General features: G+C 68.5%; 65 protein-coding genes (1 of these 65 cut by a window edge). 28 read left to right on the forward strand and 37 right to left on the reverse strand.

Annotated features, from left to right (window positions below):
- From EZJ19_RS12270 to EZJ19_RS12400, 24 genes are all read left to right on the forward strand, one after another.
- Nucleotides 1–402: hypothetical protein (locus EZJ19_RS12270; RefSeq protein WP_206199420.1), on the forward strand; the 402-nt coding region annotated here is incomplete at its 5' end.
- Nucleotides 392–628: a hypothetical protein gene (locus EZJ19_RS12275; protein ID WP_131448017.1), complete on the forward strand. Its 237-nt coding sequence runs from the start codon at nt 392–394 to the stop codon at nt 626–628. The genes EZJ19_RS12270 and EZJ19_RS12275, both read left to right, overlap by 11 nt.
- A 68-nt stretch (nt 629–696) precedes the next feature.
- Nucleotides 697–1,344 (forward strand): hypothetical protein, encoded by a 648-nt coding sequence (locus EZJ19_RS12280; protein ID WP_131448018.1) that lies wholly within the window; start codon nt 697–699, stop codon nt 1,342–1,344.
- Entirely contained in the window at nt 1,344–1,634 is a 291-nt protein-coding gene (locus EZJ19_RS12285) for a LysM peptidoglycan-binding domain-containing protein (RefSeq protein ID WP_131448020.1), read from the forward strand. The genes EZJ19_RS12280 and EZJ19_RS12285 overlap by 1 nt, the downstream gene beginning before the upstream one ends.
- Nucleotides 1,635–1,641: 7 nt before the next feature.
- Nucleotides 1,642–2,799 (forward strand): phage late control D family protein, encoded by a 1,158-nt coding sequence (locus EZJ19_RS12290; RefSeq protein WP_131448022.1) that lies wholly within the window; start codon nt 1,642–1,644, stop codon nt 2,797–2,799.
- The gene (locus EZJ19_RS12295; RefSeq protein ID WP_131448024.1) at nt 2,799–3,620 is read left to right on the forward strand and encodes a phage baseplate assembly protein V; all 822 of its coding nucleotides are present in this window, start codon (nt 2,799–2,801) and stop codon (nt 3,618–3,620) included. Before EZJ19_RS12290 ends, EZJ19_RS12295 begins: the two co-directional genes overlap by 1 nt.
- Entirely contained in the window at nt 3,617–3,799 is a 183-nt protein-coding gene (locus EZJ19_RS12300; protein ID WP_131448026.1) for a hypothetical protein, read from the forward strand. The genes EZJ19_RS12295 and EZJ19_RS12300 overlap by 4 nt, the downstream gene beginning before the upstream one ends.
- A complete protein-coding gene (locus EZJ19_RS12305; RefSeq protein WP_131448028.1) occupies nt 3,780–4,166 on the forward strand; it encodes a GPW/gp25 family protein in 387 nt (128 codons plus the stop codon). Before EZJ19_RS12300 ends, EZJ19_RS12305 begins: the two co-directional genes overlap by 20 nt.
- A complete protein-coding gene (locus EZJ19_RS12310) occupies nt 4,166–5,377 on the forward strand; it encodes a baseplate J/gp47 family protein (protein ID WP_131448030.1) in 1,212 nt (403 codons plus the stop codon). Before EZJ19_RS12305 ends, EZJ19_RS12310 begins: the two co-directional genes overlap by 1 nt.
- A complete protein-coding gene (locus EZJ19_RS16075; RefSeq protein ID WP_131448032.1) occupies nt 5,374–8,289 on the forward strand; it encodes a baseplate J/gp47 family protein in 2,916 nt (971 codons plus the stop codon). Before EZJ19_RS12310 ends, EZJ19_RS16075 begins: the two co-directional genes overlap by 4 nt.
- Nucleotides 8,286–9,920, forward strand: a complete 1,635-nt coding sequence (locus tag EZJ19_RS16080) for a phage tail protein (protein WP_206199421.1) — start codon at nt 8,286–8,288, stop codon at nt 9,918–9,920. The genes EZJ19_RS16075 and EZJ19_RS16080 overlap by 4 nt, the downstream gene beginning before the upstream one ends.
- Nucleotides 9,921–9,931: 11 nt before the next feature.
- The gene (locus tag EZJ19_RS12325) at nt 9,932–13,051 is read left to right on the forward strand and encodes a DUF6519 domain-containing protein (protein WP_131448034.1); all 3,120 of its coding nucleotides are present in this window, start codon (nt 9,932–9,934) and stop codon (nt 13,049–13,051) included.
- Nucleotides 13,052–13,077: 26 nt separating this feature from the next.
- Complete coding sequence (locus EZJ19_RS12330) at nt 13,078–13,530, forward strand: hypothetical protein (RefSeq protein WP_131448036.1); 453 nt, start codon at nt 13,078–13,080, stop codon at nt 13,528–13,530.
- A gap of 35 nt (nt 13,531–13,565) precedes the next feature.
- On the forward strand, nt 13,566–13,895 hold the full coding sequence (locus EZJ19_RS12335) for a hypothetical protein (protein WP_131448038.1): 330 nt from the start codon (nt 13,566–13,568) through the stop codon (nt 13,893–13,895).
- A gap of 32 nt (nt 13,896–13,927) precedes the next feature.
- Nucleotides 13,928–14,278, forward strand: coding sequence for a hypothetical protein (locus tag EZJ19_RS12340; RefSeq protein WP_131448040.1), 351 nt, complete (start codon nt 13,928–13,930; stop codon nt 14,276–14,278).
- 51 nt (nt 14,279–14,329) lie between these two features.
- Complete coding sequence (locus EZJ19_RS15920) at nt 14,330–16,270, forward strand: eCIS core domain-containing protein (protein WP_165873568.1); 1,941 nt, start codon at nt 14,330–14,332, stop codon at nt 16,268–16,270.
- Between the two features lie 54 nt (nt 16,271–16,324).
- Nucleotides 16,325–20,269: an eCIS core domain-containing protein gene (locus EZJ19_RS12365; protein ID WP_131448044.1), complete on the forward strand. Its 3,945-nt coding sequence runs from the start codon at nt 16,325–16,327 to the stop codon at nt 20,267–20,269.
- Nucleotides 20,270–20,274: 5 nt separating this feature from the next.
- Nucleotides 20,275–20,610, forward strand: a complete 336-nt coding sequence (locus tag EZJ19_RS12370) for a hypothetical protein (protein ID WP_131448046.1) — start codon at nt 20,275–20,277, stop codon at nt 20,608–20,610.
- A gap of 84 nt (nt 20,611–20,694) precedes the next feature.
- Nucleotides 20,695–20,988, forward strand: a complete 294-nt coding sequence (locus EZJ19_RS12375; RefSeq protein WP_131448048.1) for a hypothetical protein — start codon at nt 20,695–20,697, stop codon at nt 20,986–20,988.
- A gap of 93 nt (nt 20,989–21,081) precedes the next feature.
- A complete protein-coding gene (locus EZJ19_RS12380) occupies nt 21,082–22,230 on the forward strand; it encodes a ChaN family lipoprotein (RefSeq protein WP_131448050.1) in 1,149 nt (382 codons plus the stop codon).
- 37 nt (nt 22,231–22,267) lie between these two features.
- Nucleotides 22,268–22,894 carry a SagB/ThcOx family dehydrogenase gene (locus EZJ19_RS12385; RefSeq protein WP_131448052.1) on the forward strand — a complete coding sequence of 209 codons (627 nt, stop codon included), beginning with the start codon at nt 22,268–22,270 and terminating at the stop codon, nt 22,892–22,894.
- Nucleotides 22,895–23,006: 112 nt separating this feature from the next.
- Nucleotides 23,007–24,689 (forward strand): tetratricopeptide repeat-containing response regulator, encoded by a 1,683-nt coding sequence (locus EZJ19_RS12390; RefSeq protein WP_131448054.1) that lies wholly within the window; start codon nt 23,007–23,009, stop codon nt 24,687–24,689.
- On the forward strand, nt 24,676–25,323 hold the full coding sequence (locus EZJ19_RS12395) for a sensor histidine kinase (protein WP_131448056.1): 648 nt from the start codon (nt 24,676–24,678) through the stop codon (nt 25,321–25,323). Before EZJ19_RS12390 ends, EZJ19_RS12395 begins: the two co-directional genes overlap by 14 nt.
- Nucleotides 25,324–25,429: 106 nt before the next feature.
- Complete coding sequence (locus tag EZJ19_RS12400; RefSeq protein ID WP_131448058.1) at nt 25,430–25,657, forward strand: hypothetical protein; 228 nt, start codon at nt 25,430–25,432, stop codon at nt 25,655–25,657.
- Nucleotides 25,658–25,719: 62 nt separating this feature from the next.
- On the opposite strand, the gene EZJ19_RS16085 is transcribed toward EZJ19_RS12400, so the two are convergent.
- From EZJ19_RS16085 to EZJ19_RS12425, 4 genes are all read right to left on the reverse strand, one after another.
- A complete protein-coding gene (locus EZJ19_RS16085) occupies nt 25,720–26,055 on the reverse strand; it encodes a DUF2934 domain-containing protein (protein WP_206199422.1) in 336 nt (111 codons plus the stop codon).
- Between the two features lie 152 nt (nt 26,056–26,207).
- Nucleotides 26,208–26,672 (reverse strand): single-stranded DNA-binding protein, encoded by a 465-nt coding sequence (locus EZJ19_RS12415; RefSeq protein ID WP_131448060.1) that lies wholly within the window; start codon nt 26,670–26,672, stop codon nt 26,208–26,210.
- A gap of 1 nt (nt 26,673) precedes the next feature.
- Nucleotides 26,674–28,062, reverse strand: coding sequence for an MFS transporter (locus tag EZJ19_RS12420; RefSeq protein WP_276320114.1), 1,389 nt, complete (start codon nt 28,060–28,062; stop codon nt 26,674–26,676).
- Nucleotides 28,063–28,094: 32 nt separating this feature from the next.
- Entirely contained in the window at nt 28,095–29,081 is a 987-nt protein-coding gene (locus EZJ19_RS12425; protein ID WP_131448062.1) for a YheT family hydrolase, read from the reverse strand.
- 211 nt (nt 29,082–29,292) lie between these two features.
- Here EZJ19_RS12425 and uvrA point away from each other — a divergent pair, with 211 nt between their 5' ends.
- From uvrA to EZJ19_RS12445, 4 genes are all read left to right on the forward strand, one after another.
- Nucleotides 29,293–32,109, forward strand: coding sequence for an excinuclease ABC subunit UvrA (uvrA, locus tag EZJ19_RS12430; RefSeq protein ID WP_131448064.1), 2,817 nt, complete (start codon nt 29,293–29,295; stop codon nt 32,107–32,109).
- Nucleotides 32,110–32,188: 79 nt separating this feature from the next.
- Nucleotides 32,189–33,631: an ATP-binding protein gene (locus EZJ19_RS12435; RefSeq protein WP_131448066.1), complete on the forward strand. Its 1,443-nt coding sequence runs from the start codon at nt 32,189–32,191 to the stop codon at nt 33,629–33,631.
- 1 nt (nt 33,632) lies between these two features.
- Complete coding sequence (locus EZJ19_RS12440) at nt 33,633–34,382, forward strand: ion transporter (RefSeq protein WP_131448068.1); 750 nt, start codon at nt 33,633–33,635, stop codon at nt 34,380–34,382.
- A complete protein-coding gene (locus tag EZJ19_RS12445) occupies nt 34,379–35,110 on the forward strand; it encodes a pseudouridine synthase (RefSeq protein ID WP_131448070.1) in 732 nt (243 codons plus the stop codon). The genes EZJ19_RS12440 and EZJ19_RS12445 overlap by 4 nt, the downstream gene beginning before the upstream one ends.
- Before the next feature lie 7 nt (nt 35,111–35,117).
- Here EZJ19_RS12445 and EZJ19_RS12450 read toward each other — a convergent pair whose 3' ends face one another.
- The 33 genes from EZJ19_RS12450 to rpsG form a co-directional block, all read right to left on the reverse strand.
- Nucleotides 35,118–35,864 carry an SAM hydrolase/SAM-dependent halogenase family protein gene (locus EZJ19_RS12450; protein ID WP_131448072.1) on the reverse strand — a complete coding sequence of 249 codons (747 nt, stop codon included), beginning with the start codon at nt 35,862–35,864 and terminating at the stop codon, nt 35,118–35,120.
- A gap of 64 nt (nt 35,865–35,928) precedes the next feature.
- On the reverse strand, nt 35,929–36,312 hold the full coding sequence (rplQ, locus tag EZJ19_RS12455; protein ID WP_131448074.1) for a 50S ribosomal protein L17: 384 nt from the start codon (nt 36,310–36,312) through the stop codon (nt 35,929–35,931).
- 19 nt (nt 36,313–36,331) lie between these two features.
- Nucleotides 36,332–37,318, reverse strand: a complete 987-nt coding sequence (locus tag EZJ19_RS12460) for a DNA-directed RNA polymerase subunit alpha (protein ID WP_131448076.1) — start codon at nt 37,316–37,318, stop codon at nt 36,332–36,334.
- A gap of 29 nt (nt 37,319–37,347) precedes the next feature.
- Nucleotides 37,348–37,974, reverse strand: a complete 627-nt coding sequence (gene rpsD / locus EZJ19_RS12465) for a 30S ribosomal protein S4 (protein WP_131448078.1) — start codon at nt 37,972–37,974, stop codon at nt 37,348–37,350.
- A gap of 15 nt (nt 37,975–37,989) precedes the next feature.
- Entirely contained in the window at nt 37,990–38,382 is a 393-nt protein-coding gene (rpsK, locus tag EZJ19_RS12470; protein WP_131448080.1) for a 30S ribosomal protein S11, read from the reverse strand.
- 14 nt (nt 38,383–38,396) lie between these two features.
- Nucleotides 38,397–38,759, reverse strand: coding sequence for a 30S ribosomal protein S13 (rpsM, locus tag EZJ19_RS12475; protein WP_131448082.1), 363 nt, complete (start codon nt 38,757–38,759; stop codon nt 38,397–38,399).
- Between the two features lie 78 nt (nt 38,760–38,837).
- A complete protein-coding gene (rpmJ, locus tag EZJ19_RS12480) occupies nt 38,838–38,951 on the reverse strand; it encodes a 50S ribosomal protein L36 (RefSeq protein ID WP_131448084.1) in 114 nt (37 codons plus the stop codon).
- Nucleotides 38,952–38,971: 20 nt separating this feature from the next.
- Nucleotides 38,972–39,190 carry a translation initiation factor IF-1 gene (gene infA / locus EZJ19_RS12485; protein WP_131448086.1) on the reverse strand — a complete coding sequence of 73 codons (219 nt, stop codon included), beginning with the start codon at nt 39,188–39,190 and terminating at the stop codon, nt 38,972–38,974.
- 5 nt (nt 39,191–39,195) lie between these two features.
- A complete protein-coding gene (secY, locus tag EZJ19_RS12490) occupies nt 39,196–40,494 on the reverse strand; it encodes a preprotein translocase subunit SecY (RefSeq protein ID WP_131448174.1) in 1,299 nt (432 codons plus the stop codon).
- Between the two features lie 39 nt (nt 40,495–40,533).
- Nucleotides 40,534–40,968 (reverse strand): 50S ribosomal protein L15, encoded by a 435-nt coding sequence (gene rplO, locus EZJ19_RS12495; protein ID WP_131448088.1) that lies wholly within the window; start codon nt 40,966–40,968, stop codon nt 40,534–40,536.
- A gap of 2 nt (nt 40,969–40,970) precedes the next feature.
- On the reverse strand, nt 40,971–41,156 hold the full coding sequence (gene rpmD, locus EZJ19_RS12500) for a 50S ribosomal protein L30 (protein WP_131448090.1): 186 nt from the start codon (nt 41,154–41,156) through the stop codon (nt 40,971–40,973).
- Between the two features lie 3 nt (nt 41,157–41,159).
- The gene (rpsE, locus tag EZJ19_RS12505) at nt 41,160–41,672 is read right to left on the reverse strand and encodes a 30S ribosomal protein S5 (protein WP_131448092.1); all 513 of its coding nucleotides are present in this window, start codon (nt 41,670–41,672) and stop codon (nt 41,160–41,162) included.
- A 15-nt stretch (nt 41,673–41,687) separates the two neighbouring features.
- Nucleotides 41,688–42,041: a 50S ribosomal protein L18 gene (rplR, locus tag EZJ19_RS12510; RefSeq protein WP_131448094.1), complete on the reverse strand. Its 354-nt coding sequence runs from the start codon at nt 42,039–42,041 to the stop codon at nt 41,688–41,690.
- Between the two features lie 15 nt (nt 42,042–42,056).
- A complete protein-coding gene (gene rplF, locus EZJ19_RS12515; RefSeq protein WP_131448096.1) occupies nt 42,057–42,590 on the reverse strand; it encodes a 50S ribosomal protein L6 in 534 nt (177 codons plus the stop codon).
- Nucleotides 42,591–42,598: 8 nt separating this feature from the next.
- A complete protein-coding gene (gene rpsH, locus EZJ19_RS12520; protein ID WP_131448098.1) occupies nt 42,599–42,994 on the reverse strand; it encodes a 30S ribosomal protein S8 in 396 nt (131 codons plus the stop codon).
- 12 nt (nt 42,995–43,006) lie between these two features.
- On the reverse strand, nt 43,007–43,312 hold the full coding sequence (rpsN, locus tag EZJ19_RS12525; RefSeq protein WP_131448100.1) for a 30S ribosomal protein S14: 306 nt from the start codon (nt 43,310–43,312) through the stop codon (nt 43,007–43,009).
- A gap of 7 nt (nt 43,313–43,319) precedes the next feature.
- Nucleotides 43,320–43,859: a 50S ribosomal protein L5 gene (gene rplE / locus EZJ19_RS12530; RefSeq protein WP_131448102.1), complete on the reverse strand. Its 540-nt coding sequence runs from the start codon at nt 43,857–43,859 to the stop codon at nt 43,320–43,322.
- A gap of 10 nt (nt 43,860–43,869) precedes the next feature.
- A complete protein-coding gene (gene rplX / locus EZJ19_RS12535; protein WP_131448104.1) occupies nt 43,870–44,184 on the reverse strand; it encodes a 50S ribosomal protein L24 in 315 nt (104 codons plus the stop codon).
- A gap of 11 nt (nt 44,185–44,195) precedes the next feature.
- Nucleotides 44,196–44,564, reverse strand: a complete 369-nt coding sequence (rplN, locus tag EZJ19_RS12540; protein WP_131448106.1) for a 50S ribosomal protein L14 — start codon at nt 44,562–44,564, stop codon at nt 44,196–44,198.
- 152 nt (nt 44,565–44,716) lie between these two features.
- A complete protein-coding gene (rpsQ, locus tag EZJ19_RS12545; protein ID WP_131448108.1) occupies nt 44,717–44,989 on the reverse strand; it encodes a 30S ribosomal protein S17 in 273 nt (90 codons plus the stop codon).
- Between the two features lie 14 nt (nt 44,990–45,003).
- Complete coding sequence (gene rpmC / locus EZJ19_RS12550; RefSeq protein WP_131448110.1) at nt 45,004–45,192, reverse strand: 50S ribosomal protein L29; 189 nt, start codon at nt 45,190–45,192, stop codon at nt 45,004–45,006.
- Between the two features lies 1 nt (nt 45,193).
- The gene (gene rplP, locus EZJ19_RS12555; RefSeq protein WP_131448112.1) at nt 45,194–45,610 is read right to left on the reverse strand and encodes a 50S ribosomal protein L16; all 417 of its coding nucleotides are present in this window, start codon (nt 45,608–45,610) and stop codon (nt 45,194–45,196) included.
- A 6-nt stretch (nt 45,611–45,616) separates the two neighbouring features.
- The gene (rpsC, locus tag EZJ19_RS12560) at nt 45,617–46,321 is read right to left on the reverse strand and encodes a 30S ribosomal protein S3 (protein WP_131448114.1); all 705 of its coding nucleotides are present in this window, start codon (nt 46,319–46,321) and stop codon (nt 45,617–45,619) included.
- A 9-nt stretch (nt 46,322–46,330) separates the two neighbouring features.
- Nucleotides 46,331–46,660 (reverse strand): 50S ribosomal protein L22, encoded by a 330-nt coding sequence (gene rplV / locus EZJ19_RS12565; RefSeq protein ID WP_131448116.1) that lies wholly within the window; start codon nt 46,658–46,660, stop codon nt 46,331–46,333.
- Between the two features lie 9 nt (nt 46,661–46,669).
- Nucleotides 46,670–46,945, reverse strand: a complete 276-nt coding sequence (rpsS, locus tag EZJ19_RS12570) for a 30S ribosomal protein S19 (RefSeq protein ID WP_131448118.1) — start codon at nt 46,943–46,945, stop codon at nt 46,670–46,672.
- A gap of 13 nt (nt 46,946–46,958) precedes the next feature.
- Nucleotides 46,959–47,783, reverse strand: coding sequence for a 50S ribosomal protein L2 (gene rplB, locus EZJ19_RS12575; RefSeq protein ID WP_131448120.1), 825 nt, complete (start codon nt 47,781–47,783; stop codon nt 46,959–46,961).
- 3 nt (nt 47,784–47,786) lie between these two features.
- Nucleotides 47,787–48,098 carry a 50S ribosomal protein L23 gene (gene rplW, locus EZJ19_RS12580; RefSeq protein ID WP_131448122.1) on the reverse strand — a complete coding sequence of 104 codons (312 nt, stop codon included), beginning with the start codon at nt 48,096–48,098 and terminating at the stop codon, nt 47,787–47,789.
- On the reverse strand, nt 48,095–48,718 hold the full coding sequence (gene rplD / locus EZJ19_RS12585) for a 50S ribosomal protein L4 (RefSeq protein ID WP_131448125.1): 624 nt from the start codon (nt 48,716–48,718) through the stop codon (nt 48,095–48,097). The genes rplW and rplD overlap by 4 nt, the downstream gene beginning before the upstream one ends.
- Entirely contained in the window at nt 48,718–49,362 is a 645-nt protein-coding gene (rplC, locus tag EZJ19_RS12590) for a 50S ribosomal protein L3 (RefSeq protein WP_131448127.1), read from the reverse strand. Before rplC ends, rplD begins: the two co-directional genes overlap by 1 nt.
- A gap of 124 nt (nt 49,363–49,486) precedes the next feature.
- Nucleotides 49,487–49,798: a 30S ribosomal protein S10 gene (gene rpsJ, locus EZJ19_RS12595; protein WP_131448129.1), complete on the reverse strand. Its 312-nt coding sequence runs from the start codon at nt 49,796–49,798 to the stop codon at nt 49,487–49,489.
- Nucleotides 49,799–49,812: 14 nt separating this feature from the next.
- Nucleotides 49,813–51,003 (reverse strand): elongation factor Tu, encoded by a 1,191-nt coding sequence (gene tuf / locus EZJ19_RS12600; protein WP_131448131.1) that lies wholly within the window; start codon nt 51,001–51,003, stop codon nt 49,813–49,815.
- 12 nt (nt 51,004–51,015) lie between these two features.
- On the reverse strand, nt 51,016–53,112 hold the full coding sequence (gene fusA, locus EZJ19_RS12605; RefSeq protein ID WP_131448133.1) for an elongation factor G: 2,097 nt from the start codon (nt 53,110–53,112) through the stop codon (nt 51,016–51,018).
- 18 nt (nt 53,113–53,130) lie between these two features.
- Nucleotides 53,131–53,410: the 3' portion of a 30S ribosomal protein S7 gene (gene rpsG, locus EZJ19_RS12610; protein WP_131448135.1), read on the reverse strand. It continues 191 nt past the right edge of the window; only the last 280 of its 471 coding nucleotides appear in the window; its start codon lies beyond the right edge, outside the window; it ends in the stop codon at nt 53,131–53,133.

The raw sequence follows: 53,410 nt of genomic DNA on the forward strand, positions 1-53,410 counted from the left end.
CGCATCGAGGCCCACGACGGCCCCTGCATCCTGACCACCAACCTGCGCAAGCAGCTCGATTCCGCCTTCACCCGGCGCTTCCAGATGGTCATCGAGTTCCCGCGCCCGGACGCCGGCAGCCGGGCCGAGCTGTGGCGCCGCCTGCTGCCGCCGCGCGCGCCGGTGGCGGCCGAGGTCGACCCGGCGTTCCTGGGCAACGCCATCGCCCTGACCGGCGGCGGCATCCGCAACGCCGCCCTGCACGCCGCCTACCTGGCGGCCGGCCGGGGCCAGGCGATCGGGCTCGGCCACATCGCCCACGCCGTGTACCGCGAACTGGCCAAGGAGGGCCGCGAGGTGGCCACCCAGGACCTCGGCCCGCTGGCCGCCCACCTGCCCCGGGAGTTGCTCGATGACGACTGAGATCGGCCGCCTGGCCATCACCCTGCCGGCCGGCTTCGAGGGCCGCGCCAAGCACATCGGCCGCCTGGTCGGGGAACACCTGGCCGACTGCGCCTTGCCGGCCGGCCGGCTCGCCCAGCTCGGCGTCGGCCCGGTCAGGGTCGACGCGCGCCGCTCCGACCGCGCCATCGCCGAACACATCGCCCAGTCGATCCGGGCCGCCATTACGCAAGGAGTCCGCTCATGAGCCGGAACCTTTCCAACCGTCGTGCCCACCCGCGCGGGCATGACGCCTGGGGACCGGAGGCCTGAACCATGCTCAACCCGGTCAAAGGCTTCCTGGTCGAATACGCCCTCGCCATCCCGCCCCTGGTCCTGGCCTTCGAGTTCAACCCGCAGGGCCTGAGCCGCAGCCGCAGCGTCACCCTCACCCTGGGCAACACCCCGGCCACCCGGGGCGGCTACGACTTCACCCTGCCGACCGAGACCGCCCGGGTCGCCCAAGGCGTCGCCGTGGAGCCGGAGAGCTTCGACGTCGAGATCCTGCTCGACGCCACCGACCGCATGAACGAGGACGACGCCCTGGCACGCAGCCTGGGCATCCAGCCCGAGCTGGACACCCTGCGCAGCATGGTCGAGCCGAAGACCCAGGGCCCGGGCGGCCTGCAGGTGCTCGCCAGCCTGGGCCAGGTCGGCACGCGCGCCTTCCAGCGCGCCCAGTCCGCCTCGGTGCTGCTGTTCGTCTGGGGCCAGCACGTCCTGCCGGTGTTCCTCAAGGGCATCGAGGTCGCCGAGTCGGCCCACCTGCCCGACCTCACCCCCTATCGCGCCACGGTCAAGCTGAGCCTGCAGGTGATCGAGGGCAACAACCCGTTCTACGAGGTCGAGAAGGTGCGCCAGACCGTCGGCGCCGCGCTCAACACCGGGCGCACCGTCGCCAGCGCACTGGGAGGGCTGTTCTGATGCTGCTCAAGGACTCGCGCTACAAGGACGCCCGCCGCTTCGAGGCCGACGAGCAGGGCAACGTGCCCTGCAAGGGCACCCGGCCGCGCGTCATCGGCGCCGCCGTCGGCGTCCTCGAACACGTCGTCCAGGAAGGCGACCGCCTCGACCTCCTGGCCCGCCACTACTACAGCGACGCCCGCCTGTGGTGGCGCATCCTGGACGCCAACCCGGACCTCGGCAGCGGCGTCGAGCTGGCGCTCGCGGCGCGCGTCGGCGAGGTCATCCTGATCCCCAAGGCGAAGGAATGAGGACGCCATGTTCCTGAACCTGTTCATGGAAAAGGAACGCGCCCCCGCCGAGGTGCTGATCACGGTGGACGGCCGCGAGATCGCCGACCTGTATCCCTTCCTGCTCGAAGTCGCGGTCGAGGCCGGACGCGCCGAGGCGGCCACCGCCACGCTCAGCCTCGAGACCCGGCGCGACGAACTGGGCCGCTGGACGGTGCAGGACGCCGACGTCCTCAAGCCCTGGGCGCGCATCGTCATCTCGGCGGCGTTCGGCAGCCGGGTCGAGGAGGTGATGCGCGGCTACATCCGCGAGGTGACTTTGGAGACCCCGCAGGACGCCGGCGCGGCCCAGGTCCGGGTGACCTGCCAGGACGACTCCATCCGCCTGGACCGCCAGCAGCACCGCGTCACCTGGGGCAGCGACGACCTGCCCTACAGCGACCGCATGATCCTGGACGAGGTGCTCGCCGGCTACGGCCTGGCCGCCGACGGCGACAGCGAGTCGGGCCAGGACGGCCTGGTCGGCCTGGCCCAGGACGACACCGACATCAAGTTCCTCAAGGCGCGTGCCGAGTTCAACGGCTACGAGCTGATCTTCCGCGCCGGCCAGGTCTACTTCGGTCCCATGCGCGTCTCCGCCGACCCGCAGGACACCCTGCTGGTGTACGCCGGCGCCGACAGCAACTGCCTGTCCCTGAACGTGCGCGCCGACGGCCACCAGGCCGACGCCGTGGCTTACGACGCCCCGGCCGAGAGCGGCGACGCCACCCGGCCCGAGACCGTCTACCCGGACCGCGACCAGGTACCCCTGCTCGGCACCCGGGAGGCGAACAGCCAGGCGGCCGGCCTGGAACCCTTCGTCTGGAAACTGTCCGGCCAGGCCGGCGCCAGCGCCGAGCGCCTGCGCGCCCTGGCCCAGATGAAGGCCAACGACCTCGACATGCACCGCGTCCAGGGCGAAGGCGAGCTGGACGGCAGCCTGTACGGCCACGTCCTCCAGGCCGGCCTGCCGGTACCGGTGGACGGCCTGGGCGAATGGCTGTCCGGCGTCTATTACGTCGACAGCGTCAGCCACAGCTTCACGCCGGCCGGCTACAAGCAGCGCTTCCGGCTCCTGCGCAACGCCTACGGTGACAACCTCGACAGCGTCGCCGGCCTGGCCGGCAAGCTGGCCGGAGTCATGTGATGGCCGACGACGAACTGCAACGGCAACTCGCCCAGACCCTGTCGCAGCGGCGCGCCTACGGCAAGTACCGCGGCTTCGTGGTCGACAACGCGGACCCGGACAAGCGCGCCCGGGTCAAGCTCTCGGTGCCCGCCCTGCTCGGCGAGGCGGTGACCGGCTGGGCCCTGCCCTGCCTGCCCTGCGGCGGCCTGGCCAACCAGGGCCTGTTCAGCGTCCCGGCCGTCGGGGCCCAGGTCTGGGTCGAGTTCGAAGGCGGCAACATGGACTTCCCGATCTGGACCGGCACCTTCTGGCAGCAAAGCGCCGACATCCCGGAAGAGGTCCAGGACCAGCCGACCAGCCAGGTCTGGCGCACCGGCAAGGGCCACGTCCTGGTCCTGGAGGACAAGGACGACGCCGAGACGGTGCGCCTAGCCCACGGCGCGGGGGCCCGGTTGGACATGGACCAGGACGGCAACGTCGAGCTGACCGACAACAACGGCGCCCGGCTGACCCTGAGCGCGGCCGACAACCAGGCCGTGCTGGAGGACGCCAACGGCAACGTGCTCACCCTATCCAGCCAGGGCGCGACCCTGGAGGACGGCAACGGCAACAAGATCGAGATGACCGCCAGCGGCGTGAAGGTGAGCACCAGCGCCACCGTCACCCTGGAAGGCAGCCAGGTGATGCTGGGCGGGGCCGGCGGCGAACCGGTCATCAAGGGCACCAGTTTCCTCACGCTGTTCGCCACCCACGTGCACCCGACCGGGGTCGGCCCGTCCGGCCCGCCGGTGCCGCAGGGCGAGATGAGCAGCCTGTCCAGCAAGGTGATGAGCGCATGAAGAAGAAGCTGATCAGACTCGACACGGGGATGCCCAGCCTGGGCGGCTGGCATTGGCTCGCGCTCGCCTTCCCGGGGCGGCTGCCGCTGCGCGGGCGCTCGTCCCCGCTCCTCCCGGCCACGGCGCCGGCACCCGTCCCGGGCCCGGCAAGGAACCGCGATGGCACGCCGACTGGTTGACCCCCCCTACCTGGCCTTCCCGTTCGCCGTCGCCGCCGGCCAGCCTGAACTGGCGAGCCGTTCCGAACACGTGCGCGACCAGATCGAGCAGGTCCTGTTCACCCTGCCGGGCGAGCGCGTGTTCCGGCCCGAGTTCGGCGCCGGCATCCAGGCCCTGGTGTTCGAGCCCAACGACACCCCGCTCTGGCAGATCACCAAGCGCCGCCTGCTCGCCTCCCTGGCCGAGGCCCTGCAGGGCGAGGTCGACCCCAAGAGCATCGAGGTGACGGTGAGCGGCGACGACGCCGAACTGACCATCGCCATCGCCTACACCCTGGCCGCCGTCGGCCACCGCGAAAGCCAGCTGTTCAGCCTGGGAGGCCTGTGATGGCCAAGGACCCCGAACTCACGCTGTCGTTCCAGGGCCAATGTCCGGACTGCGGCCGCCGCCAGGCCGACCTGCCGGCGCCGCTGCCGCGCCTGGGCGACGACTTCGACTGGGACCAGCGCGACTACGACGGTTTCCGCCTGGCCATGCTCCAGGAACTCGTGGCGCGCTTCCCGGAACGCCAGCGCTGGACGCCGGCCGACGTCGAGGTCGCCCTCGTCGAGGTGCTCGCCTACGCCCTCGACCAGCTTTCCGACGGCCTCGACCGGGCCGCCGCCGAGGCCTACCTGGACTCCGCCCGGCGGCCGCAGTCGCTGCGCCGGCTGCTCGGCCTGGTCGGCTACGACGTCGCCGGCCTGGCCAAGCGCACCCGCGCCCAGCCCTTCGACGGCCTCAGCGAAGCCGAGTCGCGCGCCCCGGTCACGGCGGCCGACCGGACCCGCTTCGACCACTGGTGGCTGGACCATCCGGAGAAGATGGACCAGGCCCGCCTGGACGGCCCGCGCGCCATCCACGACCAGCACCGCATGGTCACCCTGGCCGACTTCGAGGCCCGCCTGGGCGAACACCCGCTGGTCCTGCGCGCCCACGCCTGGGAACGCTGGGACGGCGCCTGGTCGACCGTGCACGTCGCCGTCATCCCCTGGCAGCCGGACGGCGGCGCCCACCTGGGCCTGGACGAGCCGGGCGATTACGACGAGGCAGTCTGGCTCGACACCGACCGCTTCCACGACGAGCGCGACCTCTACCTGCCCGACCCGGCCGACCATCCGACGGTGCGCGCCGTGCTCTACCCCTACCTGGAGGCCTACCGCATGGTCGGCCAGGAGGTGGTGCTCGAAGAGGCGGTCGAGGTCGGCGTGGTCATGGCCCTGTCGGTGCAGATCGACGCCGACTACTTCCAGTCCGAGGTCCGCCACGCCGTCGAGTCGGCGCTCGGCAAGGGCCCGGGCGGCTTCTTCGCGCCCGGCCGCCTGCGTTTCGGCGAGGACCTCTGGGCGAGCGACATCTACCAGACCCTGATGGCCCTGGACGGCGTCGACAACGTCTGCCTGAACCGCTTCAAGCGCCTGGGCGACCGCTACCCCGACCAGACCGCGGCCGGGCGCATCCCGCTCGACGGCCTCGAGGTCGCCATCTGCGACAACGACCCGGCCGAGCCCGAACGCGGCTACTACCGCCTCAACCTGCACGGCGGGAGGAAAGGATGACCGACCTGACGCGCTGGAACCGTGCCGGCCTGGCCCGCTTCGACTACCTGGACGGCAACGCCGCGCTGTTCCTGGAACGCCTGCGCGCCGGCCTGGCCGCGCAGTTCCCGGCCTGGCCGCCGGCCCAGGCCGCGCTGCCGGCCGGCGGCGAGACGGCCGAGCAGCGCCGGGCGCGCATCGAGGACCTCTACGCGACCGACCCGGACGACATGCTCTGGCAGCTCACGCGCCAGTTCGCGCGCGCCTGCCACGTCCTCGGCGGCCACTTGGACGCCTACGCCAACGAGGCCTACCTGGGCACCGCCAGCCAGTGGGACAACCTGCGCCGCCTGGTCGCCCTGCTCGACTACGCGCCGCGCCCGCCCGCCTCGGCCGGCACGCCGCTGGCCCTGTTCGTCAAGGCCGGCCTGGCCGGCAGCGTGGCGGCCGGCCTGCAGGTCAAGTACAGCCCGGCCAAGGGCTCGCCGGTGGTGTTCGAGACCCTGGCCGACCTGGACGCCGACAGCGCCTGCAACACCCTGTACGCGCGCGACCGCCTGCGCAACCCGCAGGCGCTCAGTGGCGACGGCCACAGCCTGGTCCTGGCCGGCCGCCTGGACAAGCTCAAGAGCGGCGAGCCGGTGGTCCTGGAGGACGAGCGCAGCGGCGCCCTGTCCGCCCACCAGGTCCAGGGCATCCTGCTCGGCGACGAAACCACCACCCTGACCGTCACCCCGCCGGTCCCGGCCGGCTACGCCAAGGGCTGGACCCGGGTGCACGGCCAGGCCCGGGAGAAGCTCGCCCCGCTCGGCCCCGCGACGACCGGCGTCGACGCGGTCGGCCACGCCCTGCAGCTGGCCGTGCCGGCCGCCGGCCTGGCCGCCGGCGACATCGTCGTGATCGCCTCCGGCGACGACAAGCCCTACTACCGGCGCATCAAGTCCGCCGCCGGCCAGCGCCTGGTCTTCCATCGCCCGGTCGGGCAACTGACCCTGACCGGCGCCACCGTGGCACGCGCGCTGACCGTGCCGCTGTCCGACCTCCGGGAGCCGCCCGACGGCCGGACCACCGAGACCCCGCCCGGCAGCGTGCTCGACGTCGTCTACGCGGCCGGCGACTGGTCGCGCCTGGCCGGCCTCTGGCTGGCCGACATCCGCACCGTGGCCGGGCGCGAGTACCTGCCGATGTACCGCTGCCTGCACGCCAAGTACGTGCCGGTGACCAACACCCGGATCGCCGCCGACGAGCGGCCAGGCTACACCGCCCTGACCCTGACCTGGCACCCGGACAGCGACGACGTGCCCGGCACGGCCGACCTGCGCCTGGCCAACCCGCAGGCCCTGCTGGCGCCGCCACCGACGCCCGGCGCCTGGCCGGTGGACCGCTTCCTGAACAAGAGCGCCGACGGCCACCTGGTGCGCGAACTGGTCACCGAGGCCGGCAAGCAGACCGGCGCCGGCGACCTCGCCGTGCTGGCCAAGGGCAACCAGCTGGCCTGGGCCCGGCTCGCCACGGTCGCCCTCGACCTGGAACACGGCGAGGCCACCCTGGGCGCCGCCGGGACCTGGCAGGACCGCGGCGGCGGCCCGTTCTTCCTGGCCGCGAGCCGGCTCTACAGCCACTTCGCCCTGGTCGCCCGGGCCCTCGGCTGGCAGGACAACGCCACCCCCCTGAACGGCCGCCGGGTCGTCCCGGAAAGCCTGCCCGCCGGCCTCAAGGCCGGCCGCGCCGTGCTCGCCGGCAACGGCACGGCGACGCGCGAGACCGTGCTCGCCAGGCTCGCCCCGGACCGTTCCTGGTTCGACCTCGGCGACGACCTGCCGGCCGGCACCACCTGCGGCAACCTGCGCATCCACGCCAACGTGGTCGCCGCCGGCCACGGCGAGAGCCGGCCGGCACGCGTGCTGGGCAGCGGCGACGGCACCTTGAGCAACCAGCGTTTCACCCTCGCCGTGGCCGACCTCGCCTACGTCGCCGACGCCGGCATGAGCGCCGGGGTGCGCGCCGCCCTGGCCGTGACGGTGGCCGGCGAGACCTGGACCCAGGTCGCCAGCCTGAAGGATTCCGGCCCCAGCGCTGCCCACTACCAGGTGCGCGTCGACCAGGACGGCCACGCCGAGGTCCAGTTCGGCGACGGCCGCCACGGCCGCCGCCTGCCGAGCGGCGGCAACAACGTCCGGGTGGCCTTCCGCCAGGGTGCCGGCGCGGCCGGCAACCTGGCCGCCGGCAGCTTCGCCAAGCCGGCCAAGCCGCATTCCCTGGTCGAGACGGTGGCCCAGCCGATCGCCGCCAGCGGCGGCGCCGACCGCGAGGCCAACGCCGACCTGCGCGTCGAGGCGCCGGCCACCCTGCTCGCCCTCGACCGCGCCGTCTCCCTGGCCGACTACGCCAAGCTGGCGCGCGGCCACGCCAGCGTCTGGCAGGCCCGGGCGTTCCGGCGCCCGCCCGGCCTGGGCCAGCGCGAACGCATCGAGGTGGTGGTCATGGCGGCCGGCGGCGGCACCCTTTCGGCCCCGCTCAAGCAGGACCTGCGCGACTACCTGGCGGCGCGCGCCCAGCCCGGCGTGGCGCTGGCGGTGACCGACTACCAGCGGCTCGGCTTCCGCCTCGCCGTGACCCTGCGCGTGCGCAGCGACGCCTACGATGTCCAGGCGGTCAGGGAGGCGGTCGCGGACGCGCTCGCGGCGGCCTTTTCCGAACAGGTCCGGCAACTCGGCCAGGTCCTCTACCGGGGCGAGGTCTACCAGGTGGTGGACGGCGTCGCCGGGGTCGAGAACAGCGACTGCGCCATCGCCCTGTCGGCCGCGCCGGCCGGCGCGACGCCCGCCCGCGTCGCCCAGGTCGACGGCGCCGCCCTGACCGCGACGCCCGGCGCCGGCCAGTGCCTGGTCCTCGACCAGGCCGACATCCTCGTCAAGGAATACGGACTATGAGCCCGGACTACGCCGCCCGCCTGCTCGAATGGCTGCCCGCGCGCTGGCGCGAGGAAGACAGCTCGGGCGACCTGAAGCGCCTGCTCGCCGTGTACGGCGAACTGCTCGACGCCCTGCACGCCACCGTCGAGCAGCGCCGGGCCGACAGCTTCCCGGACCTGGACCCGGACGGCGAGCATTGCCAGGCCTGGCTGCTGCCCTACTTCGCCCAGTTGCTCGACGTCAGCCTGGTGTCGCCCGACGAGGCCGGGCGCCGGGCCGAGCTGGCCGACGCCGTGGCCTGGCGCCAGCGCAAGGGGACCCGGCGCGCCATCGAGGCCATCGCCGAGGCGGTCGGCCAGTTCGAGGTCGAGATCCAGGAAGGCTGGAAGCGGGTCGCCATCACGCCGCGCGTCGACCGCGCCCTGCTGCCCGAGGCGGCCTACGGCGAGGCGGCCATCGCGGAGCCCGCGACGCCGGCCCTGCGTGCTCGCCACCCCGGCCTGCCGGCCGCCACGCTCGACCTGCGCTACTGCTCGCGCGCGGTGCAATGCGACACCGGCAACTCGGGCGCCCACACCACCACCTTCGCCGGCGCGCCGGTCACCTGGCGCCAGGTCAACCGCCATGGCCTGCCCTGCCAGGCGGACGGCTACCAGGACGTGTCCCGCCGCACCGCCGACCTGCGCACGCCGGACGGCCGCCGCGGCCACGCCCACCCGCGCCGGGTCCTGCTGCATCTGGCGCCGCCGGACGGCTTCTTCGCGCCGGCGCCGGCGAGCCGGGACTGGAGCGGCCTGGCCGGCGCCGTCGCGGCCGCGCTGGCGACCGACCTGGGCAGCGACAGCGACCGGCTGTGGCAGGACGGCGACGTCGAATTCGAACTCCGGCGCGGCACCTGGCAGGGCGCCGAGCGGCCCCGGCTCACCCTGCGTGCCCTGACCCCGGCGCCCCTGCGCCTGACCGGCGTGGTCCAGCTCGCCGAGGCGGCCGTGTACCGGTTCGAGAACTTCTGGTTCGACGACCGCCTGGAGGTCGGCAACGGTGCCGTCGAGCTGGCCGGCTGCGCGCTGCGCCGGGTGCAGGTCGCCGGCGCCGCCGCCGACGCCCCGGTGCTCGCCGCCCGGGCCTGCCTGTTCGGTGAGCTCGCAGCCGCGGCCGGCCGGGTGCGCCTGGAGTACGCCACCGTGCTCGACAGCCTGGTCGCCGCCGAGCTGGAGGCGAGCGACAGCATCCTGCTGCCGCCCCTGCGCGCCGACGGCGTCGGCGACGACGTCCCGGCCGCCGGCTGCATCCGCTACAGCCGCCTGTTCTACATCCCGGCCGACGAGGAACTGGCCGGCACGCCCTGGCGCTCGGACGGCCACATCGCCGACCTGCGCTGCTACGGCGCCAGCTGCAGCACGGCCGTACCGCTGTTCTGGAACACCGCCTTCGGCAGCCCGGGCTGCGCCGTCCTGCACCCGGACTGCGACCCGGCCATCCAGGCCGGCGCCGAGGACGGCGGCGAGATGGGTGCCTGCCACGACTACCGCCACGTCCTGCGCCGGCGCGCCGTGCTCGACAAGCTCCAGGAATTCCTGCCGGTGGGCATGGAGGCCGTGCTGGTCGCCGATTCCGGCCTGGCCTGCCCGCCGCCGGTCGCCATCTAACGGGGAACACCATGAAAAGCCAAATCTCCCGCGCCACCTTCGACCCCGAACGCCATTACTCCGGCGTCTACCTGCAACAGGGCCGGATGATCCTGGACGCCGACTGGAACGAGCTGACCGAGATCCAGAAGGCGGCCCTGGTCGCCGCCCTGCGCGACGCCATCTCCGGCAGCCTGGTCACGGACGGCGCCGTGCCGGGCGGCGCGCCGCGGGTCGGCGGCCTCGGCCTGGTCAACGTCGCCTCCTCCGGCAACCCGCCCGACATCCGCATCCGGCCCGGCCGGCTGTACGTCGAGGGCGTGCCGGCCGGCCTGGCCGGCGCCGCCCCGGTGCCGGTCGCCGGCCAGCCCGACTACCCCATCCAAGCCGACTACACGGCGGCCAAGGTGCGCCTCTACGCCGACGTATGGGAACGCACGGTCACCGCCTTGGAAGAGCCGGCCCTGCTCGACGCCGCCCTGCACGGCGCCGACACCGCGACGCGCAGCCAGACCATGCTGCAGGTGAAGTGGTGCACCTGGGACGCGACCGACCCGAGCCGTCAGACCGACCCCATGGACCCGGCCCAGAACCCGGCCATGGGCGACGCCCCGCTCAGCCTCAAGCTGAACCTGGTCGACAGCGCCGGCGATGCCTGCGACCCGTGCGCCAGCCAGGCCAAGGCCGACGAGCGCATCGGCAACTACCTGTTCCGGGTCGAGGTGCACGACTACGTCCCGCAGGGCCAATGGCTGACCCTGAAGTGGTCGCGCGACAACGGCGCCGAGGCCTGCGCCGTGGCCGCCATGCCGACCGGCTTCAACCAGGGCGAGTGGCTGTGGGAATTCTACGACGCCGACACCGAGCGCCTGCTCGGCAACCATTTCGCCGCCAACCCGAAGAAGCTGCGCGGCCTGATCAAGGCCACCTGCGAGGCCCCGACCGATGCCGACGAGCCGAAGACCTACGTGCGCCAGTGGGACGGCGCCATGCGCATCCGCCTGAGCGACGGCCAGCTCGACCCGGGTTTCCCGAACCAGGACCGCGGCGTCGAGCTGAAACCGGGCGCGGCCGCCAGCCAGGCGCCCGGGCGGGTCTATTTCGACGCCGGCGCGCTCGCCGTCAACCTGGAACGCCTGGAGCTGGCCCTGGCCTGCAAGGACCGCGCCTTCGTGCCCGGCGACTACTGGCTGGCGCCGGTGCGCGAGGCGGCCGACGCCAGCGGCGACTACGTCCTCGAGGAGGCGCCGCCGGCCGGCGTGCGCCACCACTACCTGTTCCTGGGCGAGATCGGCAAGGACACCAAGCTGGTCGCCGCCGACGATGCCATGCGCCGGCGCCTGGCCTTCCCGCCCCTGACCGACATCACCGCCCGCGACGTCGGCTTCAGCGACCAGTGCGTCGGCCTGTATGCCGGCGCCAAGAACGTCCAGGACGCCCTCGACATCCTGTGCGCGATCAGCGCCGAGGACATCGCCTACGGCCTGCCCAGTTGCGCCGGTAGCGCCGGCAACACGGTGCGGGGCCTCCTCAAGACCGCCTTCGACCCGGACGGCGACGGCAAGCTGACCGTGCGCGACGCCCTCGACACCCTGCTCTGCAAGCTCGATGGCGGCCACCTGCCCTACACCGTGCCGGCCTGCGGCAGTGCGGCCAGCGTCGCCGGCGGGCTCGGCCTGGCCGGGCCGACCAGCCTCGGCGCCGTGGTCGACAAACTGCTGTGCACGTTCAACGCCGGCCACCTACCCTTCGACAAGGACGACGACGGCCTCTGCAGCGACCTGCAATCGCCCTCGGTGACCACCGTGCAGGACGCCCTGCGCGTGCTCTGCGACAAGTCGGGCGGCTGTGCCGTCACGGTCACCTCGCCCGAGCAGTTGGGCATCCTGCTCGAGCAATTCGCCAAGTCGGACAAGCTCAGCGATCTCTGGCTGTGCCTGAAGGCCGGCAACTATGCCCTCGCCCAGCTGCCCGAGATCGCCGGCAAGCGCAGCCTGCGCATCAGCGGCGAAGGGCCGGAATCGGCGCGCATCACCTATGCCGGGGCCAAGCTGGCGGTCGAGGCCGACGAAGTGATCCTGGAGAACCTCACGCTCAGCTTCGGCACCGCCACCGGCCAGCTCGCCATCCAGGCGGCGACGGCGCGCGCCGCCGGCTGCCGGTTCGCGCGCACCAGTGGCAGCGCGGACGGCCCGGCCATGATCAGCGTGGCCGGCCAGGGCAGCGCCACCTGCGACCTGGCCTGGCGCGACAACGTCCTGTATGCCCAGATCAAGACCCTGGTCGCCAGTGCCGGCAAGAAATGGGCGGCGGCCGACGCGGTCGGCGATGCCGCCGTCAGCGAGGCCATCCTGGCCCTCGGCAAGGCCGAACTGCTCAACGACCCGAACGCCTACGACGCCGCCCTGGGCAAGGCGGCCAGCCTGATCGCCGGCATGTCCAAGACGGCGCGGACGAGCTGGAAGGGCAAGCTCGGCCAGACCACCGGGACGACGGTCCGGCTGGCCCGGACCAGCCCCGGCGCCTCGATGTCCGACCTGCTCGCCGGCAGCAAGATGAACGTCGCCGAGACCGCCGCGGCCCTCGACGACATGGTCGCGCAGTGGTTCAGCTACGCCCCCGACTGGGCCTTGCGCCTGGAAAACGCCAAGGTCGGCGGCGTCCTCGCCGGCAACACGGTAGACGGCTGGTTGCTGCTCGGCAACGGCGTCGCCGGCTACCGCAACCCGGATGCCGGCATCGTCGCCAGCAGCCTGACCGGCGACAACGTCAAGGCCGGCGGCAGCGAGTTGCGCATCGAGGGCAACCAGTTGAGCGCGGTCAAGGCCAACCTGGCCGCCGGCACCTTCGACACGGCACGCAAGCTGAGCAAGCAGGTGGACGGCTACGCCCGCCTGTTCCTGGTCGACAACAGCATCGCCGAGCCGCGCAACACGGTGGTCGCGGCCAGCTTCGTCGGCCAGGGCAACACCTGGTACCGGGCCGCCAAGGAGCAGGCCCCGGCCGGCTCGGTGATCGCCGACCGCGCCGCCTTCGTCGGCAACGTGCTCGAAGGTTATGCCGACAACGTGTCGCTCACCTGCACCCTGCATGCCGACCGCCGGAGCACGGTCGGCAACGTGCTGATCGACCTGGTCGTGCTGGCCAGCTGACGCCCGGACCGGAAAGGAGCCCCGCCATGACCCACCCCGCACACCGCCCGCGCATCGCCGCCCTGCTGCTCGCCGCCGGGCTCGCCCTGGCCGCGGCCGGCTGTTCCATACGCCTGGTCAGCAACTACGACGAGACCACCGACAAGGCGGTCAGCGCGTTGCAGAAGAAGACCGAAACCCACCTGGTCGCGCTGGAGGCCGCAGAGGGCCTGCCGGAGTGCCGCTACGACCACTACCCGGCCTTCTACAAGGAGGCCAAGGTCGACGTCAGCGCGATCGCCGTGCGCGCCGCCGCCATCCCGAACAACGAGCTGACCACGGAAGAGACGCAGCTGCTGGCCAGGAACTACGACGCCCTGGAGCAGTTGCACAAGATCGCCTGCCTGTCCAAGGACCAGATCGCCACCTTGCGCAGCCAGTTCAACACCTGTTTCACGGCGATCCTGAAGCTCGAACTCGCCAAGCGCCGGGGCGACTGATCCGGTGCCTACTGCGTAGCGATTAGGAGTCGACCATGAGCCTGAACAGCACCCAGTTGGGCAAGAACATCCTCGCGGCATTCAAGACCGTGTTCGCCAAGAAGTGGCCAGAGATCAAGGAGTACGGCCAGGCCGAGGCCAAGAAACTGGCCCAGACCCTGGTCATGATCGAGGCCCTCAAGGCGGCCGGCAAGATCAACGAGGAACAGGCCCGCCTGCATCTGGAGATCCAGAAGAACGCCACCCGCACCGTCATGCTGACCCTGGAAGGGCTGGGCATCCTGGCCGTCGAGGCCGCCCTGAACGCCGGCCTGGCGACCATCAAGGACGCCGTCAACACGGCGGTCGGCTTCACCCTGGTGTGACGACCGGAACCCGACCGCGCAAAGGAGACCCCATGGAACAGGAAAGCATCCGCTCGGCGATCACTCTGGCCAACCGCATCGTCAACAGTCCGGAGTTGAGCGACCGGGTGAAGAACAACCTGAGCGTCGAACTGCCCCGGATCGCCGAGCAGGTGGTCAGCGAGCTGCCACCGAAGCCGCTCGACAGCGACCCCTGGATATACCGGATCGTGGTCCTCGCCCTCGGCGGTACCGTGCTGATCGTGGTCGCCGGCGCGGTCGCCCTCGCCGCCGCCCACAGCGGTACCGGCGACGTCAAGATTCCGGAGGTGCTCACCGCCATCGGCTCGGCCGCCGTCGGCGCCCTGGCCGGCCTGCTGGCACCTTCGCCCGGCCGGACCTGACCCCCGTGGCGACCACCCCGCCCACCTGACCGACCCGTCCGGGAGAGCACCATGAAGACCCTGTTCATCCTCCGACGCAAGAGCAGCCACCGCAAGGCGGTGACGGTGCACCCGGCGCGCGCGGACAGCGACCGGGCCGCCGTCCGGGAAGTGCTCGGCTACCCACTGCGCGCCAAGCTCAAGGTCGGCGCCCCCGACGACGTCTACGAACGCGAGGCCGACGCCGCCGCCGACCGGGCGCTGGCAGAACCGGCGGGCATGCTCCAGCGCAAGTGCGCGTCCTGCCAGCAGGAGGATGAGGACGAGGAACGCAAGCGACTCACCGGCGCTTCCGCGCCCGACCTGCGGCGCAAGGAAACCGTCGCCTCGGCCAACCCGGCCGGGGGACAGGCCCCAGCCAGCGTCGACCAGGCGCTCGGGCAGCCGGGCCGGCCGCTGGAACCGCTGTTGCGGCGCGACATGGAACAGCGTTTCGGCCACGATTTTTCCCAGGTCCGCCTGCACCAGGGCAACGCCGCCGAGCGCTCCGCGCAGTCCGTGAACGCCCGCGCCTACACGGTCGGGCAGCACATCGTGTTCGGCGCCGGCGAGTACTCGCCCGAGACCGGCGGCGGCCGCCGGCTGCTGGCCCACGAACTGGCCCACACCCTCCAGCAGGGCGGCCCGGCAACCCTGCAGCGCCGCCTGGGCGACGGCCACGACCTGCGCGCGGCCCGGTTTGCCGGCGACCCCGTGCTCGAGGCCTGCTACGACGACGAGCGCTATCTGCAATACGGCAGCCGCGGCGGCGCCGTGGAGAAGCTCCAGCAGGCCCTGGTCGATGCCGGGTTCCCCCTGCCGGCGCATGGCGTCGACGGCGTCTTCAAGTCGGAAACCCAGGCCGCCGTGCAAGCCTACCAGCGCGCCCACGGCCTCGACCCCGACGGCCTGGTCGGACCGCGTACCATGACCGCCCTGGACAGCCAGTTCGCCGGCGGCACCACGCCACCCGGAACCACGCCACCCGGAACCACACCACCCGGAACCACACCGCCCGGAACCACGCCGCCCGGAACCACGCCGCCCGGCACCACGCCACCCGGGACCACACCGCCCGGCACCACGCCGCCCGGCACCACGCCGCCCGGCACCACGCCGCCCGGCACCACGCCACCCGGCACCACGCCGCCCGGGACCACGCCGCCCGGGACCACGCCGCCCGGCACCACGCCGCCCGCTACGACGCCACCTGCGACCATTGCCAGCCAGACCGTCGAAACCTCGCCGGGCGCGCGGACGCGCACCACGATAGGCGTCGGCGAACAGGTGACCCTGACCCATTCGGCCGGCAGCGCCGCCTGGACGAGTACGGCCGGGACGCTGTCCGCCGTCAACGGGATATCGGTCACCTTCACCGCCCCGGACACGGCTGGCGGCGTCACCGTACGGGCCAACGCCGCCAGCCTCACCTTCACCGTGCTGGCCCCCACCGCCCTAGTCATGGACCGCGAACCGGGCACCGTCGTCAAGCACACCCAGAACAGCGCCGACTCCGGCATCCAGACGCGGCCATACCTGCTGCCGGACGTCGTCAACTTCCATAACGTCCAATACCGGGAGATGGATGTCGCGGGAACGGCCTCCAGTCCGGGGCCCTATTCGTGCAACCCGGCCAGCGGCGGCCACTGCAGGGCGGGCGGCGGCGGCGCGCCATGCAACGCGCTGTCGATGACCGACACCGTCGTGGCCGGCCTGGGCACCCGGGCCATCCTGGGCGACTGCGCCTACTCGGGCCATTGCGGCACGGCGCCGCCGTTTACTGCCGCGACACTGCTGTTGGCCATCCCGCACGAATACCGGGTCGGCAGCGGGCCCTTCCACCCGTTCTACACGGTGATCCAGCTCCATACCGTGGCGGCGGACGGCACCACCCTGACGACCTTCAAGGCCGGAGCCACGGGCACCATCCAGGTTGCCGACCCGACCGGCACGATCACGGCCTGCCCATGGTAGCGGCAACCCGGGCCGGCGCGCCTCTCCTGACCGGCCGCCGGCCGGGCTGAGGCCATGCCCGCGGCCGTCCTCGTCCACAAGCCGCCGGTGCCCCGGCCGCGGACGCGTCCGGCCCTGCCGGTCGGCGTGCGCGCCAAACTCAAGCTGGGCGGGGCCCATGACGAGGCCGAGAAGCAGGCCGACCGCGTCGCCGCCCAGGCCCTGGCGCGCCCCGCGCCGACCCCGGTCGCCGGCGACCCGCGCCCGGCCATCCGGCGCGCCGTGGCGCCGCCGGACGAGAGCAAGCGCCCACCTCCCGAGATCGAGGACGAACAGGCCCTGCCCGAGACCGTCGAACGCGAGATCGCCGCCCTGCAGGCTGGCGGCGAACCGTTGCCGCCGCCGCTGCGCACCGACATGGAGGCGCGCCTGGGCATGGACCTGGGCGCGGTGCGCGTCCACACCGGCGCCGACGCGGTACGCCTGAACGAGGTCCTGCACGCCCATGCCTTCGCGGTCGGCGAGCACATCGCCTTCAATGCCGGCCGCTTCCGGCCCGACACCGGGCCGGGCCGCTTCCTGCTCGCCCACGAGCTGGTCCACGTCGCCCAGCAGCGCGGCCAGGCCGCCGGCGCGGCCCGCCAGCCGGTCCGGCGCGGCTTCTGGAGCCGCCTGTACCACGGCGTCGCCGACACCCTGGGCGACATCGCCAACTGGGCCCTGGACAAGGTGGCCGAGTACGGCTGGCGCCTGCTCGAGTCGATCGCCCCGGAGTTCGCCCGCACCGTGCGCGCCATCAAGGAGGAGGGCATCCTGGCCTGGCTGGGCCGCCAGGTGGCGCGCGCCTGGGACGGCTTCATCGCCGGCCTGCGCGCCCTGGTGCCGTTCGAGGGACCGCGCCAGCTGATCGACCTGTTCGCCGGCCTGGTCCAGCGCGCCGCCCGCATCGTCGCCGCCCTGGCCTCGGGCAACTGCGAGCCGCTCATGCGCGCCATTGCCGACCTGAAGACCTTCGTGGTCGACACGGTCGGCGTGGCCTGGGACAAGCTGACCGAGTTCCTGCGCCCGGTCGGCCAGTTCTTCAGCGACCTCTGGCGCAACTTCGGCGCCCCGGCCGTGCAATGGCTGCGCGACTTCGGCGGCGCCGTCTGGCAGGGCATCCAGGACCTGGGCCGGCGCCTGTGGGAGTGGATCCGGCCGGTGCGCGAGGCGGCGGCGCGCATCTGGAACTGGTTCAAGGACAAGCTGTTCGGCTCCGAAGACGGCGAAGCCAACGGCGCCAGCCAGGGCGGCGTGATCGGCTGGATCAGCCGCAAGGCGGGCGAGGCCTGGGACTGGGTCAAGGCGCGCACGCGGCCGGTCTGGCAGCCGGTGGCGGAATTCGCCGGCCGCGTCGCCGAGCTGATCCCGCCCGCCTTCGTGCGCGAGATGGGCCAGCACGCCCAGCAGTTGTCGAGCGAGCTGAACAGCGCCTCGGAAGGCATGAACGGCGGCGAGGGGGTACCCCAGTCGCGCGACACCCTGGCCTCGGTGCTGCCCTCGGTGCAGGCGGTGATCGCCACCGTGCGCCGGATCATCGTCGGCGCCGGCCAGTGGCTGGGCCAGCGCATCGCCGGCGTCGGCACCCTGGTCAGCGGCCTGGTCGGGCGCCTGCGCGCCAACGCCCTGCTGTCCTGGCTGGCCGGGGCGTTCACCTGGCTGGAGGAGGCGGTCGGCCGCCTGGTCACCTGGGCGCGCGACGGCGTCGCCGCCCTGTTCAACTGGCTGGTGCAGGGCTTCGACGCCCTGACGCCCTTCCTGCACACGGTCCTGGAGACGGTGCGCAAGCTGATCACCGTGTTCGGCGACCTGCTGCAACTGCCGCTCCTGGTCCTCAATTCGATCTGGCAACGGGTGCCGGCCTGCATCCGGGACCCGATCGAGAACTTCATCAAGAACCAGATCCTGGCCCGCATCCCGGTGTTCGGCCAGTTCTTCAGCGACCCGACCCTGTGGCCGCGCGTGCAGCAGACCGCCCTCGGCATCCTGCGCCGCATCTTCGTCGACGGCGACCTCGCGGGCGCCGCCTGGGCCTTCTTCCAGGCCGTCCTGGGCATCCTCGGGGTGCCGGCCCAGCTGGTCGTGCAGATACTCGCCAAGGCGGCCGGGGCCATCGGCGCGATCCTGAGCAACCCGATCGGCTTCCTGGTCAACCTGCTGCGCGCCATGGGGGCCGGCTTCACGGGCTTCTTCGGCAACATCGGCCGCCACCTCCTGACCGGCTTCACCGGCTGGCTGTTCAGCACCGTGCGCGAGGCCGGCATCAATCCGCCGGCCGACTTCTCGCTGCGCTCGGTGCTCGGCTTCGTCATGGAGGTGCTCGGCGTCACCGTCGACAACATCTTCGCGCGCCTGCGCCGGCGCCTCGACCCGGCCATCGTGGCCCGCCTGCAGCAGATGCTGACGATCGCCACCGGGGTCTGGTCGTTCGTCGCCACCCTGATCAACGACGGCCCCGCCGGGCTCTGGCGCGAGCTCTCGGAACGCCTGGCCAACCTGTGGAACACCGTGGTCAGCGGCGTCATCGGCTACATCACCGAGCGGGTGATCGGCTGGGCCAGCCGCTGGTTGCTGTCCCTGCTCGACGTCAGCGGCATCATGCCGGTGATCAACACCCTGATCGCCATCTACCGGGCCATCCAGTCGTTCATCGCCTACCTGCGCCAGATCCTGGAGATCGTCAACCGCGTCCTCGACGGCATCGTCGGCATCGCCCGCGGCGCCATCGGCGAGGCGGCCGGGTTCGTCGAGGGGGCCCTGGCCGCATCCCTGCCCATCGCCATCGGCTTCCTGGCCAACCAGGCCGGCCTGGGCCGGCTGTCGCAACGCCTGCGCGAGATCCTGGGCGGCCTGCGCGAACGCGTGAACGGCGCCATCGACTGGCTCATCGAGCGTGCCCTGCGCCTGGGCCGGGCGGTCATCGACATGGTGCGCCGGGCCGGCGCGGCGGTGCGCGGCGCCGTCGGCCGGGTGCGCGAATGGTGGCGGGCGCGGCGCAGCTTCCGGGTCGGCAACCAGAGCCACAGCCTGTACATCCGCGGCAACGACCGCTCGGCCCGCCTGATGATCGCCTCGACGCCGCAGACCTATGCCGAGTTCATCGGCGCGGTGACCGTCGCGCCCGACAAGCAGGCCGACAAGGACACCGCCCTGACCCTGGCCGGCCAGATCGACACGGCGATCCAGGAGGCGGCCGCGGCCCCGGCCGGCTCGGCGGCCGCACCGCCCGCCGGCGCACCGGCCGGAACCTCGCACGCCGGCGCGCCCCAGGCGGCCCAGGCGACGCGCATCGACACCCTGCTCGCCGACCTCGCCACGGTCACCGCCCGCTTCATGCCCCTGGGCGGCGCCCAGCCGGCGACGCCGCCGGTCTGGGGCCCGAAGACGGCACGCGGCTGGGGCACCTTCGTGCGCGTGCCGCGCCTGACCGCCGACCGCGCCGCCTGGGGCTTCAGCGGCGGCAGCCCGAGCGTCGGCGGCGGCCACTGGGACCGCCTGAACGAACGCCGCAGCGCCTCCGGGCGGAGCAGCTATTACGTGCGCGGCCACCTGCTCAACCACAACATCGGCGGCCCGGGCGACGACTGGAAGAACCTCACGCCGCTCACCCAGGGCGCCAACAACCGCGACAGCGACTCCATGCTGCGCACCTTCGAGACGCCGGTGAAGAACGCCGTCGCGGCCGGCCGTACGGTGCTCAACTTCGTGGTCACCGCCAACTACGGCAGCAACGACCGCAGCACCGACATGGCCGCCCTGGAGCAGGACGCGGTGGCCGCCGAGACCGCCGGCAACGCCGCCGAGGCCGGCCGCCTGCGCCGGGTCAAAGGCGTGGTCGACGAGGAACAAACCATCCCGACCAGCATCAGCCTGTCCGCCCAGGTGCTGAAGGACGACGGCAGCGTCGACAGCAACGTCAACCCGGCCCCCGTGAACAACCAACCCGAGCGCACCCTGTCCAGCTACCGCGTGCGTCCCTGACCGCCATGACCGACACCGACCTCAGCAACCGCCTCGCCGAACCCTACGCCTTCGCCCTGGTCACCTGGCCGGCCGTGCTCGGCCTCCTGACGCCGCTGCCCGAGGCCTGGGCGACCTGGGCGCAGGCCGGCCTGGCCGTCTGGCTGGCCGCCATGCAACTCGGCGCCTACGCCCGGGGCGTCGGCTTCGGCAACGTCATGTTGTTCCTGAGCGGGACCGTGGCCCTGGCCGCCTACGGCCACCCGTCGCCGTGGAGCCTGGCGGCCCTGCCGGTGCTCCTGGTCGGCCTCCATGCGGCCCAGCGCGCACGCCTCGACCGGGCGCCGGAAGCCACCGCCTGAGGCGCGCTTTTTTCCCCGCTCGGCCATCGGCTTGCTATATAGAAATCAGTCAGTTGCGTGACCTTGCCAGGACAGGGGGATGCCATGAGACGGAAGGTGAAGCGGCGCTTGTTCATGATGAGCATGGCCGTGGCGGCCGGGGCCGCCGCGCCGGCCGTAGCCAAGGCCGGCGGCAAGGCGGACGGCGCCCTGCGCGGCTACGTACCGGCCGGCCAGGAGGCCTATATCGCCCTCCTCCCGCACCTCGCCGAGGCGCATCTGGCCGCCCCCGGCTGGCGCCTGGAGATGTTGCCGGCCGAGCCGAAGTACGCCTTCGAGCAGGACACCCGGCCACGCCAGGACACCCGCGTCGGCCTCGCCCTGCGCCTGACCTTCTGAGCGCGCGCCGCCGTTCGGCAGGCCGGCGGCGGCTGCTCTATAGTGGCCTTCAGGGGCCGGCATCGGTCCTGTTCCCGTCCCGAGAGGCCTGCCATGAACGGAATCCGCCTGCTGTCCCTGTCCCTCGCCCTGTACGCCAGCCTGCCCGCCCTGGCCGCACCCGAGCAGCCCGCCGGCCCCTGTTGCCGGGCGGTCAACCTGGACGCCCTGGCCGGCCTCGACGAGATCATGCCGGTGCTGCTCGACAAGCGGGTCGTCTACCTGGGCGAAAATCACGACCGCTACGAACACCACCTGGCGCAACTGGAGGTGATCCGCCGCCTGCACCGGGCCTACCCTGACCTGGCCATCGCCATGGAACTGTTCCCGCAGCCCGTGCAGGGCGCGCTCGACGCCTACGTCGGCGGGGCCATCGACGAGACGGAGTTGCTGCGCCGCAGCGATTACTTCCGCACCAGCCTGGACTACCGGCTGTACCGGCCGATCCTCCGCTTCGCCCGCGAGCACGGCGTCCCGGTGCTCGCCCTCAACCTGCCCGACGAGATCGCCCACAAGGTCGCGCGCGGCGGCGTCGCGGCCCTGACCGTGACCGAACGGCTCTGGCTGCCGGCCCAGATGGAGGCGGCCGACGACGGCTACCGGCAACGCATCCGGGCCGCCTTCGACCAGCACCCGGCGCACGTCCGTGCCGACTTCGAGAACTTCGTCACCGCCCAGGTGCTCAAGGACGAGGTGATGGCGGCACGCGCGGCCGACTACCTGATCCGCAACCCGGCCCGCCGCCTGGTCATCCTGGCCGGCAACGGCCACCTGCTCCGGGGCGCCGGCATACCGAAGCGGCTGAGCCGCCGGGTCGGCGCCCCGAGCGTGATCGTGGTCAACAATCCGGGCGACGAACTCGCCCCGGACATGGCCGACATCCTGCTCTTCCCGGAACGCCAGGAACTGCCGCCGGCCGGCCGCCTGGGCATTGTCCTGAGCGACGGCCCGGCCGGGCTCCAGGCCGGCGACGTCGACGCCGAGGGCGGCGCGCGCGCGGCCGGCATCCTGTCCGGCGACCTGCTGCTGGCCCTGGACGGCAAGCCGCTGCCCGACTCGGTCGCCCTCCGGGCCGCCCTGCTCGACCACAAGCCGGGCGACATGGTGCGCCTCAAGGTGCGCCGGCCGGCCTCGGCGTTCGCGCCCGAGCATGAGCAGGAGGTCGCGGTCACCCTCGGGCAACCGGCCGCCGCCGGGCGCTGACCGGCCGGCACGCCCGCCCATCCGAGAGGAGACCATCATGACCCGCTTGCTCTGGCCCGTCCTCCTGGCCGCCGGCATCGGCAGCGCCGGGGCGGCCGACCCCCTGATCCTGCCGGCCCCGCACCTGCAGGGCGGCATGCCGCTCATGGAGGCGCTCAAGGCCCGCCACTCCACGCGCGCCTTCGCCACCCGGGCGCTGCCCCCGGCGCTCCTGTCCGACCTGCTCTGGGCGGCCGCAGGGATCAACCGGGCCGACTCGGGCAAACGCACGGCACCCTCGGCGCGCGACGCCCGGGAGATCGCCGTCTACGTGGTCACCGCCCGGGCCGCCTACCTATACGAGCCGGCCGGGCACCGCCTGCGCCCGGTCGTCGAGGGCGACCTGCGCGGACGCACCGGCAGCCAGGATTTCGTCGCCACCGCGCCGGTCAACCTGGTCTACGTGGCCGACCCCGGCCGCCTCGACGCCGACCCCGCGAGCAGGGCGCTGTATGCCGGTGCCGACGCCGGCGTGATCGCCGAGAACGTCTATCTCTTCTGCGCCTCGGCCGGCCTGGCCACGGTGGTCCGCGGCTCGGTCGACCGCCCGGCCCTGGCGGCGGCCTTGCGGCTGGCTCCCGGCCAGGAGGTGGTGCTGGCCCAGACGGTGGGCTACCCGGAGTGAGGCCCCGGCAGCCCGGCCGCCGGCCCCGCTTCGCTATTGTCGGGCGCAGGCGGCTGGCCTAGGCTATGGAAGGTGGGCCCCGCCCCCGATCAACAACCTGGATACCTAGCAGATGGCCCTCGCCGATCCCGCCCCGGCGTTCGATTACAAGAGCAAGACGGCGCTCGTGATCGACGACTTCCCGAGCATGCGGGCGGCCTTCAAGACCGCCCTGGCCGCCTTCGGGCTGACCAAGGTGGACATGGCGGCGACCGCCGCCGAGGCGATCAGCCGGGTCAAGCGCACCCGCTACGACATCATCATCAGCGACTACAACCTGGGCGGCGGCCGGGACGGCCAGCAGGTGCTCGAGGAGATGCGCCACCTCGGCCTGATCGGGCTCGAGACCGCCTTCCTGATGGTCACCGCGGAGAGCGTCTACGAGCGGGTGGTGGCGGCCGCCGAACTGGCGCCCGACGACTACCTGATCAAGCCGTTCAACGCCGACATCATGCGTACCCGGCTGGACGGCATCCTGGCCAAGAAGGAGACCTTCCGGCAGATTCACCGCGACTTCATGGCCGGCCACATGGAGGCGGCGCTGGCCGGCTGCGATGGGCTGATCAAGGGCCGTTCCAAGTACCTGATCGACGCCATGCGTTTCAAGGGCGAAGTCCTGGTCGCCATGGGGCGCCACGACGAGGCCGGCGAACTGTACGAGCAGGTCATCCGCATGCGGGCCGTGCCCTGGGCCCGGCTCGGCCTGGCGCGTACCCTGCAGTTGCGCAACCGCCTGCCGGAGGCGGAACGCCTGCTGGTCACCCTGGTCGGCCAGTATCCGGAACTGGTGTCCGGCTACGACCTGCTCGCCGACGTGCAGGTCGCCATGGACAAGAGCCACGAGGCGCAGGTCACCCTGAAGCGCGGCGTCACCATGTCGCCCCGCTCGGTACAGCGCCAGCGTCGCCTCGGCCAGGTCTCCTACAAGAACCAGGACATCGAGGAGGCCGAGGGCGCCTTCGGCGCCGTGGTCAGCAAGGGCAAGAATTCCATCTACCTGGCCCCGGACGACTTCGCCAACCTATCCCGCGTCTACCTGGAGACGGAGCGCGGCAGCGACGCCCTGCGGGTCATCCAGGACAACCAGTCCTGGCTCCAGGAAAGTACCGAGGGCAAGCTGGTGGCCTCGGTCATGACCGGCCTGTACCAGGCCCGCAAGGGCAACGTCGCGGAGGCCGAACGGCACATGAAGGAGGCCCTCAGGCATCGCCAGATGGGTGCCGACGGCAAGCCGGAACTGTTGCTCGACATGGCCGAGGCCTGCCTCAAGTCGGGCCTGGACGAGCAGGCCGCGCAACTGGTCAGCGAGGTGGCGCGCAACGCCCACGACAGCGAGCAGTTGCTCGACCAGGCCAAGCGCATCTACGCCGCCGCCGGCAAGGGCAGCGAGATCGACGAGGTCATCCGCAAGGCCACCGAGCAGGTGGCGCGGCTGTCCAAGGAGGGCGCCCTGCTGGCCCAGAAAGGCGACTTGGTCAACGCCACCGGCACGCTGCTGCAGGCCGCGCAACAAGCCCCGCGCAATCCGCGCGTGCTCATGAACGCCGCCTGGGTGGCGCTGCGCCTGATGGAGGAGGATGCCGGCCAGAGCCAGCACCTGGCCGAGGTCCGCGCCCTCCTCGAGGAGGCCTGGAACATCGCGCCCGACCACCCGCGCATCGGCGGCCTGCAGACCAAGCTGCGCCTGGTCGAGGCGAAGCTCGGCTTCCGGAGCGTCCCGCTGCGCAAGAAGGGGCCCAGCCATGGACGACCATGACCTCTACGCCGCCTTGCTGCACGAGACCAAGAACCACCTCGTGCTGCTCACCCTGACCCTCGACAGCATCCCGCACACCCGCCAGGACGCCCACGACGCCCCGCTCGACGCCGCCCGCCTGCTCGGCCACAAGGTCGCCGAACGGCTCATGCAAGCGATGCTCCTGTACAAGGCCGAGGCCGGCGCGCTGCGCCTGAACGCGGTGAACGCCTACTCGCCCGAGGACATGGTGGCGGAAATGGCGCAACAGGCCCGCTCCCTGGCCAAGCATCTGGAGGTCGTCGCCCGGGTCGACGCCGACGTGCCGCCGATCTGGTTCTTCGACCGCAACCTGCTCCAGATGGCGCTCATGAATGCCATCCACAACTCGATCAGCTACGCCCGCGCCCGCATCGAGGTCCGTGCCGCGTTGAGCGACGGCATGCTGGCGCTGTCGGTGCGGGACGATTCCGACGGCTACCCGGAGCACATCCTGGAGCTGACCGCCCAGGGCCTGCCGCTGCAGTCCAACGGCACCGGCCTGGGCATCCGGTTCGCGCGTCTGATCGCCCAGGCGCACCGGAACGAGGAACGGGAAGGCGAACTGCGCCTGTACAACGACGCCGGCGCGGTGTTCGAGATGCGCCTGCCCTGACGCCCGGGCGGCCGGCGTTAATATCCCTGCAACCTTGCCGGCCCATGATCGCGGGTCATTTCAGGACGTGTGCGAGGCGGTCGTGTTTGAACCTTCGGATCTGGTGATGGTGACGAAAGATTTCCCTGCCTGGCGTATCTCGGCCGGGCAGATGGGCATGGTGATCGATCTGTTGAGCGAGGAGGTCGCGCTGGTCGATTTCGCCGACAGCAACGGCCACCCGAGCGTCATCACGCCGGTGCCGATGCGCTGGCTGCGTTGCGGCCGCGTCCTTGCCAAGAAGCGGACGGACCTGGTGACCAACCGGGCCGGCCTGCCCCGCATCGCCCCCTGACCCCAAGGGTCCGGGTACCCGGACCCCTGCCGGCCCGCCGCCGCCGGCTGGCGGCAGTCCCCTCAGGAGGCGTCGGAGCCGAGCATGGCGCTGATCTCGGCCTCGGCATCGAGCCAGTCCTGCAGTTCGTAGCCGGGCGCGAAGCCGCGCTTCTCGGCGCGATGGTAGGCGGCGACGGCGATCAGGTGCTTGAGTTCCTTCTTGGTGACGTCGGCCGGCTTCTTGCTGGCCGCCTTCGGCTTCGGCCGCGCCTTGGCCGCCTTGGCCTCGGTATCCGCCGCCTTCTTCTTCGGTTCCGCCGCGGGCTTGGCCGCCTTGGCCTCCTTCTTCAGCGCCTCGACCTCGGCGGAAAGGGCCTTCTTCACCACGCGTTTGACGGCGGATTTTTCACTGGTCATGGATGTTCTCCGGTGCATTGACCAGTTGATGATAGTCGCTCGGCGCCGCCGCATTGTTACACCGCCGGCCCCGGCCGGGGGCCCCGAGGCTGGACATGAAAAAGCCCCATCGAGTGGGGCTTCTGCCAGCCGGCGGCGCGGCCAGGCGCGGCTCAGAACGGGATGTCGTCGTCCAGGTCGTCGAAACCGCCGCCACCGCCACCACCGCCGGCCGGCTTGCCGCGCGGGGCCGGGCTGGCGCCTTCCATCGGCGGCGCATCGTAGTCGGCGCTGGCACCGCCGGCGCCGCGGCCGCCCAGCATCTGCATGCGGTCGCCGCGGATTTCCGTGGTGTAGCGGTCGTTGCCTTCCTTGTCCTGCCATTTGCGCGTGCGCAGGCTGCCCTCGATGTAGACCTGGCTGCCCTTCTTCAGGTACTGGCCGCACACCTCGGCCTGGCGGCCGAAGAAGGCGACGCTATGCCATTCGGTCTGCTCCTGCATGTCGCCGTTGCGGTCCTTGAACTTGTCCGTGGTGGCGACGCGCAGGTTGGCCACGGCGTCGCCGCTGGGCAGGTAGCGCATTTCCGGGTCGCGACCCAGGTTGCCGATGAGTATTACCTTGTTGACCGAAGCCATTTCACTGTCCCCCTTGCGATTCCAACAACTGTTTCACGCCGTCCTCGTCCCAGCCGGTCTGGCTGACCTTGAGCATCACGGTGCCTTCCTCGGGCAGCACGGTCACCGCGACGATGCCGGCCAAGGCCGCCAAGCGCCCGGCCAGGCCCTGCGCCCCGAGCTGGTCGAGGCGCCCGACATGGAACATCTGGGTCTTCACCCTGGGCGGCGGCCGCATGGTGGCGGCGAGGGCCAGCCAGGCCGCCATCAAGCCGGCGCAGAACAGGAACACGGTGCCGTGCCCGGCATGCTGGGCCAGCCAGCCGCCGGCGGCGCCGCCGAAGAACAGCCCGGTCGCCTGCGAGGTATTGTATACGCCCATGGCCGTGCCCTTGGCCTCGGGCGGCGCGATCTTGGAGATCAGCGACGGCAGGCTGGCCTCGAGTATGTTGAAGGCGATGAAGTAGAACAGTAGCGCGGCGACGACGCCCCAGAAGAAATCCAGCGACAGCGCCAGGCCGATCTGGGCCGCCAGCATGATGGCGATGGCGCCGACCAGCACCTGTTTCAGCTTGCCGCGCTTCTCGCCGACGATGATGGCGGGGACCATCAAGATGAAGGCGGCGACCACCACCGGCAGGTAGACCAGCCATTGCCGGCTGGCCTCCAGGCCGTCCTGGGCGAGGGCAAAGGGAACCACGGTGAACATGGCCATCTGAGCCGCGTGCAGGGCGAAGATGCCCCAGTTCAGACGCAGCAGCTGGCCGTCCCTGAGGACGTCCTTCAACTTGGCCGGGTTGGCCTCGGCATCGGAGTGGAAGGCGGTCTTGCCCGGGTTCGGGGTGACGAACTTGACCACCAGGATGGCAGCCAGGGAGAGCACGCCGGTCAGCGCGAACATGCCGGGCACGCCGATCCAGCCGTAGATGACCGGGCCGACCGCGAGCGAGGCGGCGAAGGCCAGGCCGATGGTGCCGCCGATCATGGCCATGGCGTGGGTGCGGTTCTCCTCCCGGGTGAGGTCGGCGAGCAGCGCGGTGACGGCCGCCGAGATGGCGCCAGCGCCCTGGATGGCGCGGCCCAGGATGATCGTCTCGATGCTGGTCGCGGAGGCCGCGACGAAGCTGCCAACCGCGAACATGAGCAGGCCGAACATGATCACCGGCTTGCGCCCGATGCGATCCGACATCATGCCGAAGGGAATCATCAGGATGGCCTGGGTGAGGCCGTACATGCCGAGCGCCAGGCCGATCTTGGCGTGGTCGTCGGTGAGGCCCTTGGCGTACAGGGCGAACACCGGCAGGATCAGGAACATGCCGAGCATGCGCAGGCCGAAGATGGCGGCAAGGGAGGTGGCCGCCCGGCGCTCCAGCTTGAGCACGGCGGCGTTGGGTGTGTCTGGGCTGGACAAGGTCGTTGGGTAGCCGAGAGAAGGGGTCGAGATTATAACCGAGGCCCCGCGCCGGCGTCGGCGCCGAGGAAGGCCAGCAGGCGCCCGGTGAGCCAATCCTGGTTGCCGGGCGGCGGGCCGCTCAGGAAGCCGACGTGGCCGCCCTGGTCCGGGAAATCCAGGGTGACGCAGGCGGCGACCGCATCCGCCCCGGGCAGCGAGGCGGCCGGCATGAAGGGGTCGTTGCGGGCGTTGAGCACCAGGGTGGGCAGGCCGATGCCCTTCAGGTAAGGCTTGCTGGCGCAGCGCGTCCAGTAGTCGTCGGCGTCGCGGAAGCCGTGCAGCGGGGCGGTCACCACGCTGTCGAAGGCATGCAGGGTGTTGACCCGGGCGAGGGCGGCGCGGTCGTAGGGCAACGGGTGGCGGCCCAGCTTGGCGCGCGCCTTCTCTTTCAGGGTGCCGAGGAAACGCAGGCCGTAGACGCGCCCGAAGCCGCGGTCCAGGGTGGCGCCCGCGGCCGGCAGGTCGAGCGGTGCCGACACCGCGGCGGCGCGCCCCAGCCAGCGCGCCGCGTCGGCACCCCGTTCGCCCAGCCACTTGAGCAGGGCGTTGCCGCCCAGGGAGACGCCGACGGCATGGAGCGGCGCGCCGGCCGCGTCCGCATGCAGGCGGGTCAGGATGCGCTCGATCTCGGCGCTGTCGCCGGAATGGTAGGCACGCGCCAGGCGGTTCACCTCGCCCGAGCAGCCACGGAAGTGCGCCACCACGCCGCGCCAGCCGCGCCCGGCCAGGGCGGCCATGAGGAAGCGCGCGTAATGGCTGTCGGAACTGCCCTCGAGGCCGTGGAACAGGACCACCAGGGGCGCCCCGGCCGGGCCGTCCAGCCAGTCGAGGTCGATGAAATCGCCGTCCGGCAGCTCCCAGCGCTCGCGCCGGTAGGCAACCGGCGGACGCGGCACGGCCACCGCCCAGATGGTCTGCAGGTCGCCGCCGGGCAGCCAGGCCGGGGCCCGGTAGGGCGGCATCGCTGTGCTATGCATGCTTGCTCCGTGTCGGATGGCGTCGGGGCGGGCCGGTAGGCCCGCGCGGGCGGGCGCCGGCGGCGCCGGACAGATGCCCGAGGATACCGGAGGCGGCCGCAACCGGCATGCCGATCCGCGCCGCGCCGGCCGGGCGGGGCGCAACGCCAAAGTTGAGCCGAACGGAAGGGCACGGGTATAGTTGGCCGTTTCCCTCTGCTCCGGCCCTGCCATGATCCGCGTCCGCGGCGCCCGCACGCACAACCTGAAGAACATCAGCCTGGATCTGCCCCAGCACGAGCTGGTGGTGATCACCGGCCTGTCCGGCTCGGGCAAGTCGTCGCTCGCCTTCGACACCCTGTACGCCGAGGGCCAGCGCCGCTACGTGGAATCGCTTTCGGCCTACGCGCGCCAGTTCCTGCAGCTCATGGAAAAGCCGGACGTGGACCTGATCGAGGGCCTGTCGCCGGCCATCTCGATCGAACAGAAGGCGACCAGCCACAACCCGCGTTCCACGGTCGGTACGGTGACCGAGATCCACGACTACCTGCGCCTGCTGTTCGCGCGCGCCGGCACGCCGCGCTGCCCGCACCACGGCATCGAGCTGTCGGCCCAGACCGTGTCGCAGATGGTCGACCAGGTGCTGGAACTGCCCGAGGACACCCGGCTGATGATCCTGGCGCCGCTGGTGGTCGGCCGCAAGGGCGAGCAGGTCGGCCTGTTCGACGAACTGCGCGCCCAGGGTTTCGTGCGCCTGCGCATCGACGGCGAGGTCCACGACATCGACACCCTGCCCAAGCTGGACCGCAACAAGAAGCACACCATCGAGGCGGTGGTGGACCGCCTGAAGGTACGCGCCGACGTCAAGCAGCGCCTGGCCGAGTCGTTCGAGACCGCCCTGCGCCATTCCGACGGCAAGGCCCTGGCGGTGGAGATGGATACCGGCAAGGAGACCCTGTTCTCGGCCAAGTTCGCCTGCCCGGTGTGCGACTACGCCCTGCCCGAGCTGGAGCCGCGCATCTTCTCCTTCAACAACCCGATGGGCGCCTGCCCGAAGTGCGACGGCCTGGGCAGCATCACCTTCTTCGACCCCAAGCGGGTGGTCGCCTTCCCGCACCTGTCGCTGGCCGGCGGCGCGATCAAGGGCTGGGACCGGCGCAACGCCTTCTTCTACCGCATGCTGGAATCGCTGGCCATGCACTATGGCTTCGACATCGACACGCCGTTCGAAGGCCTGCCGACGGCGGTCCAGGAAACCATCCTGCACGGCAGCGGCAGCGAGGTGATCGCCTTCCACTACATGGGCGAGGGTGGCCGCCGGGTCACCCGCAAACACAGTTTCGACGGCGTCATCCCGATCCTGGAGCGGCGTTACAAGGAAAGCGAGTCGCAGCTCGTGCGCGAGGACCTGGCGCGCTACATCGCCACCCGGCCGTGTCCGGAATGCGGCGGCAGCCGCCTGCGCGTCGAGGCGCGCAACGTCACGGTCGGCGGCCGCACCCTGCACGACCTCTCGCGCCTGCCCATCCACCAGGCCCTGGCCTTCTTCGCCGAGCTCAGCCTGACCGGCCACAAGGCCCAGGTGGCGGACAAGATCGTCAAGGAGATCGTCGCCCGCCTGAACTTCCTCAACGACGTCGGCCTCGACTACCTGTCGCTGGACCGCTCGGCGGACACCCTGTCCGGCGGCGAGGCCCAGCGCATCCGTTTGGCCTCGCAAATCGGCTCCGGCCTGACCGGGGTAATGTACGTGCTCGACGAGCCCTCCATCGGCCTGCACCAGCGCGACAACGACCGCCTGCTCGGCACCCTCAAGCACCTGCGCGACCTGGGCAATTCGGTGATCGTGGTGGAGCACGACGAGGACGCCATCCGGCATGCCGACCACATCGTCGACATGGGCCCCGGGGCTGGCGAACACGGCGGCGAGATCATCGCCCAGGGCGGTCTTGCGGACATCCTGGCGAGCGAGCACTCGCTCACCGGCGCCTACCTGTCCGGCCGCCTCGCCATCCCGGTGCCGGCGCAGCGCCGCACGCCGCGCGAGGGCCGGGTCCTGACCCTGCACGGCGCCTACGGCAACAACCTGAAGAACGTCACCCTGAACCTGCCCACCGGCGTGATGGTGTGCGTCACCGGCGTCTCGGGCTCGGGCAAGTCGACCCTGATCAACGACACCCTGCACGCCACCCTCGCCAACCGGCTGAACGGCGCCGCCCTGGAGCCGGCGCCGTTCGAATCCCTGGACGGCGATGAGTTCTTCGACAAGATCGTCAACGTCGACCAGAGCCCGATCGGGCGCACGCCGCGTTCCAACCCGGCCACCTACACCGGCCTGTTCACGCCCATCCGGGAGCTGTTCGCCGGCACCCCGCAGGCACGCGAGCGCGGCTACGAACCCGGCCGCTTCTCCTTCAACGTCAAGGGCGGCCGCTGCGAGGCCTGCCAGGGCGACGGCATGATCAAGGTGGAGATGCACTTCCTGCCCGACATCTACGTCCCCTGCGACGTCTGCCACGGCCACCGCTACAACCGCGAGACCCTGGAGGTGGAGTACAAGGGCCGCAACATCCACCAGATCCTGCAGATGACCGTCGAGGAGGCACGCGACTTCTTCGACGCGGTCCCGGCGGTGAAACGCAAGCTGCAGACACTGATGGACGTCGGGCTGTCCTACATCCGACTCGGCCAGTCGGCGACGACCCTGTCCGGCGGCGAGGCACAACGGGTCAAGCTGGCCCTGGAGCTTTCCAAGCGCGACACCGGGCGCACCCTGTACATCCTCGACGAGCCGACCACCGGGCTGCACTTCCACGACATCTCGATGCTGCTGACCGTGCTGCAGCGCCTGGTCGAGCACGGCAACACCGTGGTGGTGATCGAACACAACCTGGACGTCATCAAGACCGGCGACTGGATCGTCGACCTCGGCCCGGAGGGCGGCGACGGCGGCGGCCGCATCATCGCCGAGGGCACGCCGGAGCAGGTGGCGGCCAACCCGGCCAGCCACACCGGGCGCTATCTCAAGCCGGTGCTGGAACGGAGCTAATAATCCCGGCCGATCAATGAGTTAGGATTTACCGAACATTTTTTGACATTACAATCATAAATAATGTAGCTTCGTTGCTATGTTATTGAATCAATATCCCTTTCTGATCTCCTACAACCCATGGTGGGAGTCCGGCAGTAGTGCATTTACCCAGCTGCCCGCCTTCCATCGGGATGTATTCGAGGACCTGTATAGCGACGTCGTGCGGCTGCCGCAGATGATCTCGGTAACCGGACCACGCCGGGTCGGCAAGACTACCCTGCTGCGCCAGTGCATTCAGCGACTCATCGCCGAGGGCGATCCTGGACAGGCCGGCCGCATCGCCTACTTCAGTCTGGACGATCCCGCCCTCAGCCTGCCACACCAGGACCCCGACCGATTCTTCAACGACTTGGTCGCGGACTTCGCTAGCCGGGCCAAAGCGGGCCCGGCCTATCTGCTCCTCGACGAAATTCAGAAATTCCCCCGCTGGGAGCTGTATCTTAAAAAATTCTACGATTTGCATACGTCGGTGCGCTTCATCGTCTCCGGCTCGGCCTCGGCGCCGATCTTCCGGAAGTCCCACGAGAGCCTGTTGGGCCGGATCAAGTCGTTCTACGTCCTGCCCTTCTCATTCCGGGAGCGGTTTTTCTTCCAGAGAGGTGAACAGGACAAAGCGGTTTCGCGCGAGTTTTTCGAGTTCGGCAATCGGCTACGCAGCTCGGACAACGTCGCTGGCATCCTGGCACGTCTGGACGAAACTGTCGTGACCTTCGGCGATTTCACCCCTCTGGTGGAGGACTATTTCTACCAAGGTGGCTTCCCGGAGGTCTGGAAGCTACCAGACATTCTGGCCAAGCAGGAATACCTCTATCAGAACCAGGTGGAGCGCGTCATCTTTGAAGATTTGCTGGTCGCGGCGGAATTCCGCAAGCCAGAGATGCTGCGCCGGTTTTACCTCAGCCTGCTTACCGACCCGGGCCGGGAAACCAATCTGACCCGGCTGGCCAACGATATCAGCATCGGCCGAACCACCATTGAGCATTACTTTCCCCTGCTCGAAGCCACCGACCTGGTCTGGCGCCTGAACAAGTACACAGGCGGCAAGTCCAGCGCCAAGGCCGGCAACTTCAAGACCTATCTGGTCGATCTCGCGGTACGCAATGCCGTCCTCAAGCTTTCGCCCAAGCAGTTACGCGACGATCCGACCATGCTCGGCCATTATGCGGAGAACGTTGTTGCCAACCACCTGCGCCGTTGGCCCGGCCTGGTCGAACTGGCCTACTTCCGCGAGCGCGACGATGAACTCGATTTCATCGTTGACCTGGGCAACGCCCGGCTCGGTATTGAAGTCAAATACCGGAACGAGTTGAATTTGCGCGAACTATTGAAGAGTGCCGCCATTGCCAAGCGGCTGGATTGTGCCGGCTTTGTCGTTGTCAGCAAGCACGCGCCGGACGATGCTTTGCGGCAAACCTTGGCGGAGAAGATCCAACTCCCCTTGTCACTCGTCCAACTAGCTGATTTCATGATGCTGTTCTGAAATGCATTCCGCTCGCCGACAGTCCGGTCCCTACCTGCTCTTCACCCTGGCGCTCAGCCTGTTCGCGCTCGCCATGCTGGCGGCCGACGCCCTGTTCCGGCTCGACCCGCGCACCCGGGAGATCATCGCTTGGCTCGACAACGGCGTCTGCCTGCTGTTCTTCCTCGACTTCCTGGTCACCTTCTGGCGTGCCGAGGACCGGCTCGGCTACTTTATGCGCTGGGGCTGGCTCGACTTGCTCTCGAGCGTGCCCATGGTGGACGAGCTGCGCTGGGGCCGCGTGGCGCGCATATTCCGGATATTCCGCATCCTGCGCGGCCTGCGCTCGGCCAAGCTGGTCACCGAACTGGTGGTCCTGCACCGGCACGAAAGCGCCCTGCTCTCCGCGGCGTTGATCACCCTGCTCATGGTGGTGTTCTCGGCCATCGCCATCCTGCAGCTGGAAACCGCGCCGAACGCCAACATACGTAGCGCCGGCGATGCCCTGTGGTGGTCGATCACCACCCTGACCACGGTAGGCTACGGCGACCTGTACCCGGTGACCGGCGGCGGCCGTGTACTCGCGGCGGCCGTGATGGTCGCCGGGGTAGGGCTGTTCGGTGCCCTGTCCGGTCTGGTCGCGTCGCTCCTGTTGCGCCCGGCCGAAACACGCCAGGAGGCCGACCTCGACGCCCTCCAGGACGAAATCCGCGCCCTGCGTCGGCAACTCGCCGAGTTGGCCGCCGCCGGCGCCGCCAAGGAAAGCCCATGAGCGAACCCGTACGCCTGTCCAAGCTGATGGCCGAGCGCGGCCTGTGTTCCCGGCGCGAGGCCGACGTCTACATCGAGCGCGGCTGGGTCTACGTCGACGGCCAGAAGATCGACGTGCTCGGCACCCGGGTCGACCCGGCCTGCACCATCACCCTGGCCGGCCAGGCCAAGAGTGCCCAGAGCCAGCGCGTCACCCTCCTGCTGCACAAGCCGGTCGGCTACGTGTCCGGTCAGCCGGAGCCGGGCTACCAGCCCGCGGTGACCCTCATCCGGGCCGACAGCCAGTGGCGCGAGGGCGGCGGCCCGGTATTCAGCCCGGCGATGCTCAAGGGCCTGGCCCCGGCCGGCCGCCTGGACATCGATTCGACCGGCCTGCTGGTGCTCACCCAGGACGGCCGGGTCGCCCGCCAGTTGATCGGCGACGACTCCGACGTCGAGAAGGAGTACCTGGTCCGGGTCGAGGGCCAACTGGCCGAGAACGGCCTGCGTCTGCTCAACCACGGCCTCGCCCTGGATGGCAGGGCGCTCAGGCCGGCCCAGGTGACCTGGCAGAACGAGGACCAGCTCAAGTTCATCCTCAAGGAAGGCAAGAAACGCCAGATCCGGCGCATGTGCGAGCTGGTCGGGCTCAGGGTGGTCGGCCTCAAGCGCGTGCGTATCGGCCGGGTCAGCCTCGGCCGGCTGCCGCTCGGCCAGTGGCGCGTGCTCGGGGCCGACGAGCGCTTCTAGGCCGCCCTCAGTGCAGGCCGCCGGCCGGCCGGCCGACCCGGACCAGGTCGCCCACGTGCAGATCGAGCGCGGCGGCGGCGCTGCCCCGGTTGACCGCGATCTCGACCAGGCCGACGCTGTTGACGTACCAGAACGCCTCGCCCTTGGCCGCCTCGTGGAACACGGCACGGCGCGCTAGGGTCTTGCCCTTCACTTCCAGCGTTTCCGCCGGGCCGAGGAGGCCGCCGCGCAGCCCGGTCCAGGCGTTGCCGTAGTGGTCGAGGTAGACGACGCGGGGCAGGTCGGCGGCGTCGAACTGCACGGTGGGCGCGGCGATGTCGGCAAGCTTGGCCTCGGGGAACGGCCCGACCGCCAGCGCCGCCGCCACCGGCGCAAAGAGGTCGCGGCCGTGGAAGCTGGCCGACAGGCGCTCGGGTAGCCAGTCGATCCGCCAGTAACGTGCCGTCGCCGCACGCGCGCCGACGACGGCGAGCAGGCCGTTGTCGGGGCCGACGTACCAGCGCCCGTCCGCCTCCATCACCAGGCCGTCGCGCGGCCCGCCGACGCCCGGGTCGACCACGCACAGGAAGACGCTGCCGGCCGGGAACTCCCGGGCCAGGGCATCGAGCAGGTGGGCGCCGGCGTGGGCGTTGAAATCCGGCACGTCGTGCAGCAGGTCGATGACCGCGACGCCCGGGGCGGCCGCGCCGAGGCGCGCTTTGATCTGGCCGACGTAGGGGTCGCGTACGCCGAAATCCGTGAACAGTACGAGCATCTCCGCGCTCCCAAATGCAAAAAGGCCGGCTAGGCCGGCCTTTCAGCATACACCGTGGACGCGCTTATTCGGCGGCGGGAGCGGCGGCTTCCGGACGGTCCACCAGCTCGACCAGCGCCATGGGGGCGTTGTCGCCGACGCGGTAGCCGAACTTCAGGATGCGCAGGTAGCCACCCGGGCGGGCCTTGAAGCGGGGGCCGAGGTCGTCGAACAGCTTGACCACCATGTCGCGGTTGCGCAGACGGTCAAAGGCCAGACGGCGGTTGGCCAGGGTGGGGGTCTTGCCCAGGGTGATCAGGGGCTCGACCACGCGACGCAGTTCCTTGGCCTTGGGCAGGGTGGTCTTGATGACCTCGTGCTCGAGCAGGGCGTTGGACAGGTTGCGCAGCAGGGCCTGGCGATGGCTGCTGGTGCGGTTGAGTTTGCGGTTGGACAGGCGGTGACGCATTTTAGTTACCTCGGTTCAATCAGGGCTTGTCGTAGCCCGCGGGCGGCCAGTTCTCGAGCTTCATGCCGAGGGTCAGACCACGGGCGGCCAGCACTTCCTTGATTTCGTTCAGGGACTTGCGGCCCAGGTTCGGGGTCTTGAGCAGCTCGGTTTCGGTACGCTGGATCAGGTCGCCGATGTAGTAGATGTTCTCCGCCTTCAGGCAGTTGGCCGAACGGACGGTGAGTTCCAGTTCGTCCACCGGACGCAGCAGGATCGGGTCCATCTGCGGACCGGCCGCCTTCGGCGCCTCGCTCGGCAGGGTGACACCCTTGAGATCGGCGAACGGCGACAGCTGTTCGATCAGCAGGCGGGCGGAATGGCGCACGGCTTCTTCCGGATCCACGACACCGTTGGTCTCGATCTCGAGGATCAGCTTGTCCAGGTCGGTACGCTGCTCGACGCGGGCGGCCTCGACGCTGAAGCTGACCTTCTTGACCGGGCTGTAGAGGGCGTCGATCAGGATGGTGCCGACCGAGCGGGTCTCGTCGCCGAGACGACGGGTGCTGGCCGGGACGTAGCCGCGGCCGGCCTCGATCTTGATCTCCATCTCCAGCTTGCCACCCTTGGTGACGTGGGCGATGACGTGCTCGGGATTCAGGATCTCGACGTCATGGCCGGCCTGGATGTCGGCGGCGGTAACCACGCCCTCGCCTTCCTTGCGGATGGTGACCAGAGCTTCGCTGCGGTTGTTCAGCTTGACTGCCAGGCCTTTCAGGTTCAGCAGGATGTCGACGACATCTTCCTGAACGCCGTCCATCGCGGAGTACTCGTGCACCACTCCGACGATCTTCACCTCGGTCGGGGCGTAGCCCTGCATGGAAGACAGCAGGATGCGGCGCAGGGAGTTACCCAGGGTGTGGCCGTAGCCGCGTTCGAACGGTTCGAGCGTGATGCGCGCCTGGCGGGGGGAGATGCTGTTCACCTCCACGCTACGCGGCTTCAGCAGTTCACCGGTATTCGACATAGTGCTAATCCTTGTTCAGACCGCTGGGATTACTTGGAATACAGTTCGATCACGAGCGATTCGTTGATCGTGGCGGGCAGTTCGGCGCGCTGCGGGCGGGCCTTGTAGGTCCCCTTCAGGGCCTTGACGTCGACCGTCACCCACTCCGGGAAGCCACGGCCTTCGGCGGCCTCGCAGGCACCCTTGACGCGCAGATGAGCCTTGGCCTTCTCGGTCACTTCCACGACGTCACCGGGCTTGACCTGGTACGACGGGATGTTCACGCGCTTGCCGTTGACCAGGATGCCGTTGTGGCGCACGACCTGGCGGGCCTCGGTACGGGAGGCGCCGAAGCCCATGCGGTAGGCGACGCTGTCCAAGCGGCTTTCCAGGTTCTGCAGCAGGGCCTCGCCGGTCACGCCCTTGGACTGCTCGGCGCGCTTGTAGGTCAGGCGGAACTGACGCTCGAGGACGCCGTAGATCTTGCGGATCTTTTGCTTTTCACGCAGTTGCACGCCGTAGTCGGACAGACGGGCCTGACGGGCACCGTGTTGGCCGGGGGCCTGGTTGCGACGCTCGACGGCGCACTTTTCGGTGAAGCACTTCTCGCCCTTGAGGAACAGCTTTTCGCCCTCACGGCGGCACTGGCGGCACTTGGGATCGGTATTGCGAGCCACGTTCGTTCTCCTTGATTAGACGCGGCGCTTCTTCGGCGGACGGCAGCCGTTGTGCGGCATGGGCGTCACGTCGGAGATGCTGGTGATCTTGAAGCCGAGGGCGTTCAGGGCGCGCACGGTGGATTCACGGCCGGGGCCGGGACCCTTGATGCGGACTTCGATGTTCTTGACACCGTATTCCTGCGCCTGCTTGCCGGCGTTCTCGGCAGCCACCTGAGCCGCGAACGGCGTGCTCTTGCGCGAGCCCTTGAAGCCAGCAGCGCCAGCGGTGAACCAGGACAGGGCGTTGCCCTGACGGTCCGTGATGGTCACGATGGTGTTGTTGAAGGAAGCGTGGATGTGCGCGATCGCGTCGGCTACGCTCTTCTTGACTTTCTTCCGCACGCGGGCGGTGGTTGCCTTGGCCATAGTATTTACCTAGCTCACTTTTTGACTTGCATCTGCTTGCGCGGGCCCTTGCGGGTACGGGCGTTGGTGCGGGTACGCTGACCGCGGACCGGCAGACCGCGACGATGACGCTGGCCGCGGTAGCAGCCCAGGTCCATCAGGCGCTTGATGTTCATGGTGATTTCGCGACGCAGGTCGCCTTCCACCGTGAACTTGGTGACGCCGTCACGCAGTTTGTCGACAGCCTCGTCGGTGAGGTCTTTGATCTTGGTGGAGGGGTTCACGCCGGCTTGCTCGCAAATCTTACGAGCACGCGTGCGGCCGATGCCGTAGACGGCGGTCAGCGCGATCTCGGCATGCTTGTGATTCGGGATGTTAACCCCAGCAATACGGGCCATGAAAAACTCCGTGCGGAAAACTGGTAATTATAGCGACGTTACGCTTGACATTGCAAGCAGAACGCCACCCACTGTAAATCAACCTTGACGCTGCTTGTGCCGCGCTTCGCTGCAAATGACGCGAACGACGCCCTTGCGCTTGACGATACGGCACTTGCGGCAAATCTTCTTGACCGAGGCTTGAACACGCATGGTCTGCTCCTTTTCTCTGACTACTTGGCGCGATAAACGATGCGCGCGCGACTCAAATCGTACGGGGTCAGTTCCACGGTGACTTTGTCACCGGGCAGGATGCGGATGTAATGCATGCGCATCTTGCCGGAAATGTGCCCCAACACCACGTGGCCATTTTCCAGCTTGACCCGGAAAGTGGCGTTCGGGAGGGTCTCCAGGACCTCTCCCTGCATCTGGATGACGTCTTCCTTGCTCATACCAGTTACCTGGCGAGGAAGTTGCCGCCCTTGAAGTTTGCCTTCTTGAGCAAGCTTTCGTACTGGTGGGTCATGACATAGGCCTGCACCTGCGCCATGAAGTCCATGGTCACCACCACGATGATCAAGAGGGAGGTACCGCCAAAGTAGAACGGCACGTTCCAGTTGACGATCAGAAACTCGGGCAGCAGACAGACCAGCGTGATATAGATCGCGCCGATCAGGGTCAGCCGGGTCATGATCTTATCGATGTACTTGGCGGTCTGCTCACCCGGACGAATGCCCGGCACGAAGGCGCCGCTCTTCTTCAGGTTGTCCGCGGTCTCCTTGGGATTGAACACCAGGGCCGTGTAGAAGAAGCAGAAGAAGATGATGGCCAGCGCGTACAGGATGACGTAGATCGGCTGGCCGGGCGACAGGGTCGCCGCGATGTCCTTCAACCAGGTCATGCCCTCGTGGCTGCCGAACCAACCACCCAGGGTGGCCGGGAACAGGATGATCGAGGACGCGAAGATGGGCGGAATCACGCCGGCCATGTTCAGCTTCAGGGGCAGGTGCGAGCTCTGGCCGCCGTACAGCTTGTTGCCCACCTGGCGCTTGGCGTAGTTGACCAGCACCTTGCGCTGGCCGCGCTCGACGAACACCACCAGGGCGGTGACCAGCAGCGCGCCGATGAACAGGAGCAGCACGAGCGGAATCGAGAAGGCGCCCGTCCGGGTCAGCTCCAGGGTGCCGCCGACGGCCTGCGGCAGGCCCGCCGCGATACCGCCGAAGATGATGATCGAGATGCCGTTGCCGATACCGCGCTCGGTGATCTGCTCGCCCAGCCACATCAGGAACATGGTGCCGGCGACCAGGGTGACCACCGTGGTGAGCCGGAACATCAGGCCCGGGTCGATGACCAGGCCGGGCTGCGATTCCAAGGCGATCGAGATGCCGAGGCCCTGGAACAGCGCCAGCATGACGGTGCCGTACCGGGTGTACTGGGTGATCTTGCGTCGGCCGGCCTCGCCCTCCTTCTTCAGCGCCTCGAGCTGCGGCGACACGACGGTCAGCAGCTGGACGATGATGGAGGCCGAGATGTACGGCATGATCCCGAGCGCGAAGACGGTGAACCGTTTCAGCGCGCCGCCCGAGAACATGTTGAACATGCCCAGGATGCCGCCCTGCTGGCTCTTGAACAGATCTTCCAGCACCATCGGATCGATACCGGGCACGGGGATGTGCGCCCCGATCCGGTAGACGATCAGGGCGCCGATCAGGAACCACAGGCGACGCTTGAGGTCGCCCATCTTTCCGGACATCTGCAGCAGATTGCCAGCGTTGGCCAAGGTCAGACTCCGTTACGCTTCGACGGAACCGCCGGCGGCCTCGATGGCCGCCTTGGCACCCTTGGTGGCAACGATGCCGACCAGCTTGACGGGCTTGGCGATCTCGCCGGCCAGGATGACACGCACCTTGCTGGCCAGTTGGGAGATCAGGCCGGCCTGACGCAGCACCAGCAGGTCGACGGTGTCGACCGGCAGGGCGGCGATGTCGCCGAGCCGCACTTCGGCCTTGAAGGCGCGTTCCAGGGAGATGAAGCCGCGCTTGGGCAGACGGCGATGCATGGGCATCTGACCGCCTTCGAAGCCGACCTTGTGGAAGCCGCCGGCACGGGACTTCTGGCCCTTGTGGCCACGACCGGCCGTCTTGCCGAGGCCGGAACCGATGCCACGGCCGACGCGCTTGGCGGCGTGCTTGCTGCCAGCGCCGGGTTTCAGGGTGTTCAGTTGCATGATCAGACTTCCTCGCACTTAACCAGGAAGGCCGCACGGGTCACCATGCCGCGGTTGGCGGGGGTGTCCTCGACTACGACCGATTGGTGCATACGCTTGAGACCGAGGCCGCGCACGGAGGCGCGGTGGAACGACTGGGTGCCGATCGGGCTCTTGACCAGGGTTACCTTGATCTTCTTGTCGCTCATGGCTTACTCCAGGATCTCGGCGACGGTCTTGCCACGCTTGGCGGCGACTTCGCTCGGGGTATACATCTGGGCCAGGCCGTCCAGCGTGGCGCGGACCACGTTGTAGGGGTTGGTGGAGCCCATGCACTTGGCGAGCACGTTGGTCACGCCCATCACCTCGAAGACCGCGCGCATGGCGCCGCCGGCGATGATGCCGGTACCTTCGGAGGCCGGCTGGATCAGGACCTTGGAACCGCCGTGGCGGCCGATCACGGCATGATGGAAGGTGCCGTTCTTCAGGTTCACCTTGACCATCTTGCGGCGCGCCTCTTCCATGGCCTTCTGCACGGCCACCGGCACTTCGCGGGACTTGCCCTTGCCCATGCCGACCGCGCCGTCGCCGTCACCGACCACGGTGAGGGCGGCGAAACCGAGGATCCGGCCACCCTTCACCACCTTGGTGACGCGGTTGACCGCGATCATCTTCTCGCGCAGGCCGTCGCCGCGTTCTTCCTGCTGTTGTTCCATCTTCGCCATCTTCAGTACCTCGCGTTAGAACCGCAGACCGTTTTCACGGGCGGCCTCGGCCAGCGCCTTGACGCGGCCGTGATAGATGAAGCCACTGCGGTCGAAGGCAACCTGCTCGACGCCGGCGGCCTTGGCCTTCTCGGCGATGCGCTGACCGACCAGCTTGGCCGCTTCGGCGTTGCCGCCGTTCTTGACCTGGTCGCGCAGTTCCTTCTCCTGGGTGGAGGCGCTGCACACCACCGTACCGCCGGTGGCGTCGATGACTTGCGCGTAAATGTGGCAGTTGCTGCGGTAGATGCAGAGGCGGGCCACGCCCAGTTCCGCGATCTTGGCGCGGGTTTTGCGCGCCCTGCGCAGACGCCGGATCTTCTTGTCCATGCTCGTGACTCCAGATTATTTCTTCTTGGTTTCCTTGAGGGAAACCACTTCATCCGCATAGCGGACACCCTTGCCCTTGTACGGCTCGGGCGGACGATAGGCGCGCACGTCGGCGGCCACCTGGCCGACCTTCTGCTTGTCCGCGCCCTTGATCAGGATCTCGGTCTGAGTCGGGGTCTCGACCTTCACACCCTCGGGCATCTCGTGCTCGACCGGGTGGGAAAAACCGAGGCTCAGGCTCAGCTTGCTGCCCTGCGCCTGGGCACGGTAGCCGACGCCGACCAGGTTGAGCTTGCGCTCGAAACCCTTGGACACGCCGAGCACCATGTTGGCCAGGATGGCGCGGGTGGTACCGGCCATGGCGTTCGCCGCGGTGCTCTCGTCGACAGCGGCAACCTGCAGCTTGCCGTCGGCGTGCGCGACCGTGACGTAGGTGGTGAGGGCCTGGGTGAGCGCACCCTGGGGGCCCTTGACCGTGATGGCGGCGGCGTTGAGGTTGACTTCAACCCCGGCCGGCACAGGAATCGGATTCTTGGCAACTCGGGACATGTTCTACCTCACGCAACCACGCACAACACTTCGCCACCGACACCGAGCGTGCGGGCACGGCGGTCGGTCATGACACCCTTGGAGGTGGACACGATCGCCACGCCCAGGCCGTTCATCACTCGGGGCAGGTCCTCGCGACCCTTGTAGATACGCAGACCGGGCTTGCTCACGCGCTCGATCTTTTCGATCACGGGGCGGCCGGCGTAGTACTTCAGGGCGACTTCCATTTGCGGCAGGCCGTCGACGGTACGCACGGCGTAGTCGTCGATGTAGCCTTCGTCCTTGAGAACCTGCGCAATGGCCTTCTTCAACTTGGAAGCCGGCATTGCCACGGAAACCTTTTCCGCCTGCTGCGCATTGCGGATGCGGGTCAGCATATCGGAGATGGGATCACTCATGCTCATCTTGTATGCTCCTTACCAGCTGGCCTTGATGACGCCGGGAATGTCGCCGGTCATGGCGAGTTCGCGGATCTTGTTCCGGCACAGGCCGAACTTGCGGAAGACGCCGCGCGGGCGGCCGGTCAGGGCGCAACGGTTGCGCAGACGGGCGGGGCTGGCGTCGCGGGGCAGGGCCATGTACTTCAGGCGGGCATCCATACGCTCTTCGTCGGTCTTGCTCTGGTCGGCCATGACGGCCTTCAGGGCGTCACGCTTGGCGGCGAACTTCTTCACCATGTCACGGCGCTTGGCTTCGCGGTTGATCAGTGCTTTCTTAGCCATGTCGACCTCAATTCTTGAACGGGAACTTGAAGGCAGCCAGCAAGGCCTTGGCCTCCGCATCCGTCTTCGCAGTCGTGGTGATGGTGATGTTCATACCGCGCAGGGCGTCGATCTTGTCGTACTCGATCTCCGGGAACATGATTTGTTCCTTGACACCCATGTTGTAGTTGCCGCGGCCGTCGAAGCCCTTGCCGCCAATACCGCGGAAGTCGCGGATACGGGGGATGGCGATGGTGACCAGGCGATCGAGGAACTCGAACATGCGTTCCTTGCGCAGGGTGACCTTGCAGCCGATCGGATAATCGTCGCGGATCTTGAAGCCGGCGATCGACTTGCGGGCGAGGGTGACGACGGGCTTCTGACCGGCGATCTTGGTCATGTCGCCGACCGCGTTCTCGAGCACCTTCTTGTCGCCGACCGCCTCGCCGACACCCATGTTCAGGGTGATCTTCTCGATGCGCGGGACTTCCATGATGGACTTGTAGCCGAACTGCTTGAGCAGTTCAGGGACTACGGTTTCCTTGTAATACGTCTTGAATCGTGCCATGACCTAGACCTCACGCATCCAGCACTTCGCCGTTGGACTTGTAGAAGCGCACCTTGCGCCCGTCCTCCAGCACCTTGATGCCCACGCGATCGCCTTTGCCGGTCGCCGGGTTGAACAGCGCGACATTGGAGATATCGATGGGCATATCCTTGTCCACGAAACCGCCAGTCGTACCGCGCATGGGGTTCGGCTTGGTCGCCCGCTTGACGCGATTGACGCCTTCCACCACCACCTTGTCTTCCAGGATGTGCAGCACGGTGCCGCGCTTACCCTTGTCCTTGCCGGTCAGGACCACGACCTCATCGCCACGGCGAATCTTGTTCATGCTCCGACTCCTTACAGAACTTCGGGCGCCAGGGAGACGATCTTCATGAATCGCTCCGTACGCAGTTCGCGGGTCACCGGCCCAAAGATGCGGGTGCCGATGGGCTCGAGCTTGTTGTTGAGCAGCACGGCGGCATTGCCGTCGAACTTCACCAGCGAGCCATCCGGACGGCGCACGCCCTTGGCGGTACGCACCACCACGGCGTTGTAGACGTCGCCCTTCTTAACACGGCCACGCGGCGCAGCATCCTTGATGCTCACCTTGATAATGTCGCCAATACTGGCGTAACGACGCTTGGAGCCGCCCAACACCTTGATGCACATAACGGAACGCGCACCCGTGTTGTCAGCCACGTCGAGCATGGACTGCATCTGAATCATGATCACTCTCCAACTTACCCCGCCGCGATTCAGTCACGGTCGAGCAGTTTTGGATCCCGAAGGGTTGATGCCCCTATCACTACCGGGGCGGGTAAAAAGGCCGCGGAGTATAGCCGCGGCCTCAGCGCATTGCAAGCACTAATTTACAGCGATCAAACGACCTTGGCCTGTTCGACCACCCGCACCACCTTCCAAGTCTTGCTCTTGGACAGCGGACGGCACTCCTCGATGACCACGGTATCGCCCTCGTTGCAGGCGTTTTCCTCGTCATGGGCGTGGTACTTCTTGGACAGACGGATCACCTTGCCGTAGAGCGGGTGCTTGGCGCGACGCTCGACCAGCACGGTGACGGTCTTGTTCATCTTGTCGCTGACCACCTTGCCGGTGAGCGAGCGGACGTTCTTGCTGTTTTCCTGTTCAGCCATCTCTATCTACCTTGTCAGTTGCCGACCTGGCCCAGGACGGTGCGGACGCGGGCGATGGCTCGCCGGGTGTTGCGCACTTCGTGGGTCTTGTTGGTCTGCTGGGTGGCAATCTGCATGCGCAGGCTGAACTGGGCGCGCAGAAGCTCCTTCAGCTCGGCCTCGAGCTCGGCCTTGGTCTTGGTGCGAAGTTCACTGGCTTTCATGTCAGATCCCAATGTGACGGGTAACGAACGTGGTCGGGATGGGCAGCTTGGCGGCGGCCAGGCGGAAGGCCTCGCGGGCCAGGGCCTCGTCGACGCCGTCCATCTCGTACAGGACCTTGCCCGGCTGGATCTCGGCGACCCAGTATTCGGGGTTGCCCTTACCGTTACCCATACGGACTTCGGCGGGCTTCTGGGAGATCGGCTTGTCCGGGAAGATGCGGATCCAGATGCGGCCACCGCGCTTGATGTGACGGGTCATGGCACGACGGGCGGCTTCGATCTGGCGCGCGGTCAGGCGGCCGCGGCCGATGGCCTTGAGGCCGTACTCGCCGAAGCTCACCTTGGCGCCGCGAGTCGCCAGGCCGGTGTTACGGCCCTTCTGTTCCTTGCGGTACTTTCTGCGGTTGGGTTGCAGCATGGCTGATTACTCCTTTCCGGCCCGGTTGGACGGGCGACGCGGACGGCGCTCGGGTTCCGGAGCGGCCACCGGCTTGTCACCCTTGCCGAGGTTCTCGCCCTTGTAGACCCAGACCTTGATGCCGATGACACCGTAGGTGGTGTTGGCTTCGGCCAGGCCGTAGTCGATGTCGGCACGCAGGGTGTGGAGGGGCACGCGGCCTTCGCGGTACCACTCGGTACGGGCGATGTCGGCACCGTTCAGGCGGCCGGAGCTCATGATCTTGATGCCCTGGGCACCGAAGCGCATGGCGCTCTGCATGGCACGCTTCATGGCGCGGCGGAACATGATCCGCTTTTCCAGCTGGGTGGCGATGGACTGGGCGATGATCGCGGCGTCGAGTTCCGGCTTGCGGATTTCCTCGATGTTCAGGGTCACCGGCACCGACATCATGCCGGCCAGCTGCTTGCGCAGATTCTCGATGTCCTCACCCTTCTTGCCGATCACCACGCCCGGGCGGGCGGAGAACAGCGTGATGCGGGCGTTCTTCGCCGGACGCTCGATGACGACGCGCGACAGCGAGGCGTGGGCGAGCTTCTTCTTCAGGAACTCACGCACCTTCAGGTCTTCGGCCAGGGTGCCGGCGAAGGTCTTGCTGTTGGCGTACCACTTGGAGGTCCAATTGCGGTTCACGCTCAGGCGGAAACCGGTCGGATGAATTTTCTGTCCCATTACGCTACCTCAGTCGCCAACCGTCACGGTGATGTGACAGGTGGGTTTGTGGATACGGTTGCCACGGCCCTTGGCGCGCGCGGTGAAGCGCTTCAGGGTCGGGCCCTCGTCGACGTAGATGCGCTTGACGGTCAGTTCATCGATGTCGGCACCTTCGTTGTGCTCGGCGTTGGCGATGGCCGATTCGAGCACCTTGCGGATGACCTCGGCCGCCTTGCGGGGCGTGAAGGTCAGGATGTTGAGCGCGTTGTCCACGGGCTTGCCGCGCACCAGGTCAGCCACCAAGCGGGCCTTCTGGGCGGACAGGCGGGTGCCGCGCAAAATAGCGGAAACTTCCATGCTTGGCTCCTACTTCTTGGCTTTTTTGTCGGCGGCGTGGCCCTTGAAGGTGCGAGTCAGAGAGAACTCGCCCAGCTTGTGGCCCACCATGTTTTCCGTGACGAACACGGGGATGTGCTGCTTGCCGTTGTGCACGGCAATGGTCAGCCCGATGAAATCCGGCAGGATGGTGGAGCGGCGGGACCAGGTCTTGATCGGACGCTTGTCCGTGCCAGCCCGGGCGGCTTCCACCTTCTTGAGCAGATGACCGTCGATGAACGGACCCTTTTTGATAGAACGTGCCATATCGACTTACCTCTTATTTCTGCCGGCGGCGCACGATCATGTTGTTCGTGCGCTTGTTGCTACGGGTACGATAACCCTTGGTCGGCTGACCCCAGGGCGACACGGGCACGCGGCCTTCGCCGGTCTTGCCCTCGCCACCGCCGTGCGGGTGATCGATCGGGTTCATCGCGGTACCGCGGACGGTCGGACGGACACCACGCCAGCGCATCGCACCGGCCTTGCCGATGGAACGCAGGTTGTGCTCACTGTTGCCGACTTCACCCAGGGTGGCGCGGCAGTCGATGTGCACCTTGCGGATTTCACCGGAACGCAGGCGCAACTGGGCGTAGCTGCCTTCACGGGCCAAGAGCTGGACGCCGGCACCGGCCGAACGGGCCAGCTGGGCACCCTTGCCGGGCATCATCTCGATGCAGTGGATCGTCGAACCCACCGGGATGTTGCGCAGGGGCAGGCAGTTGCCCGGCTTGATCGGGGCCTCGGAGCCGCTCATCAGGGTGGCACCGGCCTCGACACCGCGCGGGGCAATGATGTAGCGGCGCTCGCCGTCGGCGTAGCACAGCAGGGCGATGTGGGCGCTGCGGTTCGGGTCGTATTCGATCCGTTCCACCTTCGCCGGCACGCCGTCCTTGTCGCGCTTGAAGTCGACCAGGCGGTAGTGCTGCTTGTGGCCACCGCCCTTGTGACGGGTGGTGATGTGGCCGTTGTTGTTACGGCCGGAACCACGGTTCTGCTTCTCGACCAGGGCCGCCACGGGCTTGCCCTTGTGCAGACCCGGGGTGACCACCTTGACGACCGAGCGACGGCCGTTGGAGGTGGGCTTGACTTTGATCAGGGCCATGACTTATTCCCCCGCCACGAAGTTGAGTTCCTGGCCAGGCTGCAGGCAGACATAGGCCTTCTTCCAGTTGTCCCGGCGGCCGATGAAGCGACCGAAGCGCTTCTGCTTGCCCTTCACGTTGGCAACCTTGACGTCCTTGACCTGGACCTTGAAGAGCAGCTCGACCGCCGCCTTGATTTCCGGCTTGGTCGCATCGGTGGCGACGCGGAAGGCGACCTGCTCGCTCTTGTCGGCGATCATGGTGGACTTCTCGGAAATCACCGGCGCCAGGATGATCTGGAGCAGGCGGTTCTCGTTGAACTTGACGGCGTTCATGCGTACATCTCCTCGAACGATGCCACGGCGTCGCGGGTCAGCAGCACCTGGTCGAAGCGGACCAGACTGACCGGGTCGGCATGACGGGGCTCCAGGACCAGCACGTTGGCCAGGTTGCGGGAGGACAGATAGAGGTTGTCGTCCACTTCCGGGGTGATGATCAGGACGCGGCTGTCGATGCCCATATTCTTCACCTTGCCGGCCAGCATCTTGGTCTTCGGGGCCTCGACGGCGATACCCTCGATGACGCGCAGGCGACCGTCGGCAACCAGCTTGGACAGGATGGCGGCCATGCCGGCACGGAACATCTTGCGGTTGACCTTCTGGCTGAAGTTCTCGTCCGGCTTGTTCGGGAACGCACGACCACCGCCACGGCGGATGTTGGTCGAGGTCATACCGGCACGGGCGTTGCCGGTACCCTTTTGGCGGAACGGCTTCTTCGTGGAGTGATGCACCTCGGCACGGGTCAGCTGAGCACGGTCGCCGCTGCGGCCGTTGGCCTGGTAGGCGGTGACCAGCTGATGCACGAGGGCCTCGTTGTATTCGCGGGCGAACAGAGCGTCGGAGGCGGCAACGGTGCCGGCGTCCTGACCCTGGTCGTTAATGAGCTTGAGATCCATCAGGCACCCCCTTTGACTGCGGGACGCACGACGACGTCGCCGCCCTTGGGACCCGGCACAGCGCCCTTGATCAGGAGCAGCTGACGCTCGGCGTCGACACGCACGACTTCCAGATTCTGGATGGTGCGGTTGACGGCACCCAGCTGACCGGACATGCGCTTGCCCGGGAAGATGCGGCCGGGATCCTGGGCCTGGCCGATGGAGCCGGGCACGTTGTGGGAGCGCGAGTTGCCGTGGGAGGCACGCTGGGAGCTGAAGTGGTAGCGCTTGATGGTGCCGGCGAAGCCCTTACCCTGGGTGACGCCGGAGACATCGACCAGTTGCCCGGCGGCGAAAATCTCGACCGACACGGCACCGGCCGGCTGATATTGGCCGGCGACATCGGCGCTGACGCGGAATTCGGTCATGCCGCGACCGGCTTCGGTGCCGGCCTTGGCGTAGTGACCCGCCAGGGGCTTGCTGACACGGCTCGCCTTACGGCTGCCGTAGGCGATCTGGAGGGCGTCGTAGCCATCCGTTTCCGCCGTCTTGATCTGACTGACGCGGTTGTTCGACATGTCCAGCACGGTCACCGGGATGGACACGCCATCGTCGGTGAAAACGCGGGTCATGCCGATCTTGCGACCGACAAGGCCTAGAGTCATTTTCTAGTTCCCTATTAAGGCGCCGACTTCAATTGGTCGGCGGTTGCACAAAAGTACGGCAAAACAAAGAGGCGGGATTATACCCGCCCCTCCGGACTTGTAAAGCCCCCGAATTAAAACTCGGCTATTGCAGCTTGATCTCGACGTCCACGCCGGCCGGCAGATCCAGCTTCATCAGCGCATCGACGGTCTTGTCGGTGGGATCGACGATGTCCATCAGGCGCTTGTGGGTGCGGATCTCGAGCTGGTCGCGCGAGGTCTTGTTGACGTGCGGCGAACGCAGGATGTCGAAGCGCTCGATGGAGGTGGGCAGGGGCACCGGGCCCTTGACCACGGCGCCGGTGCGCTTGGCGGTGTCGACGATCTCCAGGGCGGACTGGTCGATCAGCTTGTAGTCGTAGCCCTTGAGGCGGATGCGAATCTTCTGGCTTTGCATGATATGTCTTTCGATTATTCGATGATCTTGGCGACGACGCCGGCGCCGACGGTACGACCGCCTTCGCGGATGGCGAAGCGCAGACCTTCTTCCATGGCGATCGGGGCGATCAGGGCGGCCGTGATCGACACGTTGTCGCCAGGCATCACCATCTCGGTACCGGCCGGCAGCTCAATCGCGCCGGTCACGTCGGTCGTACGGAAGTAGAACTGCGGACGGTAGCCGTTGAAGAACGGCGTGTGACGGCCGCCTTCTTCCTTGCTCAGCACGTAAATCTCAGCGCTGAACTTGGTGTGCGGCGTGATCGAACCCGGCTTGGCCAGCACTTGGCCACGCTCGACTTCTTCACGCTTCGTGCCGCGCAGCAGCACGCCGACGTTGTCACCGGCCTGACCCTGGTCCAGCAGCTTGCGGAACATTTCCACGCCGGTGCAGGTGGTCTTGGTGGTCGGCTTGATGCCGACGATCTCGACTTCTTCACCGACCTTGATGATGCCGCGCTCGACACGACCGGTCACCACGGTGCCACGGCCGGAGATCGAGAACACGTCTTCGATCGGCAGCAGGAACGGCTTGTCCACGGCGCGCTCCGGCGTCGGGATGTAGCTGTCCAGCGCGTCTGCCAGCTTGAAGATGCTCGGCTCGCCGATGTCGCTCTGGTCGCCTTCCAGCGCCTTCAGCGCGGAACCGATGACGATGGGAATGTCGTCGCCCGGGAAGTCGTACTTGCTCAGCAGTTCGCGCACCTCCATTTCGACCAGCTCGAGCAACTCGGCGTCGTCGACCATGTCGGCCTTGTTCATGTACACGATGATGTACGGCACGCCGACCTGACGGGCCAGCAGGATGTGCTCGCGGGTCTGCGGCATCGGGCCGTCCGCGGCCGACACCACCAGAATCGCGCCGTCCATCTGGGCGGCACCGGTAATCATGTTCTTCACGTAGTCGGCGTGGCCGGGGCAGTCCACGTGGGCGTAGTGACGGGTCGCCGTCTCGTATTCCACGTGCGCGGTGTTGATGGTGATACCGCGGGCCTTCTCTTCCGGCGCGCTGTCGATATCCGCATACGCCTTCGCCGCACCACCAAACTTACGCGACAGAATCGTCGTGATCGCCGCCGTCAACGTGGTCTTGCCATGGTCCACGTGCCCAATCGTACCCACGTTTACGTGCGGCTTCGTACGCTCAAACTTTTCCTTGGCCATTTCGTAACCTCGTTACTTCGTCTTGCTGTTGATGACGGCCTCGGCCACGTTCTTCGGGGCCTCGGAGTAGTGCTTGAATTCCATGGAGTAGGTCGCGCGGCCCTGGGACATGGAACGCAGGTCGGTGGAGTAGCCGAACATCTCGGCCAGCGGCACCTCGGCCTTGATGGCCTTGCCGCCGGGCAGGTCTTCCATGCCCTGGATGATGCCGCGTCGGCGATTCAGGTCGCCCATGACGTCGCCCATGTAGTCTTCCGGGGTCTCCACTTCCACGGCCATCATCGGCTCCAGCAGGGACGGGCTGGCTTTGCGCATGCCATCCTTGAAGCCCATGATCGCGGCCATCTTGAAGGCCTGCTCGGAGGAGTCGACCTCGTGGTAGGAACCGTCGAACAGGGTGACCTTGACGTCCACCACCGGGAAACCGGCCAGCACGCCATTGTTGATCGCCTCGCGCAGACCCTTGTCCACCGCGGGGATGTACTCGCGCGGCACGGTGCCGCCCTTGATGGCGTCCACGAACTCGTAGCCCTTACCCGCTTCGTTCGGCTCCATCTTGAGCCAGACGTGGCCGTATTGGCCCTTACCGCCGGACTGCTTGACGAACTTGCCTTCCTGCTCGATCGACTTGCGGATGCACTCCCGGTAGGCCACCTGGGGCGCACCGACGTTGGCCTCGACGTTGAATTCGCGGCGCATGCGGTCGACCAGGATCTCCAGGTGCAGCTCGCCCATGCCGGAGATGATGGTCTGGCTGGTTTCCTCGTCGGTACGGACGCGGAAGGACGGATCTTCCTGAGCCAGGCGGTTCAGGGCCAGACCCATCTTTTCCTGGTCGGCCTTGGTCTTCGGCTCGACGGCGACGTGGATCACGGGCTCGGGGAAGATCATGCGCTCGAGGATGATCGGCTTATCCATGGCGCACAGGGTGTCGCCGGTGGTGGCATCCTTCAGGCCCACGGCGGCCGCGATGTCGCCGGCACGCACTTCCTTGATCTCTTCGCGGTTGTTGGCGTGCATCTGCAGGATGCGGCCCAGGCGTTCCTTCTTGCCCTTGACCGAGTTGTAGATGGAGTCGCCGGAGTTGACCACGCCGGAGTAGACCCGGAAGAAGGTCAGCTGGCCGACATAGGGGTCGGTCATGATCTTGAACGCCAGCGCGGAGAACGGGGCCTCGTCGGACGCCTCGCGGGTATCCTTGCCGCCGTCATCCAGCTCGCCCTCGACCGCGGGTACGTCCAGAGGCGACGGCATGTACTCGACGACGGCATCGAGCATGGCCTGGACGCCCTTGTTCTTGAAGGCGGAGCCGCACATCATGGGGACGATCTCGCCGGCCAGGGTACGGGCACGCAGGGCGGACTTGATGTCGACCTCGGAGAGATCGCCCTCTTCCAGATACTTGTTCATCAGGTCTTCGGTCGCCTCGGCGGCGGCCTCGACCATCTTCTCGCGCCACTCCTGGCAGGTATCGACCAGGTCGGCTGGGATGTCGCCGTATTGGAACTTCATGCCCTGGGTCGCATCGTCCCACAGGATGGCCTTCATCTTGACCAGGTCGACCACGCCGGCGAACTTGTCCTCGGCACCGATGGGCACCTGGATGGGCACGGGGTTGGCCTTCAGGCGCGAGCGCATCTGCTCGTAGACCTTGAAGAAGTTGGCACCGGAGCGGTCCATCTTGTTGACGAACGCCAGACGCGGCACCTTGTACTTGTTGGCCTGACGCCACACGGTCTCGGACTGCGGCTGCACACCACCCACGGCGCAGTACACCATGCAGGCACCGTCCAGGACGCGCATGGAACGCTCCACCTCGATGGTGAAGTCAACGTGCCCGGGGGTGTCGATGATGTTGATGCGATGCTCGGGGAAGGACATGTCCATGCCCTTCCAGAACGTGGTGGTCGCGGCGGAGGTGATGGTGATGCCGCGCTCCTGTTCCTGCTCCATCCAGTCCATCGTCGCCGCGCCGTCGTGCACTTCACCGATCTTGTGGTTGACACCGGTGTAGAACAGGATGCGCTCGGTCGTCGTCGTCTTGCCGGCGTCGATGTGGGCGGAGATACCGATATTGCGATAGCGCTCGATGGGGGTTTTGCGTGCCACGTTGAGTCCTTAGCTTTCTTAGAAGCGGAAATGCGAGAAGGCCTTGTTGGCCTCGGCCATGCGGTGAACTTCCTCACGCTTCTTCATGGCGCCACCACGGCCTTCGGCGGCGTCCAGCAACTCGCCGGCCAGACGCTGGCCCATGGACTTCTCGCCGCGCTTGCGGGCGAATTCCTTCAGCCAGCGCATCGCCAGGGCGTTGCGACGAGCCGGACGGACTTCCACCGGCACCTGGTAGTTGGCACCACCGACGCGGCGGGACTTCACTTCCACGACCGGACGGACATTGGACATCGCG

Source organism: Parasulfuritortus cantonensis (assembly GCF_004337445.1).
In the GTDB taxonomy this organism is placed as follows: Bacteria; Pseudomonadota; Gammaproteobacteria; order Burkholderiales; family Thiobacillaceae; genus Parasulfuritortus; species Parasulfuritortus cantonensis.

What these genes read in the sequence shown, in the direction of transcription:
- EZJ19_RS16080 (WP_206199421.1), top strand. Translation starts at nt 8,286, where the DNA reads ATGAGCCCGGACTACGCCGCCCGCCTGCTCGAATGGCTGCCCGCGCGC.
- EZJ19_RS12460 (WP_131448076.1), bottom strand. Translation starts at nt 37,318, where the DNA reads ATGTCGAATACCGGTGAACTGCTGAAGCCGCGTAGCGTGGAGGTGAAC.
- rplB (WP_131448120.1), bottom strand. Translation starts at nt 47,783, where the DNA reads ATGGCCCTGATCAAAGTCAAGCCCACCTCCAACGGCCGTCGCTCGGTC.
- rplW (WP_131448122.1), bottom strand. Translation starts at nt 48,098, where the DNA reads ATGAACGCCGTCAAGTTCAACGAGAACCGCCTGCTCCAGATCATCCTG.
- EZJ19_RS12365 (WP_131448044.1), top strand. Translation starts at nt 16,325, where the DNA reads ATGCCCGCGGCCGTCCTCGTCCACAAGCCGCCGGTGCCCCGGCCGCGG.
- rplV (WP_131448116.1), bottom strand. Translation starts at nt 46,660, where the DNA reads ATGGAAGTTTCCGCTATTTTGCGCGGCACCCGCCTGTCCGCCCAGAAG.
- rplX (WP_131448104.1), bottom strand. Translation starts at nt 44,184, where the DNA reads ATGAACAAGATTCGCCGTGGCGATGAGGTCGTGGTCCTGACCGGCAAG.
- EZJ19_RS12300 (WP_131448026.1), top strand. Translation starts at nt 3,617, where the DNA reads ATGAAGAAGAAGCTGATCAGACTCGACACGGGGATGCCCAGCCTGGGC.
- rplQ (WP_131448074.1), bottom strand. Translation starts at nt 36,312, where the DNA reads ATGCGTCACCGCCTGTCCAACCGCAAACTCAACCGCACCAGCAGCCAT.
- rpsK (WP_131448080.1), bottom strand. Translation starts at nt 38,382, where the DNA reads ATGGCCAAGGCAACCACCGCCCGCGTGCGGAAGAAAGTCAAGAAGAGC.
- EZJ19_RS15920 (WP_165873568.1), top strand. Translation starts at nt 14,330, where the DNA reads ATGAAGACCCTGTTCATCCTCCGACGCAAGAGCAGCCACCGCAAGGCG.
- uvrA (WP_131448064.1), top strand. Translation starts at nt 29,293, where the DNA reads ATGATCCGCGTCCGCGGCGCCCGCACGCACAACCTGAAGAACATCAGC.
- EZJ19_RS12370 (WP_131448046.1), top strand. Translation starts at nt 20,275, where the DNA reads ATGACCGACACCGACCTCAGCAACCGCCTCGCCGAACCCTACGCCTTC.
- rpmD (WP_131448090.1), bottom strand. Translation starts at nt 41,156, where the DNA reads ATGAGCGACAAGAAGATCAAGGTAACCCTGGTCAAGAGCCCGATCGGC.
- EZJ19_RS12375 (WP_131448048.1), top strand. Translation starts at nt 20,695, where the DNA reads ATGAGACGGAAGGTGAAGCGGCGCTTGTTCATGATGAGCATGGCCGTG.
- rpsJ (WP_131448129.1), bottom strand. Translation starts at nt 49,798, where the DNA reads ATGCAAAGCCAGAAGATTCGCATCCGCCTCAAGGGCTACGACTACAAG.
- EZJ19_RS12450 (WP_131448072.1), bottom strand. Translation starts at nt 35,864, where the DNA reads ATGCTCGTACTGTTCACGGATTTCGGCGTACGCGACCCCTACGTCGGC.
- EZJ19_RS12325 (WP_131448034.1), top strand. Translation starts at nt 9,932, where the DNA reads ATGAAAAGCCAAATCTCCCGCGCCACCTTCGACCCCGAACGCCATTAC.
- EZJ19_RS12295 (WP_131448024.1), top strand. Translation starts at nt 2,799, where the DNA reads ATGGCCGACGACGAACTGCAACGGCAACTCGCCCAGACCCTGTCGCAG.
- EZJ19_RS12440 (WP_131448068.1), top strand. Translation starts at nt 33,633, where the DNA reads ATGCATTCCGCTCGCCGACAGTCCGGTCCCTACCTGCTCTTCACCCTG.
- EZJ19_RS12380 (WP_131448050.1), top strand. Translation starts at nt 21,082, where the DNA reads ATGAACGGAATCCGCCTGCTGTCCCTGTCCCTCGCCCTGTACGCCAGC.
- rpsC (WP_131448114.1), bottom strand. Translation starts at nt 46,321, where the DNA reads ATGGGACAGAAAATTCATCCGACCGGTTTCCGCCTGAGCGTGAACCGC.
- rpsS (WP_131448118.1), bottom strand. Translation starts at nt 46,945, where the DNA reads ATGGCACGTTCTATCAAAAAGGGTCCGTTCATCGACGGTCATCTGCTC.
- rpsQ (WP_131448108.1), bottom strand. Translation starts at nt 44,989, where the DNA reads ATGGCTGAACAGGAAAACAGCAAGAACGTCCGCTCGCTCACCGGCAAG.
- rplE (WP_131448102.1), bottom strand. Translation starts at nt 43,859, where the DNA reads ATGGCACGATTCAAGACGTATTACAAGGAAACCGTAGTCCCTGAACTG.
- EZJ19_RS12445 (WP_131448070.1), top strand. Translation starts at nt 34,379, where the DNA reads ATGAGCGAACCCGTACGCCTGTCCAAGCTGATGGCCGAGCGCGGCCTG.
- rpsN (WP_131448100.1), bottom strand. Translation starts at nt 43,312, where the DNA reads ATGGCTAAGAAAGCACTGATCAACCGCGAAGCCAAGCGCCGTGACATG.
- rplN (WP_131448106.1), bottom strand. Translation starts at nt 44,564, where the DNA reads ATGATTCAGATGCAGTCCATGCTCGACGTGGCTGACAACACGGGTGCG.
- infA (WP_131448086.1), bottom strand. Translation starts at nt 39,190, where the DNA reads ATGAGCAAGGAAGACGTCATCCAGATGCAGGGAGAGGTCCTGGAGACC.
- rpmJ (WP_131448084.1), bottom strand. Translation starts at nt 38,951, where the DNA reads ATGCGTGTTCAAGCCTCGGTCAAGAAGATTTGCCGCAAGTGCCGTATC.
- secY (WP_131448174.1), bottom strand. Translation starts at nt 40,494, where the DNA reads ATGTCCGGAAAGATGGGCGACCTCAAGCGTCGCCTGTGGTTCCTGATC.
- EZJ19_RS12335 (WP_131448038.1), top strand. Translation starts at nt 13,566, where the DNA reads ATGAGCCTGAACAGCACCCAGTTGGGCAAGAACATCCTCGCGGCATTC.
- EZJ19_RS12275 (WP_131448017.1), top strand. Translation starts at nt 392, where the DNA reads ATGACGACTGAGATCGGCCGCCTGGCCATCACCCTGCCGGCCGGCTTC.
- EZJ19_RS12285 (WP_131448020.1), top strand. Translation starts at nt 1,344, where the DNA reads ATGCTGCTCAAGGACTCGCGCTACAAGGACGCCCGCCGCTTCGAGGCC.
- EZJ19_RS12385 (WP_131448052.1), top strand. Translation starts at nt 22,268, where the DNA reads ATGACCCGCTTGCTCTGGCCCGTCCTCCTGGCCGCCGGCATCGGCAGC.
- rplF (WP_131448096.1), bottom strand. Translation starts at nt 42,590, where the DNA reads ATGTCCCGAGTTGCCAAGAATCCGATTCCTGTGCCGGCCGGGGTTGAA.
- EZJ19_RS12435 (WP_131448066.1), top strand. Translation starts at nt 32,189, where the DNA reads ATGTTATTGAATCAATATCCCTTTCTGATCTCCTACAACCCATGGTGG.
- rplP (WP_131448112.1), bottom strand. Translation starts at nt 45,610, where the DNA reads ATGCTGCAACCCAACCGCAGAAAGTACCGCAAGGAACAGAAGGGCCGT.
- rplC (WP_131448127.1), bottom strand. Translation starts at nt 49,362, where the DNA reads ATGACTCTAGGCCTTGTCGGTCGCAAGATCGGCATGACCCGCGTTTTC.
- rplO (WP_131448088.1), bottom strand. Translation starts at nt 40,968, where the DNA reads ATGCAACTGAACACCCTGAAACCCGGCGCTGGCAGCAAGCACGCCGCC.
- EZJ19_RS12390 (WP_131448054.1), top strand. Translation starts at nt 23,007, where the DNA reads ATGGCCCTCGCCGATCCCGCCCCGGCGTTCGATTACAAGAGCAAGACG.
- EZJ19_RS12330 (WP_131448036.1), top strand. Translation starts at nt 13,078, where the DNA reads ATGACCCACCCCGCACACCGCCCGCGCATCGCCGCCCTGCTGCTCGCC.
- EZJ19_RS12340 (WP_131448040.1), top strand. Translation starts at nt 13,928, where the DNA reads ATGGAACAGGAAAGCATCCGCTCGGCGATCACTCTGGCCAACCGCATC.
- EZJ19_RS12305 (WP_131448028.1), top strand. Translation starts at nt 3,780, where the DNA reads ATGGCACGCCGACTGGTTGACCCCCCCTACCTGGCCTTCCCGTTCGCC.
- rpsM (WP_131448082.1), bottom strand. Translation starts at nt 38,759, where the DNA reads ATGGCCCGTATTGCTGGGGTTAACATCCCGAATCACAAGCATGCCGAG.
- EZJ19_RS12425 (WP_131448062.1), bottom strand. Translation starts at nt 29,081, where the DNA reads ATGCATAGCACAGCGATGCCGCCCTACCGGGCCCCGGCCTGGCTGCCC.
- EZJ19_RS12400 (WP_131448058.1), top strand. Translation starts at nt 25,430, where the DNA reads ATGGTGACGAAAGATTTCCCTGCCTGGCGTATCTCGGCCGGGCAGATG.
- rplD (WP_131448125.1), bottom strand. Translation starts at nt 48,718, where the DNA reads ATGGATCTCAAGCTCATTAACGACCAGGGTCAGGACGCCGGCACCGTT.
- EZJ19_RS12280 (WP_131448018.1), top strand. Translation starts at nt 697, where the DNA reads ATGCTCAACCCGGTCAAAGGCTTCCTGGTCGAATACGCCCTCGCCATC.
- rplR (WP_131448094.1), bottom strand. Translation starts at nt 42,041, where the DNA reads ATGGACAAGAAGATCCGGCGTCTGCGCAGGGCGCGCAAAACCCGCGCC.
- rpsE (WP_131448092.1), bottom strand. Translation starts at nt 41,672, where the DNA reads ATGGCGAAGATGGAACAACAGCAGGAAGAACGCGGCGACGGCCTGCGC.
- EZJ19_RS16075 (WP_131448032.1), top strand. Translation starts at nt 5,374, where the DNA reads ATGACCGACCTGACGCGCTGGAACCGTGCCGGCCTGGCCCGCTTCGAC.
- EZJ19_RS16085 (WP_206199422.1), bottom strand. Translation starts at nt 26,055, where the DNA reads ATGACCAGTGAAAAATCCGCCGTCAAACGCGTGGTGAAGAAGGCCCTT.
- EZJ19_RS12395 (WP_131448056.1), top strand. Translation starts at nt 24,676, where the DNA reads ATGGACGACCATGACCTCTACGCCGCCTTGCTGCACGAGACCAAGAAC.
- rpmC (WP_131448110.1), bottom strand. Translation starts at nt 45,192, where the DNA reads ATGAAAGCCAGTGAACTTCGCACCAAGACCAAGGCCGAGCTCGAGGCC.
- EZJ19_RS12310 (WP_131448030.1), top strand. Translation starts at nt 4,166, where the DNA reads ATGGCCAAGGACCCCGAACTCACGCTGTCGTTCCAGGGCCAATGTCCG.
- EZJ19_RS12415 (WP_131448060.1), bottom strand. Translation starts at nt 26,672, where the DNA reads ATGGCTTCGGTCAACAAGGTAATACTCATCGGCAACCTGGGTCGCGAC.
- rpsH (WP_131448098.1), bottom strand. Translation starts at nt 42,994, where the DNA reads ATGAGCATGAGTGATCCCATCTCCGATATGCTGACCCGCATCCGCAAT.
- tuf (WP_131448131.1), bottom strand. Translation starts at nt 51,003, where the DNA reads ATGGCCAAGGAAAAGTTTGAGCGTACGAAGCCGCACGTAAACGTGGGT.
- EZJ19_RS12290 (WP_131448022.1), top strand. Translation starts at nt 1,642, where the DNA reads ATGTTCCTGAACCTGTTCATGGAAAAGGAACGCGCCCCCGCCGAGGTG.